Below are 57,671 nucleotides of genomic sequence, written 5' to 3' on the forward strand. Positions count from 1 at the left end.
GTAGCCTCCCTGGCCCTGGGGCCTGTTGCCCTGGTAGCCGCCTTCACGGTTGCCCTGGTAGCCTCCCTGGCCCTGGGGCCTGTTGCCCTGGTAGCCGCCTTCGCGGTTGCCCTGGTAGCCTCCCTGGCCCTGAGGTCTGTTGCCCTGGTAGCCGCCTTCGCGGTTGCCCTGGTAGCCTCCCTGGCGGTTGCCCTGATAGCCGCCTTCACGGTTACCTTGGTAACCTCCCTGGCGGTTGCCCTGATAGCCGCCTTCACGGTTGCCCTGGTAGCCGCCTCCCTGGCGGTTGCCCTGATAGCCGCCCTCACGGTTGCCCTGGTAGCCGCCCTCACGGTTGCCCTGGTAGCCTCCCTGACGGTTGCCCTGGTAGCCTCCCTCACGGTTGCCCTGATAGCCTCCCTGACGGTTGCCCTGATAGCCTCCCTCGCGGTTGCCCTGGTAGCTTCCCTGACCCTGAGGTCTGTTGCCCTGGTAGCCGCCTTCACGGCTGCCCTGGTAACCTCCCTCGCGGTTGCCCTGATCGCCTCCCTGGGAAGGGCTCTGTGTCCTGTTATTATCCCTTGCCTCAGGCGCAACCGCAGTCTCGGCCGGATGGGCAGCGGGCGCTTCCTTTACAGCGGCCGGCTGAACTTCCTGAGCCTGAACCTGAGGACGCGGCGTCTCCTGCTGCACAGACGGTGCAGGGGCCGGCGCTTCCGCCCTGGGCGCCTGCTGCTGTGGCTGTGGTTTTGGCTGCGGCTTGGGAGGAGCAGGACGCTTGATCTGCTGCTGGGCATTCTGCGGCCTGAACACAGCCGTCAGTTTTTTCTTTCCCGCCTCAGGTCTGCCTGTGGACTCAGAAACAGTTTTAGAAGCTTCCGCCTTAGGCGCCTCCTGTTTGGACACATCTGTCCTGGGTGCTTCTGTCCTGGGTGTCTCACTTCTCGGCCCTTCTGTTTTTGGCGCTTCTGTCCTTGACATCTCAGTTCTCGGACCAGCCCCCGCCTTCTTATGATTTACAGATGATCTCACAATATTCTCCTGCTCCCTTGTAACATTGGATGCAGCGTACAAAGCGGCAGCAGTATCTTTTTGTTTTATAATTTCCAATATCTCTTTACTGGTTTTACCCAGTTCATTTGCCAGTTCACTTACTCTCATTCAAACTACCTCCATTTATATTCATTAGTTCTGCCATTGACTTTGCGAACCCTGCATCTTCCACGGACAGGGATGCTCGAAACTCCTGACCGATGGCGTGCCCCAGTTCATCCTTTGTTCCAAACAGATAGATTGGGACTTTATAGTGAGTGCACATATTGGTAAACATTTTCTTCGTATTATCCGAAGCTTCTTCCGATACGATTACCATTTGCGACCTTCCGCTCTTTACAGATTTCTCCGTCGAAAATTCTCCGCTGACCACTTTCCTTGCCCTCTTTGCAAGGCCAAGCAGGCTTAGCAGCTTTTTGCTATTTACCAAGCTCTTCCATCTCCTTTTCCAGAGTCTCATATACCTCTTTTGGAATGGGCATTTTAAAGGACCGATCCAACCCCTTGCTTTTCACGGCCTTTTTCAGGCATTCCATCGATGGGCACAGGTAAGCGCCTCTGCCGTTCTTACGGCCGGTGGCATCTAACACAATCTCATCTTCGGCGGTTTTTATAACTCTTATCATTTCTTTCTTGCTCTTCATCTCCTGACAGCCTATGCACTGTCTGAGCGGAACTTTTTTCATGCTCACATACATCACTCCTAATCTTTTCAGAGTATCCCTATTCCTGTTCGTTTACGTCTTCCTGGTAGTCCTCTTGATATTCCTGGTAGTTTTCCGGCTCCTCATACGTTTCTTCCTCAAAGCTTGCAGCCGGTGTGTCTCCGTACTGGAGGCCCATCTGCTCAAAGAGCCCCATCTCCCTTGCCTGTGTCTCGCTCTTGATGTCGATCTTAAAGCCTGTAAGCCTTGCAGCCAGCCTTGCGTTCTGGCCTTCCTTGCCAATGGCCAGGGACAGCTGGTAATCCGGCACGATCACCTGTGCCTCCCGCGCTTCCTCGTCAGCCACCACACAGATCACCTTGGCCGGGCTCAGCGCATTCTCGATCAGGTACGCGGGATTGTCGTCCCAGTTGATAATATCAATCTTCTCTCCACGCAGTTCGCTTACAATGGAGTTGACCCTTGCACCGTTAAGGCCCACGCATGCGCCCACGGGATCCACATTGGAATCGTTGGATTTTACAGCGATCTTTGTTCTGGAACCTGCTTCCCTGGCAATGGCCTTGATCTCCACCGTGCCGTCACGCACCTCCGCAACTTCAGATTCAAACAGGCGCTTTACAAGGTCCGGATGGGTTCTGGAAACGGAAACCCTGGGTCCCTTTGGAGTATCCTTCACCTCGATCACGTATACCTTGATACGCTCGGTGGGGCGGAACGTCTCTCCCTTTACCTGCTCGCTCTCATTTAAGATCGCGTCCACTCTTCCCAGATTAATACTCACGTTCCTGCCCAGATAGCGCTGGACGATACCTGTCATAACATCCTTTTCCTTGGTATAATACTCATTGTAAAGGACCTTGCGCTCTTCCTCACGGATCTTCTGCAGGATCACGTTCTTTGCGTTCTGAGTGGCGATACGGCCAAACTTCTTGGAATCCAGGGGGATCTGCACCGTGTCTCCCACCTCATACTTTGGGCTCAGCATTTTGGCATCCGCCAAGCTGATCTCCAGGATATCGTCTTCCACGTTCTCTACAACGGTCTTCTCAGCATATACGGCAAAATCACAGGTGTTTGGATTCACTGTGACCTTTACGTTATCGGCTTTTCCAAAATGGTTCTTACAGGCAGTGAGCAGGGAGTTTTCGATCGCTTCGATCAGTGTATCCTTGGCGATATTCTTCTCCTTTTCCAAAACCTCCATTGCCTCCAACAGTTCCTTGTTCATGTTTATCCTCCTATCCATGCCTGGGCATGTGAATTAAAAATGCTTAAAAATCCAGTGCCAGCCGTATAAGGGCAATGTCCGGCTTCTCAAATACCATGAGGCTGCCGTCTTCCATGGTCAGCGTCACAGTATTTTCATCATATGCACTTAAGGCACCTGTAAATTCCTTCTGCTTATCAATCTGACGATACAGGCGCACATCCACATCCTTGCCCATGCTTCTGATAAAGTCCTTCTCTTTTTTCAGAGGACGGCCCAGACCCGGTGAACTGACTTCCAGGATATAGCTTTCATCAATAAAATCTTCTTTATCCAGCCATTCGCCTAACTTTCTGCTGATGACCTCGCAGTCGTCCACAGCGATCCCGCCTTCCTTATCAATATAAGCCCTGAGGTACCAGGTACCTGCTTCCCTTACATATTCCACATCCACAAGTTCAAAATGATGCTCATCCATCAGCGGAAGGAGGTATTTTTCTACTCTGCTCTCATAATTTTCCTTTTTTCCCATCCTTACACCACCTTTCTGATTCTACTCAAAACGAAAGAGTGGACCGGCGTCCACTCTTTATCAGTAATCTACATTAGTTATCGTATACACTATACCATCATGTTCCGGTAAATGCAAGCATTTTCAAGGATTTTGTTGAAATATTCCTGTAAATTAAAGCATTGCACGTCCTCTGCACCAGGTCTGGATCACACTGTAATCGTCATCCAGCACCACCAGGTCTCCATCGCATCCGGCTGCGATCCTGCCTTTTCGTTTATCCACCCCCAGGCACCTGGCAGGATTAATGGTACAGGAATTGACAGCGGTGTCAAAGGGAACCATGGCTTCCTCCACCAGGATCCTAAGTCCCCGGTTCATGTTCAGGGTGCTTCCCGCAATGGTGTCAGATCCCTTCAGCCGTGCCAGTCCGTCATCCCCGATCTCGATGTCGTGCCCTCCCAGCTGGTACTGTCCTCCCGGAGGGCAGTGCTTTGCGCGCAGGGAATCGCTGATCATAATGGAATAATCCCGTCCCTTGGAATGGAAGAAATTGTTAAGGGCAGCCAGGTGGGAATGGCAGCCATCGCATATGATCTCGCCGTAAATGTCCCTGACCCTCAAAGCAGTTCCCACCAGCCCCGGCTTGCGATGATGGTACGGCGTCATGCCGTTGTACACATGGGTCATGGAGGTTGCGCCATTGGCAATTCCCAAAAGAGCCTGCTCATAGGTGGCCGCGGAATGCCCCATGCTCACCACCACGCCGTGGGTGGAACAATATCTTGTGAGCGCATGGTCCGGATCACGCTCCGGAGCCAAAGTGATATACTTGATCAGCCCCCCGGCCGCCGCCTGATACCGTTTAAACTGTTCCACAGAGGCAGTGGCAATGGCTTCCGGAGGCTGGGCCCCCTTGTACTCCATGTCCAAGAACGGGCCTTCAAAATGGATCCCCAGGATCTCTGCGCCCTCATAGCCTTCTTCCACCACGGCAGCCACATTTGCAACCGCCTTTGTAAGCACCTCCGGCATCTGGGTCACGGTGGTGGGCAGAATAGAGGTGACCCCCTCCTCAGGAATGCGCTTCATCCAGTTTCTCAATCCCTCCGGCTCTCCGTCATTGGTATCAAAATCATAAGCCCCATGGGTGTGGATATCAATAAATCCCGGAAGGATCCTCTTGTCCCCGTAATCATGGTCCACAGGTCCTGTACCGTAATTGTAAATGCGTTCAATGGTTCCCTTTTCAATCTCCAGCTGCGCTGCCACAAACTGGCCTCCTATCCAAATCCTCTTACCCTGAATCCTCATATCATCTTCTCCTTTCTCTTTCTTTCCCTTTGATACCCTCAGCGGACAAGGGAGTACACGGTTTTGCACCACAGATTTGCGATTCTGCGGCGTTACTGTCTCCGGGCGTAGCCGACTGACGTTAACGCGGCCAGCCGCCAAAAGACGGCGGTTGGGGCGTGTGTGCCCTTGTTCACTGAGGGTACTCCCACCTCTATTATTTATATCCTTAGTTTATATCCTTTGAGTACAGTATAACACGTTAGAAATATTTTTCAATATAGTTCTTAAAATAAAAATATTTTTTATTATCTTTACACACACAGGTTTTCACCGAAAAGGAACGGACATGATACAAAAAAGGAACCATGACCAGTGACCGCATACCTGCCGGACCACTGTTTATGGTTCCCTTTCATTTCTGCTTATATTCCTTTTCGGTCCAGAAGAGCGGCTATGTGCGGAAAGGGTTCCAGACTGCGCCGCAGGATCCCATGTATATATGCAATGGTGATCCCATAATTGGTCATGGGTACGCACTGATCCCGGGCGCATTTCATCCTGTACTTCATCTCCCGCTCATTGAGCATGCATCCGCCGCAGTGGATGATCAAACGGTAGCCGCCCAGGTCGTCCGGAAATTCCGTTCCTGATGTAAATACAAATTCAGGTTCTGTTCCCGTAAAACCCTGTATCCAGGACGGAAGCTTCACCGTACCTATGTCACCGCACTGCCTGTGGTGTGTACACCCCTCTGATACCAGTATCCGGTCCCCTTTTCCTATGTGATCCAGAGCCGTCACGCCCTCCACCAGCTGTTCCAGATCCCCTTTATATCTGGCAAAAAGGATGGAAAAAGAAGTCAAAAGAATATCCTTTGGCGTATCTGCAGAAACCCTGGCAAATACCTGGCTGTCCGTGATCACCATTTTGGGCTTCTTCCCCAGCGCCGGCAGCACCCCTGCCAGTTCATTTTCCTTAAGGACAATGGCAGTCGCATCCGCTTCCAGGATATCGCGTATGGTCTGCTGCTGGGGCAGGATCAGCCGTCCCTTGGGAGCAGCCTTGTCAATGGGCACTACCAGCACTGCAAAATCCTGTGGTTCCAGCAGATCTCCCACAATCCTGCGGCTGTTCTCCCGGATCTTTCCCAGTGCGGCCAGGCACTCCTTAAGATCGGCGATCCCCTGACCGGTCAAGGCACTGACTTTTACCAGCGGGAGGCTTTGTTTCCAATCCACCTGCCCAGGATCTTCCTGTTCCAGGTCCATCTTGTTACAGACGATCACACAGGGGATCCGCTTTTCCTCTATGCGTTTTAAAAGGGAGCTGTCCTCAGGCGTCATGCCATGGCAATGGTCCACCACCAGGACAGCCACATCCGTCTTGTTCAGCACCTGATAGCTTTTCCTGACACGCAGGCTGCCCAGCTCCCCCTCATCATCGATCCCCGGAGTGTCGATCATCATCACAGGTCCCAGGGGAAGCAGCTCCATGGCCTTGTACACAGGGTCCGTGGTGGTTCCCTTCACATTAGAGACCACAGCCAGATTCTGGCCCGTGACAGCATTGAGCACGCTGGACTTGCCTGCATTTCTCCTTCCAAAGAACCCAATATGGACCCGATCCGATGCCGGTGTGTTATTCATTCCCATACGCTTTTGCTCCTCTTTTCCTTTTTCATTCGTAACTGTTTAAGGACGGCTCATCTTCTTGGCCGAAAAGCTGATACCCAACTGTTACTTTCATTATTATATTGCATATTACTACAGCCCCCATGGGCTGTCAATCCCCGGAAAGGAATTCTCTTTGTCGGACCTTTTCCGGAGCATAGGCGCGCCGGGGCATAGGTGCACCGGGGCGCATTGGGATCCAGGGCGGAAAAACCCCTGCCCGGGGCATCTCAAACCGCAGGCAGGGGAATGGGGCACACATGTTCTCCTTTATAATCCGCTCTCAATTTTCTGCCGTTTGATCCCATGCTTTTCGGCAAAGCCGGTAAGGATCATGGTCAGCGCTCCGTCTCCTGTTACGTTACAGGCTGTTCCGAAGCTGTCCTGCAGGGCAAAAATAGTGAGCATCAGGGCTGTTCCCGTCTCATTAAACCCGAGAACGCCTGTAATCAGGCCCAGGGACGCCATTACCGTACCGCCCGGAACGCCAGGCGCACCAATGGCAAATACTCCCAGGAGGGCACAGAACAAAAGCATGGTTCCCGTGGACGGGATATAACCGTAAAGTATCTTAGATATTGTCATAACAAAGAACACCTCCGTGAGCACGGAGCCGCACAGATGGATGTTGGCAAACAACGGGATGCCAAAATCCACCATATCATCCCTCAGAGGAGGCTGGGATTTCTTTGCACAGCGCAGAGCAACCGCCAGGGTTGCTGCGGAGGACATGGTTCCCACAGCCGTAATATAGGCCGGCCCGTAATTCTTGATCACATCCATGGGGTTCTTGCCTGAATATGCTCCGCCGATGGCGTACAGCAGGGCCATCCAGATATAGTGCCCGATCATGACAATGACGACCACCTGGATAAATACGGGCAGCTGTTTTGTTATGGTTCCTTCATATGACAATGCACAGAAGGTGAAAGCGATAAATACAGGAAGAATGGGAATAACAACTTTTGTTACAACGGACAGTACGATCTGCTGGAATTCCTCCAGGACATCTGTGATCACCCTTGCTTTGGTCCACGTGGCAGCCAGGCCCAAAAGCAGTGAAAAGATCAGGGCGCTCATCACCGGCATGATCTGGGGAATGTCCAGCTGGAACACGATCTCAGGCAGTTCCTTCAGCCCCTCCACCTCTGTGGCAATGGAAAGGTGGGGGATTATAAGATAGCCTGCCACCATGGAAAACAGCGCAGCGCCGATAGATGAAATATACGCAATTGAAACAGCAACTCCCAGCATTTTGGACGCATTATTCCCAAGCCTTGTAATGGAGGGAGCAATGAATCCAATGATGATCAACGGAACGCAGAATACGATCACCTGGTTCAGTATGTATTTGATCGTTACAATGACATGCATAAGACCTTCGCCGGAAACCTGGCCAATGACAATACCCAGAATAACCCCCAACAGTAATCGGAACGGTAAACTACTTGTTATTTTTTTCATACCTATTCTCCAATCATAATTTTTATGATCCCTTCGCCGGTCTCCCTCATCCCTTTATTTCCAGGCAGACCAACATTCTTACGTGTTGCCTCGACACCACTTGTCACAATGCCGCCTTCTCTGGTGTAACCTCAGCCATCACCTCCCTTTCCTTTTGTGGATTCCCTGCCACGATCCGGTCCGCTGCCAAAATTCCCTTTCAGTGATCTGTATTGGGAATCCGGTTACTAAAAGAGTACCACATTTTATGCCCCCAGGTCAATGTCTGTATCATTACATGTTTCCCTGTTTAAGATTCCCTTATCTACCGGGGTATCTATTGTAAGTATATACATCTGCGGGTATAAGGTGAACCATAAAACCGTAATAAATAACTGCAGGGCTGCCGGACAACAGGAAACGGTCCGCAGCTCCGGGGAGTTTTTGAAAAAAACCTGAAAAACTTGGAATTTATATATCTGCGCTTTACATTTCCCCACCCATATTGTTATAATAAAAACATATAGCAGAAAAAAATGGTATGAAAATTTGTTATATCGCATGGAGGTAAGGGATGGAGCAGAACCTATCACAATATAAGATATTCTATGAGGTGGCAAAAGCCGGCAATATTTCCAAAGCCGCTAAAGAACTCTATATCAGCCAGCCGGCCATCAGCAAGGCCATCAGCAAGCTGGAAGACAGCCTGGGACTTTCCCTGTTTACCCGCAGCTCCAGGGGCGTGCAGCTCACCGCGGAGGGGGAGATCCTGTTCGAGCACACCAGGGAAGCATTTGATGCTTTGGAGCGGGGTGAATCCGAGTTAAAGAGGATCCAGGAGTTCGATATCGGCCATTTGCGCATTGGGGTGAGCAACACCTTGTGCAAGTATATCCTGCTTCCCTATTTAAAAACCTTTATTGACCAGTACCCCCACATGAAGGTGACCATAGAAAGCCAGTCCACGGCCCAGACCCTGACACGTCTGGAACAGCAGAAAATCGATCTGGGACTTGTGGCCGAACCCTCCGTGCGCAGGGATCTGGCATTCATACCAGTAATGGACATACAGGATATCTTTGTCACCACACCCTCTTATCTGGAGAACCTGTACTTAAGAGAGGGACAGGATACCAATATTTTTGAGACCGGCAACATCATGCTTCTGGATACCAGCAACATGACGCGCCACCATGTGGATGAGTACATGTCCGATAACAATATCATACCCAGGCAGGTGCTGGAGGTGACCACCATGGACCTGCTCATTGAGTTTGCAAAAATCGGTCTGGGGATCGGGTGCGTGATCAAGGAACTGATCCAAAAGGAACTGGACAACGGCATTCTGGTGGAGATCCCCCTGGAAATCCCCATTCACAGAAGGACCATTGGTTTTTCCTACCATCCGGCCAACCAGGCCCTGGCTTTGAGAACATTTTTGGAGTTCTTATACTAAAGTTCAGGCAGTCAAAAGGCGGTTCCTCCCATGCCGGGGAGAAACCGCCTTTTATACATTACATACTCATACCCACAATTTTATCGTTTCTTCTATGGCCTTTTACCTATGTAACCACTGTCCCGATGCCGGCAATTAGTTATTGATCAGCTTATCGGTGTCATTCCAGCTGTACAGCTTTCTCAGCTCAGAGCCAACCTTTTCAAGCGGCTGGGCAGCTTCGTTCTTTCTCATGGCATTAAAATGAGGACAGCCTACCTGGTTCTCTGTGAGCCAGTCTTTTGCAAAAGTACCGTCCTGGATATCGGACAGGATCTTCTTCATGGCCTTCTTTGTCTCATCTGTCACAATCTTTGGTCCGGTGATGTAATCGCCGTACTCTGCCGTGTTGGAGATGGAATATCTCATACCGGCAAAGCCGCTCTCATAAATCAGGTCAACAATCAGCTTCATCTCATGCACACACTCAAAATATGCATTCTCAGGAGCATAACCGGCTTCAACCAGGGTCTCAAATCCGGCTTTCATCAGAGCGCACACGCCGCCGCACAGAACAGCCTGCTCTCCAAAGAGGTCTGTCTCTGTCTCTACCTTAAAGGTAGTCTCCAGGATACCGGCCCTTGCGCCGCCGATCCCCTGACCATAGGCCAGAGCCATATCGGTTGCCTTGCCTGTTGCATCCTGATGTACCGCGATCAGACATGGGGTTCCTCTGCCTCTCTGATATTCGCTTCTTACCGTGTGGCCCGGAGCCTTTGGCGCGATCATGGTCACATCCACATCCTTAGGCGGAACGATCTGTCCGAAATGGATGGCAAAACCGTGAGCAAACATCAGCATCATGCCTGGACGCAGGTTTGGAGCGATGGACTCTTTATACATAGCCGCCTGCTTTTCGTCATTGATAAGGATCATAATAACATCGGCTTTCTTGGTTGCCTCTGCTGCCGTATATACTTCAAAGCCCTGCTCCTCGGCCTTTTTCCAGGAACGGCTTCCCTCATACAGACCTACAATTACATTGCAGCCTGACTCCTTTAAATTTAATGCATGTGCATGTCCCTGGCTGCCGTAACCGATGACAGCGATGGTCTTGCCTTCCAGTAATGATAAATTACAATCTTCCTGATAATAAATCTTTGGCATTGCTCTCTTCCTCCTTGATTCCTTTGAAAATGTATATGTTAAGGCAACAAAACCGACGACTCTCAGTCCGCCCTTGGCCGCCCCCTTAAGCTCTTATTTACCGCAACCGATCCCTACGGAAGCATCCTGATATCTTCAGCGCCGCGCTCAAGTCCGGTCAGACCGGTACGGGCCAGTTCCAAGATCTCATAATCTTCCAGCAGATTGATGAGCGCGTCCAGCTTGGACTGGTCGCCTGTCAGCATGACTGTCAGGGAGTCCTTGCCCACATCCACGATGGTTGCACGGAATATGCTGGAAATAGCGCTGACCGACTGGCGGTCCGAAGCATTGGCCTTCACCTTGACCATCATCAGTTCCCTGTACACGGAACGGTCCGGCTTTAACTCCTTGATATCCCTTACATCCTCCAGTTTGTTTAACTGGTTCTTGATCTGCTCCAGAACAGTCTGATCACCCAGGGAGACCACGGTCATCCTGGAATACCGCGGGTCTGCGGTGACACCAACGGTCAGGCTTTCAATATTGTAACCACGGCGGCTGAACAGTCCGGCCACCCGGGCCAGCACGCCGGCAGTATTGTCTACAAGCAGCGATAACACGATTCTGTCATCCATATAATCCCACCCTCTCATCATGGTTCAGGCAGTTATGGTCCTGCCCTTTCCATATAGTAATTTCAATCATAACAACCATTGTTCTATTTGTCAATTGCATAATAGGAATGGTTATTATGAGTTTTAGTTATACTAGTACCTTTATTAAAGGGACAAAAGAAACTGTTCAAGTTCTGAAACAGTTTCAACCACATGGGCGGCCCGGCAGTCTTCCATCTCCTGACGGCTCCCATATCCGTAGAGCACGCCTACACATTCCATGCCGCACTCCCTGGCTCCCAGCACATCATGTTCCCGGTCCCCCACCATCACGGCATTGTCCACCGCCTCTTTTTGTAGGCCCAGGCCGCTGGACTCCAGCACATACCGGATCACATCACCCTTCCTGCACCTTGTCTCATCCAAATTGGCTCCGCCGATAAAATCAAAGTACTCTGCCAGTTTAAAATGCTCAAGTATTTTCACTGCAAATTCCTCAGGCTTGGAGGTGGCCACCAGCAGGGTTTTGCCCGCGTCCTTTAGGGCCTGGAGCATTTCCCTGATTCCGGGATATTCCTTGTTCTCATACCATCCCTGCCTGCTGAAATACTCCCGGTATATGAGCACGCCCTCCCAGGCCTGCTCATCGGAAAAGCCATAAAACTTCTTATAGCTGTCCGTCAGGGGCGGCCCGATAAAGGGGCAAAGGGAATCCAGGTCCTCCACCTGGATCCCGTAATGGTTCAGGGCATAACACACGGATTTCGTGATCCCCTCTTTGGGGTCTGTCAGTGTTCCGTCCAAATCAAATAATATATGAGTCTTATGATCCATCCGTTTCTCCCATTCCGTTATATTTTCCCGTCCTTAAACGCTTTCATCATCTCATGTCCCACGCTGATATAAGGTCCGTATTCCACGATCTCATCCCGTGTAAACCATCCGGCCTCCGAGAGTTCGTCCTCCTCCAGGCGTATGGTATCGTCCCCGTCCAGCTCCGCCGTAAATCCGATCATCTCCGTGTCTGAGAATGCCCAGGGCTGGCTCTTATAATAGCGTATGTTCTTTACCTTCAGTCCCACTTCCTCCATCACTTCCCTGCGCACGCAGTCCTCAAAGGTCTCACCGATCTCCACAAATCCGGCGATCAGAGCGTAATTGCGGTAAGTCCCCCTTGCATACCTGGACATGAGGAGTTTGTCCTTGTTTTTAATAGCCACAATTATGGCCGGACTGATCTTAGGATATTCCGTCTGTCCGCACTCAGGGCAGACCATGGCCCGTTCCTTTTCACTGGGCGCCATCTTCTGCCCGCAGCCCCCGCAGTACTTCCTGCTCTGGAGCCATCTGTAAAGCTGGCTGCCCGTTATCCCTGCAAACGCCTGATAAAGGGGTTCAAAGGTCCTGAAAACCGGCAGTCCTTCCATGACGTAACCGCCGAACTCCGGCACCTTCATATCCGTCACCAGATAGTAGGCCCTGTCGTCAATACAGAACAGATACCTGGCCCCAGGCCTCACATCCTCCTCGTCCAAAAGATCCCTGAAGGTAGGGATCACGTACCCCTCCCCCTGCCGTAAAAGCATAACCTTATTGTACTCATAATGGAGGACAAAGTCCTGTTCCTCCGGCGCCTTTTTGCGGAATGTGGGATCATATGTATGAGGCGCTATATCCTGTATCATAGATTATATCATCTTCCTTTCCAAGTCCTTTTCGGGTTTGATGTCTATTGTATCACAGGATCGGAGGGTTGTAAAAGAGATAATTGGGATTTAATTGGCTGAAAGGATAGGCGCCAGTCCGTGAAGAGAATGGGGACGGGACGGGGGGAGGGTACGGCTTCTGGGCCGGCAGGTCACAGACCTGCGCGCCCCTCCTTAATCGTGTATTACTACGTTTAGTTTTTTGCGGATTCCAAGGCTCAAGATTCCCAGTATGGATTTGCCGTCCACCATGCAGCTGCCGCAGCATACGTCCACGTCCTGGGGGTACTGCTCTACGCGGTTTACAAACTGTTTGACGTCCTCTATTGTATTAAATGTAATTTCCTTTGTTGTCATAAAAAACCTCCTGTATCTAATACGGCTTATGTTATGGGCCGTATTTTTATTGATACAGGAAGTTTTCCCCTTTTAAAAAGGTTTATACCGTTCCAGCTTTTTCCAGAAAGGTTTTATTTTCCACCTGGCCAGGGAGCTGAAAAAATAGTAGTAGATGATAAAGCACACGCTGGTCAGGCTCCAGGTCAGGGGGTAGCAGAAGGCTGCGCCAATGATGTTGTGGAAATGGGGCAGGGCAAACATGATCCAGAGCACGCGTACACCGCAGATCCCCACACCGGTGATGATCAGGGGCATCCATGCATCTCCCACGCCTCTCAGCGTACCGGACAGTATCTCGATGGCAATATATGTGATAAAGGTGGGGACCATAAAATGCAGCAGCCGGATGCTGATCTCCTGGACCTGGGGATCTGTTGTAAACATAAGTACCAGATAATGGCCCCAGTGATACAGGGCGGCACCGGCCATGGTTGTCATTACCGCTCCCACCACCATACAGGCTCCGGCGCCTTTCCTCACACGGTCGATCCGGCCCGCACCGTAATTCTGTCCCACAAAGGTGGTGGCCGCAATCCCAAGGGCATTGATCATCATCCAGAACAGGCCGTCCACCTTTCCGTAGGTGGCCCATGCCGTCACATTGTCTGTTCCCAGTGTGTTCACGCCTGCCTGGATGATAATATTGGAGATATTGTACATAATGGACTGCATTCCCGCAGGGATTCCGATCCGCACGATCCGCCTCAGCATCCTTTGGTCGATCCTGACCTTCTTCCACTCCAGCTTGTAGGTGTCCTCTGTCTTCATCAGGGTCCATACCACCAGGACAGCGCTGAGAAGCTGTGACGCGATGGTGGCAATGGCGGCACCGGCCACACCGATCTTCAGGACAGCCACCAGAAGCACATCCAGCACAATGTTCACAAAGCAGCTGGCGATCAGAAAATACAGAGGGCGCTTGGAGTCTCCCACCGCCCTGAGGATACCTGCTCCCATATTGTAGATCAGGTTGGGGATGGTGCCTATGAAATAGATCCTGAGATAGATCATGGAAGGCTGCATAACATCCTCCGGGGTCTTCATTGCCTCCAGCGCCCAGTAGGAGCCCAGGATTCCCAGAATCATCATGATGATTCCGCCCATGACGGAAAAGGCAATGGATGTATGTACGGCCCAGTGCACCTTATCCGCCTTTCTGGCGCCATAGTACTGGGAAATGACCACCGTGGCGCCGCTGGACAGGCCCACAAAAAACCTACCAGCAGGTTGATCAGCACACTGGTACTGCCTCCCACTGCCGCCAGGGCTTCCTTGCCCACAAAACGGCCAACCACAATGGCGTCCGCCGTATTATACAGCTGTTGAAAGAATGTTCCGAACAGAATCGGAAAAAAGAACAGCAGCAGCTGTCCGAAAATACTCCCCTCCGTAATACGGTTTTTGGTGCTTACCTCCTGTGCCATACCTGTTCCTCGCTTCTCCATGGAATTCTTTTTCAGATAAAATAGCACCCATCAGTCAAACAAAGCTGATGGGCACTACTGTTAATTCTCATATTATATCAATTTTCCTCGTTTGTCTACCGGAATTTACTCAGCCCCTTCATCCTTGGCAGCTATTTCCGCAATAGACTTTACCATCCCTGCGATCCCTTGGATATCGGAAGGGATAATGATCTTGTTGGCCTTTCCGTTGGCAGCTGCCTGGAAGGCTTCCAGACTCTTCAGCTGAAGCACCGCGTTGTCCGCTCCCGCTTCCTTGATAAAACGGATGCCGTCCGCTGTTGCCTGCTGAACGCTGCGGATGGCCTCCGCCTGGCCCTGCGCCTCCTTGATCTTCTTTTCCTTTTCAGCTTCCGCCCGAAGGATGGCTGCTTCCTTTTCAGCTTCCGCGTTAAGCACTGCGGATTCCTTGTTGCCTTCCGCCACCAGGATCATGGACCGCTTCTCACCCTCTGCGCGGAGAATGGACTCACGGCGTTCACGCTCTGCCTTCATCTGCTTCTCCATGGCCTCCTGGATGGCTGAAGGCGGAATGATATTCTTAAGCTCCACCCTGGTCACCTTGATGCCCCAGGGGTCAGTTGCAATGTCCAATGACTCCTGCATCTTAGCATTGATCGTCTCCCTGGAAGTCAGGGTCTGGTCCAGTTCCAGATCGCCGATGATATTACGCAGCGTGGTCGCTGTCAGGTTTTCAATCGCCAGCAAGGGGCGCTCCACCCCATAGGCATACAGCTTTGGATCCGTGATGTAAAAGAACACCACGGTGTCGATCTGCATGGTAACGTTATCCTTGGTGATCACGGGCTGGGGCGGAAAGTCCTCCACCTGCTCCTTTAAGTTCACCTTCTTGGCCACTCGGTCAATAAATGGTATCAGGAAATGGATCCCCACTCCATAAGTCCCCTGGTAAGCTCCCAGCCGCTCCACTACCAGCGCCTGTGCCTGGGGCACAACGCGGATACAGGTGGACAGGATCAACAGGATGACGATCGCGATAATGATAAATACAACAAAGCCTCCTACTGCTGCAAACATATTACTCCTCCTTTGGTTGTTCTACTCTGTGCTCGGGCTGGGCTGCCTTTACCATCAGCTTGGCGCCGCTGACGGATGTGATGACCACCACCGTGTTGGGTTCAAATGTCTCTCCCTCCACGGCAGCCCTTGCAAGCCATGTCTCTCCGGCCAGGATTGCGGTTCCTGTTCCGGCCTCGTTGTCAATGCGCCCTTTTACAACGGCCTTGCGGCCCGCAAAACTGTCCACATTGGTGTCGGTCTTTTTTCGGTGAAGATACCTGGCGGTAAACGGGCGGACCATGATGAACAGTATGAAGGATACGATCACAAATACTGCCAGCTGCGGTCTTAAGGGCGCCCCGCACACCTGGGCCACCAACGCAGCCAGGGCTCCGCCCGCAAACCAGATACTGGTAAGGGATGCGGTCATACTTTCCACTACCAGAAATACCACAAAAGCTATAAGCCATGTTACGGACATATGAAACCCCCTTTTTACGGCGTCTTTGGAGAAAATTGGTTATACTGTTATTCTACCATAGATATGTCTAAAAGCAATCAAGGGATTGTAAATTTATAATATTCTTAATATAATTGTAAACAGCCCATGGGGTCTGTTACAGTTTATTATTATATGATTTAAAATAAAGGTTATACTATGAAAAACAAAGGAAAAGAGGAATCACACATGAAACGTATTCTTATGCTGGGAACAGGCGGGACCATTGCCTGCAAGCGAACGGAAAGCGGTTTAAAACCAGTCATCACCTCGGACGAGATCCTGTCCTATGTGCCGGACAGCCGCAGTTACTGCCAGATCGACACCATCCAGATCCTGAACATAGACAGTACCAATATACAGCCGTCCCACTGGCTTACCATTGCGGCCGCCATTGAAGAACATTACGAACAGTATGACGGCTTTGTGATCACCCACGGCACGGACACCATGGCCTACACGGCCGCCGCCCTGTCTTATCTGATCCAGCATTCCCAAAAGCCCATTGTCATTACCGGAGCCCAAAAGCCCATTGACATGGAAAATACAGATGCCCGCACCAACCTGGCGGACAGCCTGTTTTTTGCCTCCTGCGACAAAGCCCATGATGTAAACATTGTATTTGACGGCAAGGCCATTGCCGGAACAAGGGGAAAGAAGGAGCGCACCAAGAGCTATAATGCATTTTCCAGTATCAATTTTCCCAATGTGGCTGTGATCCAGGAGGACCACATCATCTTTTATCTGGATGACAAGGAGAGGGACCGGGAAACTGTGAAGTTCTTCCATGAACTGGATTCCAATGTGGGACTTCTAAAGCTGATCCCCTCCATGGACGCGTCCCTTCTGGATTATATGGCCGAGCATTATGACGCTGTGATCATTGAGTCCTTTGGGGTGGGAGGCCTGCCTTCCTATGAGCAAGATGACTATTACAGGGCCATTTCCCGGTGGACCGGCCTGGGCAAAACTGTGGTAATGACCACCCAGGTCACCAACGAGGGGAGCAATATGTCTGTTTATGAGGTGGGCCGGAATATCAAACAGGAATTCGGCCTGCTGGAAGCTTACGATATGACACTGGAAGCAGTGGTGACTAAGATCATGTGGATCCTGGGCCAGACAAAAGACCCTGAGGAGATCCGCAGGCTGTTCTATGAGACCATTAACCGCGATGTTCTCTGGTACCAGGATTCCATTCATTGAGCACGGTAAATCCCAGGATCATGCAGCCTCCCGCGGCCTGCAGGGGCAAGACACGTTCGTGGAGCAGAAGGACCGATACCACCACGGCTACCAGGGGATCGATGTAGCTGAGGATGGAAGCCTCCTGTCCTCTCAGATACCGAAGGGAAGAAAAATAGATGCAGTAGCAGACACCTGTGTGGAATATCCCCACCACCAGCAGGTTCACCGTGCCTGCAAGGTCCAGGCTGCCCAGATGGGAGCCCCCTGTCAGGAACACATAGGGCATCATCACCAGTATGGCGGCAATAAACTGCAGAAAGGTCCGGTTCAGGCCGGATACATTGCGGATCCCTTTATTGAGCAGCACCACGGCCGCATAGAACAGGGCGGCCCCAAGGCCCAGAAGGATACCCAACAGGTCATTGCTTCCGCCCCCGCTGCTGACCCCTATCACCAGTACCAGACCAAAGGTGGACATGACAAAACAGAACACCTGCCTGGATGTGAGCCGTTCCCTGAACAGCAGGGTGCTGGACACGGTTATGATCACCGGAGCAAAATAATAGCTGAGCGTGGCCATGGCCACGGTGGTATACCGGTATGCCTCAAAAAGCAGGATCCAGTTCACACTCATGGCTGCCCCTGAGAGAAACAAAAGGGGCAGTTCTTTTTTTATGTCCAAAACCTTTATAAATTGTCCTGTACATGCCTGCCACAGCAAAAGGGCCGTCACTGCGATCACTGCGCGGTACAATGCCAGTTCCCCGGACGCAAGGGGTATGTTCCTCACAAACACCCCAATGGTGCCAAATGCCGCCATGGAAAATATGACTCCGAATTTTGCTTTCATTTCAAGATCCCCCAGTCCAAAATCCAGTTCTCTTTTGCTGCATCATATGCATCAGATCAGAGACAAGGATTTGATCAGATACAGCCAAAAAGTCAGGGTAAATGCGCTTGCACATGTGGTAAGCGCCACCACGCTGGAAGTCAGGACACCTTCATGGCCCATGTTCCTGGCCATGACAAAGCAGCTGACCGTGGTGGCCGACCCCAGCATCACCAGAATGGCCACAAGCTGTTCATTCCTGAACCCGAGCCATATGGCAGCGGGCAGAAACGCGCCTGTCATGACCAGCAGTTTCATGGCCGTGGCCAGCAGGGCGGGCCTCACTGCTTCTCCTGCTTTTTTCCAGTCAAAGGAAGCTCCCATGGCCATAAGCCCCAGGGGTGTTGCCACTGCCGAAAGGCTTGCAACTGTCTTTTCCATGATGGCCGGCTGTTTCAGCCCCATCACGGACCATATCATGCCTGCAAGGATCCCCAGAATAATGGGATTGGTGCAGACGCCTTTCAGCGTATCCTTCAGCACTCCCTTTGACAGGTTCTTTTGCCCCGGCCTTGTAAAGGAAAGGATCAGGACCGCGATGGTATTATACAGGGGAACGCTGCCTATGATCATCAGAGGAGCCATCCCCGCATTTCCATAAATATTTTTTATAAACGCAATTCCCAGAAGGGCTGCGCTGCTGCGATAGCAGGACTGAATAAACTCCCCTCTCAGGTTTTTATCCTTTAACAAAAGAGAAACGCAGCCCGCCAGCAGGATCTCCGCCAGGGTAGCGCCAAAGCAGAACAGCACGAATCTGGTATCCCAGACATGAAAGAAATCAGAGCCGGCCAGGTCTTCAAACAGCAGTACCGGAAGGGCCGCCTTAAATACAAACTGGTTCATCTGGTTGACAAACCGGCCATCCATCAGGCCCACCTTTCTGAAAAATACTCCCAGCAGCATCAATATAAAAATCGGCAATGTTGCATTTAAACTAAATATCAGATTCTCCACGTCCCTGCGCCTCCGCTTACTCTTTTGTCCATCATCATGTAACAATATACTCTAAGGCCTTATTTGTCAAGACTTTCCATACCCTCAACAGCCAAAAAGGGGGGTATCTTTATGCGCTGAGAGTATTTAGAAATTCTAATCTTCCTGTTGACAGTTTTATGGAAATGTGGTTAAATAAAGATAGTTATTAATGTTATATTAAAAAGTATATTAAAAACTCTTTTAATATCCAGGAGGATTTTTACAATGGCAGAAGAATCTGTATCAATCAAGCAAATCAATCTGGATCGGATCCGCGCATTCATGGACCAGGAAGGTTCTGTTTCCAAGAGCCAGATAGCCAGGCGGCTGGGGCTTAGTTTTCCCACCGTGACACGTCTGGTGGATGAACTGTGTTCCGCCGGGGAACTCCTGGAGCAGGGCACCGGCACCTCCACGGGCGGAAGATGCGCGTGTTTTTATGAGCTGGACCCCCGCTTCCACCTCTATCTGCTGATCCAGATAGAGGACGGACGGGTATGCTGGAATGTCAAGGACATGAGGGAAGAGACAGTTGACCACGGTGAATTCTGTTTTAAATCCTTTTCCCTGGAACGGCTGGATTCCCTGATCCGGGATGCCATCCAGCGCCACCGGCGTCTCAGCGCCGTCTCCATCGGGATCGCGGCCCTGGTCAGCCGCGGCATTGTGGAGGAATCCACTGTTTTTGACTGTCTAAAGGGGATGAACCTGCCCGAACACCTAAAGGATGTGACCAGCCTTCCCGTTGTATTTGAGAATGATATGAATTACCTTACCATGGGATGCTGGACCGGAAAGCAGGCCTCCGTCAACTCACTTATCACCCTGTTCCTGAACAAATGCGGCATGGGCGGAGGCATGATCATCGACAACCGGCTGTGGACCGGCGCTTCCGGCTTCTGTACGGAGCCCTGCTTCCTCCCCTTTATGGACCGTTACTGGGAAGGATTAGACCGACAGCCGACTGTCACGGACGTGACGGAGCTTTACACCAGACTGATCCAGGTATACGCATGCACGGTCAACCCGTCCATGGTTGTCCTTTATCACAATCCTCTTCTGGAAGGAAGGCTGGATGATATCCGCTCCCGCTGTGCTGCCTGTCTGCCGGCCAAAGCCCTGCCTTCCATTGAACTGTCCAAAGATTACCAGAAGGATTACGAGCGGGGGCTGTTTGCCATGGCCCGCAGCGTTTCATGACCACAGAGATCACACGAAAACATTGTCCCGGAAGGAGATCCATGCTCCCTCCAAGACAGAATAATCATTGCACGCCGCCTAAAGAGGCGGGAGTATCCATGGGAGGGAAAGATGAACTATCCACATATTGTATTTGACATTGACAACACACTGATCGATACCACGGCAGCGGTACTGCACAGTCTCCAAAAGGCGATCCGGGAAGTAACCGGGGAGCACTGGGAAATCAGCCGCCTCACCCCCGTGCTGGGGATTCCGGGTTTAAATGCATTCGAGATGCTGGGCATCCGTTCCCCGGAACAGATATTTAAGATCTATCCCCTTTGGGAACAATATATGTACTCTTATCAGCACACGGCCTACCTCTATGAAGGCATACTTCCCCTCCTGGAATATCTCAAGTCCCAGGGCCATGTCCTGGGCATCATCACCTCCAAAACCATGGAGCAGTATAAAAACAGCTTTATCCCCTTTGGCATAGGCGGCATGTTCCGGACCGTGATTACTGCGGACGATACAAAGCAGCACAAGCCTCACCCTGCTCCCATGAACACCTACATGTGGCTGGAGGATACAGATGCCTCCCAGGTGCTCTATGTGGGCGACAGCGTCTATGACATGGATTGCGCCAGGGCAGCGGGCGTGGACAGCGCCCTGGCCCTGTGGGGCTGCTGTCATCCCGATGGCATTGTATCCACCTACCGTTTTGCCTCCCCGGAAAGCATGACCGGATGGTTCAGGCAGGGATGTCCTGCACCGTTGTAAATGCATTCCCCGGCAAAACCAAAAAGTGGACTGGTCAAAATATCTTTAACTGGATATTTTGTTCAGTCCACTTTTCCATTATAGTAGGTAGCAACAAACATCCTGACATGTTCAGGCAGCAAGGAGGACTCTGTATTATGGAACGTTTTTCCACTAAAAAACTTGTTATGTGCGCGCTTTTTGCCGCCCTGGCCTGCGTGGCCACCATGTCCATCCGCATCCCCACTCCCGGAACCGGCGGCTACATCCATCCCGGAGATGCTGTGGTGATACTCTGCGGCATTTTCATGGGACCGGCCGAGGCATTTCTGGCAGCAGGCATCGGTTCCTCCATGGCGGACCTTCTGGGCGGATATTTTATCTATGTGCCCATCACCTTTGTGATCAAGGGACTGGTAGCCTATTTAAGCAGCAGGCTCTACCGTGGTTTATCGTCCCAGGGCAGGAATTCTTACCTGGCAGTGGCCGGATGCGGGGTCATTGATATGGCCGTGGTGGCGGGAGGATATTTCCTGTGCGAGATCTTCCTCTATGGGACAGGCGCTGCCCTGGCCAGTGTTCCCTCCAATCTGATCCAGGGAACCGGCGGGCTCATCATCGCCTGCGCCCTCTATCCCGTACTGCGCAGACCTCTTGAGGCAGCCATGGCCGCGTAACCAACTGAAAAGGGGCAAAACCGGTATCCCTATGGAACCAGTTTTGCCCCTGCTGCATGTCAGAGGGTGGACCCCCTCCACTTGACTATATTTTTAAACACTACATCCCCGTCCCGCTTCTTTCCGTCCAGCACATCGATCAGTTCTTCCATGGCCCTGACCCCCTCCTGATAGGCGGGGGTGATGATCGCCGATATGGCCGGAGTGGTCATTCTGGTCCAGCCTTCCACATCAAACCCCACCAGGCCCAGCGTGTCCGGGAACAGCCCCATATGATCCGGATAATTGCGGATCGCCTGGTACACCACCTGGAGCTGGCCCGGGCTGGCCACATAGATCAGGGTTTTTCTGTTCAGATCCACTTTTTCCTTCAGCATCCCATACACCTGGTCTGATTTGATACCGTCCTGGAGATACAGGGTCCCCCCGTCCCTGCAGGCGTCCTGGAGGGCATCCTTATACCCCTGGGTGTTCTCAAATCCCACGCTGATGGCCGCCTCCCCGTCCGAAATCATAAGGAAATCCTCATATCCTTTTTTTATACACTCGGAAATGACCTGGTAAACACAGTCATAATTATTGCTCTTCACATACCTGCCCTTGAAATCATAAGGTTTTGCATCCAGGTACACAATGGGCTTTTTTTTCTTTTCCAGATCACCGGCCAGCATACCGAACCGGTAGGTGGACTGGATGATGAATCCCTCCGCCCCCAGTTTCAGCATCCGCTCCACATAGTCCTTTTCCTGCTGGAATGCAAGACCGCTGTTGCCCATCATGATCTGATACCCCTGGGCGCTGGCCGCGTCCTCCACTCCCTTTAAGGCCCGTGCGCAGTAAGGGTCCGAGCTGTCCCCCAGGATCACGCCTATAAGGCCGCTGCTTTTGGCCTTCATGGCCCTGGCCGCCGCACTGGGCTCATATCCGGTTTCATTAATGATATGCTGTATCCTCTGTTTGGTCTCCTCGGACATCTTGTTTGTTTTACCGTTGAGATAGAAAGATACCGTTGTCTTGGAAACACCCGCCCGTTCAGCAATTTCATTAATCGTCAGTTTCTTCATACCAGCCTCCACCACCCAGCTTACAGGATTTATAACTTTTATAACTATACCATTAATTTCTCAATCGGTAAAGTGTGGTATTCCCATTCAGGCTGCGGATCACAGCGGCCTTTGCATACACGGGAACGCCGTTGCACAGATACAGTTTGCCCCCCTTGCATGTTTCCCTGTTCCATATCAGGAAGGTCCAGTTTTCCCCCGAAGGCGAGGTGAAGGTCCTGGAAACCACCTCCGTCCCGGGCACGGGTTCAGAACTCCCCCACTGGAACACAGGCACACTGCCCATCTCCATGTCCGCTCCCGCCAGACAGGTCCAGTCCCTGTGCCTGTCCGTGAAGCAGCTTTTCTTTGTCAGGCAGGAAGCCGGGGAAAGATGATTGTAGGTTTCGGACACCACACAGTCGGTTTTTATAAACCCGGCAGCCCCCGCCAGCTTCAGGCAGCTGTTCCCAGCGCGCAGATTCCATTCCCCGCCCGGTTCCCCCAATGCCTCCACTCTGGGATCCAGATGATAGGACTCCTCCACCACATGGCTGCCGCTACACTCTATGTCATTGACGATCAGCCAGATGCCGGGGTCCGCCGTCAGCACCCGGCGGATCACAAGATACCCGGAACCGCTTGTAAGGGTCCCGTGATACGCCATTTCACAGTAATGCACCGGTCCCTGCTCCCTGAAATAGTTTTTCAGGCATTCCCCGTATGTCTCATATCCCCAGGCTCCTTTGGGAATCCCCTGGGATTCCCCATCGATCACACAGACATTGTGGGCCTGGGCACTTTTTAACGCCGGCCGCAAAGGCTCCTCTTCCATATAAGAATACCGTCCGCTGTCCACAAGGAATGGCTTTCCCTCATAATACAGGGATATGTGGGTCAGGTCCGCATGACCATGGCTGCTGCCCAGGGAACCGCAGGTAAGATAGGTAAAATGGCTGTCCTCAGACCAGCTGCTTCTCACATAGATGTTCCCGGAATCCTCTGCATGAAGGGACAAGGTCTCCGGCATCAGCGGTTTTTGCCTCCCATATGCGCAGATCCCATCCCGCCCCAGAAGCCATGCGCTGTCAAGGTCCATGGAACCAAAACCGGCAAAACGGCATTTCCCGTCCCCAGTGAGCACAGCGGCCTTTGTCAGCACATCCCTTACATCCGTCACATCACTGTCACACTGGGCCATCTGGCAATGATCCGGCCCGGCTGCATATATCACATATCGGCTCATTTTAGCTGTCTTTGTTTTAAGCCATATCTTATCCGCAGGAACATCCCCCTTCCAGTAAGCCAGCAGTCTCATACATGCCAGGAGCACCTCCATATGGTACATCATGGACTGCTCCCAATGGGATCCGTCCTCCAGCACCTGGAGGGCCAGCTGGTTTTCCAGTTCCTCCCATGCCCATTCCTTAAGCCCGTCCCCGGGCAGATATTCTTCAAACCACAGATAACCATGGCAGATGGCAGCGGTCTGGAGCAGTCCCCAGTTGCTGAGGGTATATTTGTCAATATATCCTTTCTTCATATAAAGATATTGGCTGCTCAGGCTATCCAGTATCTTTTCCGCCTGGCTTTGTCCCATCAGCCCTTCCCCTATGAGATGCACCAGAAGGAACTGCCAGCTCATACACCGGATCCCCGTATCAATGGAGCGTGTGGTCAGGGACCCTTCCGGCAATATGGGATTGCCCGCGATCCAGTGGTCCATGTACCACATCAGCTTTTCAATATATTTCCCTTTTCCCGTCAAACGGAATGCCAGCAAAAGTTTGTGCAGGTATTCATGGCGGTTCAGCATAAAGACCCATTCCAGATCCATGTTGGGGCTTTGATCCCACACCATCTCCTTCAGGGTATAGGGCGTGCTGCAGGGTTCCATATCCCACCTGTCCTCAAATATAAAGGTCTGATCCATGAGAAGCTCCGCCTGCTCCACGATCCTCTCCCCTTCGTCCAGGCAGTGGGCGACCATATATTCTGTCACAAATGCCGGATCATACTGTTTTATATAGGCCCTGGTCCGTTCCGCCAGGGCCATGAATCTGTCCTGTTTCATAGTCTCTCTCCGTTCCTCTGTTTTTCCCGGGGCACCGCCCCATCCCGCTTTCTCTTTTCCCAGGGCACCGCCCCCATTCCGCACTCTCTTTTCCGGACAGATGCGGGATAAAAAGCGCCATAATGCGGGACAGGGAGGTGCCGTTCAGGCGCCTCCCTCAGCGGACCCGGGGCAGGTCCATCCCGATCCGGCCCCGGATTCCATCAGCCATTATGCAATTATATGCAGCAGTGAAAGCACCACACCGATCACAATGGTCAAGATGACCAGTTTATACGTGGTCCACTTCTTCACCTTGATCAGGTAGAAGATCAGCCCGGTAAACAATACGGGCAGCAGCCTGGGGGCAATGGCATCGATCATATCCTGGATTGCCACAATCTTCTGCTGGTCTCCCGGCATGCTGGCCACGTACTGTATGGGTGTTGTTATCTTTACAAAGTTAACAGCCAGTCCGGAGATGACCGTCACACCGATCATGCTTGCAACCCCTGATATCTGTTCCATCTTGCTGCTCAGGGTGGCGATGATGTTGGTTCCCAGTTTATAACCCCACATTCCTGTGAGCACCTTTGCTGCCAGAAGGATTATGTTCATTGCCACAAAGAACAGGATGGGTCCCATGATCAGGCCGTCCATGGCCAGTGACGCTCCAATGGTGGCAAACAGGGGCGCCAGACAAAACTGGGCCAGGGAATCGCCGATTCCGGCCAGAGGGCCCATAAGAGCCATTTTGATATTGCGGATCTCGCTGGAAGGCGTCCGGTTCTCCAGCATTACCAGATGAAGGCTGGTAATAAATGGAAGAAAATGGATGTTGGTATTAAAAAACTCAATGTTTTCCTTTAACGCTTCCTGAAGCTTGTCATCATCATCCTTATACATCTTGCGCAGGGAGGGATACAGCACATTGGCATATCCAAGGCCCTGGTAATTGCCGTAGTTAAAACCGTTCTGCAGGAAATACGCCCGCAGGGATGTCTTTAAATAATCTTTTTTCTCCAACTGATTAGATGCCATCTTCAAATTCAACCTCCACTTCTTCTACAGATTCGCCGGATCCTCTGCCTGCGTTAAAAAATACAAGTAATGCGATCGCTGTTCCGATCACCGCTACCCCCATAACAGGAAGGTTCAGGTATGCGATCGCGATATAGCCCAGCAGCACAAAAGGAATCAGTTCCTTTTTAGCCATAACATTGAGGATCATGGCAAAACCAATGGCCGGAAGCATTTTCCCTGCCACTCCCAGTCCATTGCTGAGCCAGGCCGGAATCAGGGAGATGACCTTTGAAAGGCCATCGGAGCTGAAGGCGCCGCCAAATCCAATGATAAAACCAACCACCGCGAACACGCATACGGTGGCATTGGCCGCAATGCGGAATCCTCTGAAATCCTTTTTGTCCAGAGCTTTATAGGCAAAGCTGGTGAGCGTGGTGGCAAATGTGTAGGTGGCTGTGATCACAAACTGGAATGCAACTGCAAAGGGGAAGGAAAGCGCCAGGGCCGATCCCACATCGATCCCCGAATCCTTCATGGTAATGGCGATAATGGTCCCCACAATGCCGGGGCCCATGGGGTTAGGAGGCACGGAACCTCCCTGGGATACGCCGAATCCCATAAACGCAAGTTCTCCCACAGCTCCCATGGCAAGTCCGGTTGGCAGATCCCCTAAGATCAGGCCCACGCCTGCCGCCATTACAAGGCACCTGTTGGTATAGATACCGAACAGCATACCTGCCAGACAGAAAGCTGTCCATAAACCGATAAGTAAACACTGAAACATACTGATTGTCACAATCAATCCCTCCATTCTCCTTTTTATAAGTATTTATTCAAATCCACTTTTGCAGCCCCGTCATCCCCGGAAGCAGTGGTCTTTGTGTTAAAAGTGATCCCATATTGATCCCGCATTTTACGCAGGGCCGCCTTGTCATCCTCCCCCAGGGCAATGTATTTGCTTACATCCTCCTTGCCCGGCGCATGATGGATATTGCCCACATTGATCTCCTTTACAGGAACTCCGCCCGCCACCAGCTTAAGGGCGTCCCCGGTTGTCTTGCACACAATGAATATGGTCTGCTTCGGGGATGCCTTCATGATCACATCACAGGTGTGCCGGATGGAAAAGAAACGCATTGCAATAGTTTTAGGCACCACGGCTTTCATCAGCGTCTGCTGCATGGGATCCTCGCTGGCTGAGTCGTTGGCCACGATCACCGTGTTTACCCCCAGCGCCTTGATCCAGAGCTGTCCCTGTCCGTGGATCAGCCTCTCATCAATTCTGAATGCTACAATATTTGGTTCTGCCATTCTCATATCCTCCTATGGCTGTCCGTCATCTGTCCTTCAGACGCCGGAGCGGTTTATTTTACCAATATAAGTTCCAGTCTTTGTAAAAACGCATCAGCGCTTCCATATAATAGTAGTCTCCCCATATATTCCCCTCATCCACCCCTTTTCCCGAATGCCAGGAGTAGACGCCGTGAAGAAGTACGGGCGCGCCTTCCCTGATATCCGGATTGGTGTATCCGGTCATCAGCGCCTTCAGGATGCTGTGCATTGCGTGTTGATAGGTCTCTTTTTCCGGATGTACCTCGGGAAGGTACTTTAGCATCTCATGGATACCGCACACCGCCACAGCGGCGGCTGAGGAATCCCTGGACTGGCAGTCCCCGTCCGTAAAGATCAGATCCCAGTAGCACACATCATCCTGAGGCAGGCGGTTGAGAAAGTAATTAGTCATTCCCTCAAACAGCGGCAACGCACTGCTGTCCCTTGTGTATCTGTAATTCAGCGGGATTCCGTATATCCCCCAGGCCTGGCCCCTGGCCCAGGCCGACTCATCACTGTATCCCTGCCTGGTGACGCCCCTGACCGGCTCCCCTGTTTCAGGATCAAAGTAGAAGGTGTGGTATGCGGAGGCATCCTCACGGATCACATACCGGCAGGCGGTTTCATAATGGCGTACCGCCGCATTTTTATATGTATCATCCCCTGTCACCTGGGATGCCCAGTACAGCAGAGGAATATTTAAAAGGCAGTCAATGATCAGACGGTAATTATCCCTGGCTCCCAGCTCTCCCCAGGCCTGGATGAAACCGCCCTTTTCCTGAAAGCGCTCCAAGAGCTTATCCGCTGCCAGAAGCCCCGCTCTTTTCCCTTCCTCAGAACCGGTCAGCTTATAGCCGGCCACACAGGAAAGGCTGTAAAGGAATCCCAAATCGTGATGGTCCAGTTCAATGCGTTTTTCCACACGGTTCAGGAATGATGATACATTCTGTTCCGTCAGACGGCGAAATTCCCCATCCCCGGTGTACTCATAGCACAGCCACAAAAGTCCTGTCCAGAAACCGTCTGTCCATTCAATATTTTCAATGATGCCGTATGTCTGGTCCTTCGCCGCCGAAGAAGGGAACTTTGTTCCGAAATACTTCATATTACAGCGCACCTGCCCGACCACACGGTCAATGGCTTCCTCCACCTCCTGTCTGGAGAGAAGTCCGCCTGCAAGGTAGATGTCCTTTTTTTTGATTGGTTCCACATGTATCTCTCTCATCATGTCTCCCTTTCCCCATCCTTATACTATCATATTCTTTACAGGCCGTCCTCGAATTCCGGTTCCTGCCCTTCACTGTCCAGGCAGTCCAGGTCCCTGATCCCCTCTCTGCCCGCTGCCAGCACGGCTGCCGCCAGTTCATCCAGACCGTACACGGGTCTGGAGAACACCGCTTCCACCAACCCCGCCATATTGACACCTGCCATCACCTTGATCCGCCTGTCCCTCAGTTCTTCCCTCAGGGCTGCCGCTACATTAAAGGGCGTTCCGCCCACCAGGTCGGCCAGAATCAGGATCTCCTCTCCCTCCAGGGCTTTTACGGATCCTATCATGGCTTCCTTTAGATCAGACGGGCTGCACCCCTCCGGGAAATCCACCCCGGCCGTATTCTCAGGCCGTCCTGCCACCAGCGCAATGGCGCTTAAGAGCCCTGTGGGGAAATGTCCATGGCCTGTTACAATGATTCCTGTCATTTCTTTACTCCCTTCTAAGTTTACTGCTTGTTTACCTGTTTTTCCTTGTTATTCATTGTCTTTTTCGCTTTTTTAGTAAACCGGTTTACTTATGATTGAAGTATAGTATTCTTTACTATAGATGTCAATAGAAAATTGAATCCCTTATTATCTTCTGCTATTTTGCATAGTTTTTATAGTATTTTTTGTGCATATATTACATTTCAATCTCCAATTTTAGGAATTTTCATATCCTATACATCGCTCTCTCCTATTTGTCTGTTTTGGTAAACAAAATAAGTTTACACGTTTGGTTTACAAGTTTTATTCCTATCTTGCCGCACCCGTCCAAGCGGTTCCCTCAGAGACACCACACACAAAAAAGCAGGAGCATGGGACGGCGCGGCTTTCTCCGTCCATCCCATACTTCTGCTTTTTATATTCCATCATACATTCATCAACTGCTTTTAATCCAGTTCCAGTCCGCCTGTATACAGCTGATAATAGATTCCTTTTTCCCTGATCAGGCTGGCGTGATCCCCTCTTTCCACAATATTGCCATGGTCCAGGACCATGATGGCGTCTGAATTGCGGATGGTGGACAGCCTGTGGGCAATGACAAATACGGTCCTGCCCTTCATCAGCTCATCCATCCCGCTCTGGACCAGGGCCTCAGTCCTGGTATCAATGCTGGAAGTGGCTTCATCCAGGATCAGGACAGGCGGGTCTGCAATGGCGGCCCGGGCAATGGCCAGAAGCTGGCGCTGCCCCTGAGACAGTTCCTCCCCGTCTCCTGTAAGCATGGTGTCATATCCCTGCGGCAGCATGCCTATGAACTGGTCCGCATTGGCCAGCATGGCCGCCCCGTAAACCTCCTCATCCGTGGCATCCAGCTTGCCGTAGCGTATGTTCTCCCTTATGGTTCCGGTAAACAGGTGGGTGTCCTGAAGCACGATCCCCAGAGAATGTCGCAGATCATCCTTTCGTATCTCTCCTATGTCGATCCCGTCATAGGTAATGGAGCCCTTCTGTATATCATAGAACCGGTTGATCAGATTGGTGATGGTGGTTTTTCCGGCTCCCGTGGAGCCCACAAAGGCCAGCTTCTGCCCCGGCTTCGCATACAGGCTTATGTTGTGCAGCACCATGCGGCCCGGTTCGTATCCGAAATCCATATCCTGAAACCGCACATCCCCATTAAGTTTCGTATATGAAAACGTTCCGTTGCCATTGGGATATTTCCACGCCCATGTGTTGGTGCGCTCCCCCACCTCTGCCAGCTCCCCGTTCTCCCCTTCCCTGGCATTGACCAGGGTCACAGCCCCCTGGTCTGCCTCAGGCGCCTCATCCATCATGTTGAAGATCCGCTCCGCCCCTGCCAGGGCCATGATAATGGAGTTGGACTGTTGGGATATCTGGGCAAAGGGCTGGTTAAAGCTCTTGGTAAACTGCAGATAGGAGGCGATCTGCCCCAGGCTCAGGCTGGCCAGGCCGCTGAGCGAAAGGACTCCTCCCGTGATGGCCGTGAGCACAAACTGCAGGTTTCCTATATTGGTTATCACCGGCATGATCACATTGGCATACCGGTTGGCGTTAAAGGCACTGTGAAAAAGTGTTTCATTCAGAGCGTCAAACTCCTCCTTTGTCTCCGGCTCGTGGTTGAACACCTTGATCACCTTCTGGCCGCTTAGGCGCTCCTCAATATACCCGGTCACCCTGCCGATGGCCAGCTGCTGCGCCACAAAATGTTTCCCGCATCTTCCGGCCAGTGTACGGCTGACAAACAGCATGAGGATCACCATGGCCGCTGCCAGCACGGACAGGGGAAGGCTGATGCTTATCATTACCCCTGAGATGGCGATGATGGTGATCAGGGAGGAAAATGCCATGGGCAGCGCCTGGTTGATCATCTGCCGCAAAGTATCGATATCATTGGTATACCGGCTCATCAGTTCCCCGTGGGGATGCTGGTCAAAGTAACGGATGGGAAGGCTCTGCATGTGCTCAAACATCTCATCCCTTATCCTCTTTTGCACGCCCTGGCCGATATTCACCATCAGGCGGTTATAGATATAGGTACAGGCAACACCCACCACATAGAATACGGCCAGCCCCATCATGGCATGGTTCAGGGATGTAAAATCCGGACCCTGCCGCCCCAGGAGAGGGGTGATAAAGTCATCGATCAGAACCATAAGGAACAGAGGGCCTGCCACATTGGCCAGAGCGCTGACCACAATAGTGATCAGTACACAGACAAATTGCAGCCTGTAAGTGCTGGCCACATATCCCATGAGCCGCTTTGCCGTTCTGGCATAATGGCTGTTAAGCTTAAATGAATGATTGTCCTTTCTCATTCTTCCTCTCCTCCTTTCTTCTGGGACTGGTACACTTCCCTGTATATTTTGTTTCTCTCAAGGAGCTCTGAGGGAGTGCCGAAATCGTCCACCCTGCCGTTGTTCAGCACGATCACTTTATCAGCATCCTCCACCGAGGAGATCCTTTGTGCTATGATCAGTTTGGTGGTATCCGGTATCTCCTCTCTGAAAGCCCTTCGGATCAGCGCATCCGTCTTGGTGTCCACTGCGCTGGTGGAATCGTCCAGTATGAGTATCCTGGGCTTTTTTAACAGTGCCCTGGCAATGCAGAGCCTTTGTTTCTGGCCCCCCGACACATTGGTTCCCCCCTGGTCCAAAAATGTGTCATACCGGTCCGGAAACTGCTGTACAAACTCATCCGCCTGGGCCAGCCTGCATGCATGGATCATTTCCTCATCCGATGCCTGTGGGTTCCCCCATTTCAGGTTGTCGCGGATGGTGCCGGTGAACAGGACATTTTTCTGGAGCACCATGGCCACCTGGTCCCTGAGGCGTTCCAGATCATATTCCCTCACATCCCGGCCTCCCACCAAAAGTCTTCCCTGTGTCACATCATAAAGCCTTGGGATCAGCTGTACCAAAGTGGTCTTGGAACTGCCTGTGCCGCCCAGGATCCCTACGGTTTCCCCGGACCGGATATGGATATCCACATCCTTAAGGGCCAGCTTCTCCTTGTCTCCTATGTAGCTGAAGCTTACATGTTCAAAGTCAATGCTGCCGTCAGCCACCTCATGGACAGGATGTTCCGGGGCATTTAGGGTACTGGTCTCCTCCAGCACCTCCACAATACGCTCCGCGGAGGAGCGGGCCATGATGACCATAACAAACACCATGGACAGCATCATAAGGCTGGAAAGGATCTGTACCGCATAGATGATCATACTGGTCAGCTCGCCTGTGGACATGCTGTTTCCCACGATCAGCCTGGCTCCCAGTCCCGACACCAGCAGAATACAGTTGTACATGCAAAACTGCATCAGCGGACTGTTCCATGCCACAATTTTTTCCGCATATTTAAACTGGTAAAACACATCCTGGGATATGCGGTGGAATTTCTCCGCCTCATAAGGCTCCCTCACATAGGCTTTTACCACGCGGATGGCGTTTAGGTTCTCCTGGACCACCCGGTTCAGCACATCATAGCGCTTAAACACCGCCTCAAAATACGGGTGGGCCTTGATCACAATATAGAACAGCCCTGCCCCCAGCACGGGAAGTATGACAAAGAAAATAGTGGACAGTTCCCTGCTGATCCTCAACGCCATGAGAAGGGCGAACACCAGCATGATGGGCCCACGTATGGCGATTCGGATCACCATCTGGTATGCGTTCTGCACATTGGTCACATCCGTGGTCAGCCTGGTCACCAGGCTGGAAGGCGAAAACCGGTCAATATTGGCAAATGAAAAATCCTGTATGCGGTAAAACATATCCTTTCTCAGATTTTTTGCCATGCCGGCTGAGGCTTTTGCGGCATTGGTGCCTGCCATGATCCCAAAAAACAGGGCCAGCATGGACATGATGATCAGCACCAGCCCCACCTTAAGGATATAATGGATGCTTCCTCCATTGATCCCCCTGTCAATGATAAGTGCCATTACACCCGGCACCAGCACCTCCATCAACACCTCCAGAACCACGAATACAGGGCACCGGAGCGAGGGCTTTTTATATTCCCGGACCGAGGAAAGCAGGGTCCGGATCGTTTTTTTATGTTGCCCTATCACAGTTAAAACCTCCTTCATTGTTTCATTTTCCTGATTTTAAGGTAATTTAAAGAGCCTAGGTAAATGCCGCCCCTTGCGGCCATAGGCCCTTTCCCATCACATAAGATTATTTATCATCTTCATACCGGTGGCAATGAATGCCTCAAGCTCCCTCTGGGGTATCCCCCTGGTGACCAGATGTTCCATTTCCAGGATGTCCCGCAGTACCTGCTCCTCCATCCCGGCTCCCTTTTCAGTGGCAATGATCTTCTTACATCTGGCATCGTGGGATGCCTCCTCCCTGTAAATAAGTCCCCGTTTCTCCATCAGCTTCAGGATCTCCGTTGCCGTGGGACGGCGCAGGTTAAACTCCTCCTCCACATCTTTTTGGAACAGATCCCTCTCCTTATGACGGCTCAGGATAAAATGAAGGATCCCATTCTGTGCCGGGGTCAGGCCTGCGATGCAGTCCAGACTGTCAATCTTTCTTCTGACCAGGTTGGAAAGCGTGGCGATCAGCCGGACCGTGGGATTGACCGGCAATGTTCCGGCCGCCTTTGGCCTGACCGGCGCGGGATCTGACGGACCTGAATGTACGCTCATAAGACAAAAACTCCTTTCATGATAAAGAAACACTTCTCCAATGGCCTCCGGATATTCCCTTAATCTGTTAGCCTCCTAACAATATTACGCCACGCACAGTGGAATGTCAATCAACTTCACACATTTGTAACAGGCCGTGCCATGCAATATTTCCCCTTTTTTAGCAAAAACCCAATTTACATCCGGAAGATTCCTGATATAATGGAAAAGGCGCCGGCGGCTTTATCCCGTAAGGGGATCAAGGCTCCCGCCAAGGCAAATTTGTTATGACTCGCCATGAATAGAGTGGACGTCTCAATCGGAGGAAAAGATGAAAAATAGCAATGGATCCCAATTCAGATACGGCCTGAAAGACGGTGTTCCCATCGGGCTGGGCTATCTGGCCGTATCCTTTACATTCGGCATCATGGCACGGGGGGCAGGACTTGATACCTGGCAGGCTGTGGCCATGTCCTTTACCAACCTTACCAGCGCAGGCCAGTTTGCAGCCCTGGGCATTATCCAGGCAGGAGCCCCCTTTGTGGAAATGGCCGTGGCCCAGCTGATCATCAATCTGCGCTACTGCCTCATGTCCTGCTCCCTGTCGCAGAAACTGGAATCAGGCATTCCCTCTTTCCACCGATTTCTCATGGCTTACGGCGTGACGGACGAAATATTCGGCGTATCCGTGTGCAGGCCCGGAATGCTGAGTCCTTTTTACAATTACGGCCTCATATGCGTTGCGGTGCCCGGCTGGACCCTGGGAACCCTGTTGGGGGCGATCTCCGGAGACCTTCTCCCGGCCCGCCTTCTCAGCGCCCTGAACGTGGCCCTTTACGGAATGTTCCTGGCAGTGGTCATTCCCCCGGCCAAAGGCAACCGTATCCTCACCGGCGTGATTCTGGCATCCATGGCCCTCAGCTTCCTCTTTACCCGGATCCCGGCCCTGGACCACATATCATCAGGCTTTAAGATCATTATACTCACCATCATGATTGCAGGTGCAGCAGCAATCCTTTTCCCTGTAAAGGAGGAACCGGTCAATGAATCATAACGTATACCTCTATATACTGGTAATGGCAGGAGTCACCTACCTGATCCGACTCCTGCCGCTTACATTGATAAAAAAGGAAATTAAGAATGTTTATATAAAGTCCTTCCTGTATTATGTCCCTTATGTAACGCTGTCTGTCATGACTTTCCCTGCCATCCTGTATGCAACGGCATCCATATGGTCCGGCGCCGCCGCCCTGGCCATAGCCATTCTTCTGGCCTACAGGGGCAAAAGCCTGTTCCAGGTCTCCCTGGCCGGCTGCGCTGCCGTGCTGGTCCTGGAATTGTTTCTGTAGGGTTTTGCGCTACAGTGACAATCCGCCCCTGGCTCTGGCTCTCCTGTCCCTGATGGACTGCACCACCGGCACCATGAATATGGCCACGATCCCCCCCGCATAACCATTGTTATAAAGGTTCATCCCGCCATACACGATCCCTACATTCAATGCAACCGATGAGTGGAGGAAGCCGGCTATCATTCCCACTACTGCCCCGAACTCCCCTGCCACAGGCGCCAGGGTGGTGGAGAACAAAAGTGCCAGCATGGGGGATGGCTGATAGATCTCCCATGTCTTTGTAAAACTGGCCAGGTAAACCCCCAGCATAATAGGTGCGATATTCCTCAGATGCTTTCCCGTGGAGCTGAAGCCCACAATGGTAAAGATCCCGCATATGGTGGGTCCGTTTAAGTCTCCCCCCACTGCAAGTGAAAAGAAGGTGGCAAAGAGTCCGTTTACCCCCATGTTAAAAACAGTGGTGGCACCGCCCTCGTCCCTCAGATAATCCGTACCGCCGATGCCATAGGATTTCAGTATCCTGCAGTAGGACTCTATAATGCCTTTCCCCCTGACCGCCACGCCAAATACGATCATGCCCGCAAACAGCAGGGACAAAAGGATTCCAAACATCCGGTTATGGCCCGTGGACCAGATCAGCCTTGTCTCCACCTCCACGCCAAAGGACTTGATCACGGACACGATCACCGTGGCAATGATACCGGCGGCAAATCCCACATTATAAAGGGAATATCCCTTATGGGCGTAGTGGACATGGGTACTGAGAGGCGGCAGCACAAAGCCGATGATCAGTCCCACACCAATGGATATGAACAGGCGCACGATCACGGGCTGGCTTCCCACCTGCATCAGCTGCGTAATGATGGGGGAAAGGCTGGTACCGTACAGACCGATATAGATGTAACGCCTCATGGATGTCTTATGGTATTTGGCATATAAGTATACCCCTGCCAAAATTGCCCATATATTCAGCAGATTCTTTCCAAACAGCGAAAAGCCGAACATCAGGCAGCTGGAAGTGATGGTATGCCCGTCCATATCCATCCCCATAAAGTAGATGATCCCTATACTCATAAGGGTCAGCATACCTGCGTTGATCAGGGCAGCCCCCACACCGCCCACAACAAAATAATCCGTAATTAGAAAATCCGGCTCCCTGATGATCCGTATAATGCCGGGTCCGATCTCCGGGATGGGCTGAACCAACAGCCCTATCACAATAAAATAGACCGGAATCAGGGAAAGCAGACCGAATTTCTGCGTCCTCGTCAGAGATCTCATCTCCTGGAACTCCTCCAATTGATTCATATCGTTTCCTCCCAATCACAACTCTTTATTTATCATAACTGATAGAGGGGCATTTAGCAAAGACATTTTTTACTTTAAATGCCAAATTTATCATCTTATTGGAAGGATGGGAAAGCAAAATGCAGATGGCCCAGTCTGCGGAACACCATCCGGAAAACGCAAGAAATTGCAAATCGCCGCGAAATGACAGCAAACAAAAACAGCCGGAAATAAATGTTCACCCACTGTCAGACAGCGGCTTACTCTTTTATTTCCGGCCGGATTCCACTTGTTTCTGTTAACTGTTTCTGTTATGTTCTATTACCATCTACTGCTTCCTATAGGAAACAAACCTGTTGTTCTTCAGCATGTCGAAATACTTGGCAAGACGCTCATACAAAGGCTCCGCCTTGTCACCGAATTCTTCCTTTACCAGGATCCCGATCTCAATAAGGCTGCGGCTGCCGTCAATCTGTTTCCATACAAAGCTTCCGAACCGGTCCAGCTTGATATGGCTGACTTTGGGCGTGATCCACAGCTTCTGGGCAAGCTTGTCAAACAGACCTTTATGCACCATATCCACGGTTACGATCCCCTGTTCGTTCTCTTTCCAGGGAAATTCAGGATTTTTGACAGGTATCTGCTCCAGATAATTTCTGTCTTTAATCTTTACACGGCTCAACTTATACCATCCTTTATTTCTTATTGTCCTTATGCCAGATCGTGAATTTGCACAGGGTGAGCATCAGAAGCGCGAATACGACCAAGGAAACAATCTTGGCGCCCGGGCTTACAAGAAATGCACCCAGCCCGTTATCCATGGCGGACAGGTCCAGGAAATTGCTAAGGTTCCCGCCTCTTGGATTGGCGAACGGAATAATAGCGAACACGGCCAGCAGGATACCCACCAGGCCTTCCCCCGCGATCATACCGGAGGTATAAAGGATACCCTTGTCCACGGCTTCCTTCCTGTCCTCCTCCTTTGCAAATTTACGCTTCTCAAACCAATGGCGGATCAATCCGCCCACCATGATGGCCGCGGTAGTCCTCAAAGGCAGGTACAATCCCACAGCCACAGGCATAACGGGAATGCCCAAAATTTCAATCACAACAGCAATAGCTCCGCCTGCCAGGATCATGTTCCAGGGAAGATTACCATCCATAACCCCCTCTACCACGGTCTTCATGATCATGGCCTGGGGCGCCGGAAGTTCTGTGGAACCATATCCCCATGCCTGGTTTAACAGGTAGAGTACGCCGCCGATGGCAATGGCTGAGGATATGACGCCGATCAGCTCGCCCAGCTGCTGTTTTTTAGGGGTGGACCCCACCAGGAAGCCTGTCTTTAGATCCTGAGAGGTATCCCCTGCTATAGCGGCAATGACACAGATGACACCCCCGATGGCAATCACGCCCATCATGCTGTCATGGCCAGATCCCGACACCGCCTTAAGCACCAGTGCAGATACCAGAAGGGTGGCGATGGCCATACCGGATACAGGGTTGTTGGAGGAACCAACCAGTCCCACCAGACGTGAGGACACTGCTGCAAACAGAAAACCAAATACAGCAATCAAAAGGGCTCCCACAAATGTTACGGGAACTGCCGGCACCAGCCAGATGACCACCACGGCTGCCAGCACGCCGAGCAGCACAATGTTCATGGAAATATCCTGGTCCGTACGAAGGGTGGATGTCTGGCGTCCGCCCTTTAGATCCTTCATTGAATCCATGAAGGTGGCGGCGATCATGGGAAGGGATTTGATCAGGCTGATCATACCCGCAGCTGCCACGGCGCCTGCGCCGATATAACGGATATAGGAACCCCACATGGCCTGGCTGCCCATCTCACTGATCAGGACAGTTGCCGGAGCAAATGGCTCCGTAAGGCCGCTGCCGAACAGCTTGATGATGGGCATCAGGATCAGCCATGAAATGATTCCGCCTGAGAACATATAAGAAGAAATCTTTGGCCCGCAGATATATCCCACACCGGCTAAAGCCGGAAGTACGGAGATTCCTACGCCGCCGCCGTATTTCCGGATATCGTAATCCACATCGCTGGGGAACAGCTTCAGGCCGTCTGCAATGAACTTATAACCGGCAGCAATGCCCATTCCGGCAAACACAACACCGGCCTTGGAACCGCCCTGCTCTCCAGCGATCAACACCTCCGCACACGCAGTGCCCTCGGGATAGGGAAGGTTTCCGTGTTCTTTTACGATCAGAGCCTGGCGAAGGGGGATCATAAAGAGTACGCCCAGTACACCGCCGCACAGGGCAATGAGGGAGATCTCAACCAGGGACGGAGCTCCCTCCCCCCACTCGCTCATCCACATAAATAACGCGGGAAGGGTAAAGATCGCACCTGCAGCCACTGATTCGCCTGCAGATCCAATGGTCTGTACCATGTTGTTCTCCAGGATGGAATCTCTTTTTAAGATCACCCGGATCACCCCCATGGATATAACGGCTGCGGGGATGGATGCGGACACGGTCATGCCCACCCGAAGCCCCAGGTAGGCATTGGCCGCGCCAAACAGCACCGCCAGAAGAATACCTAGGACAATGGACACCCAGGTTATCTCCGGAACCACCTTATCAGCCGGTATGAATGGTTTAAAACCATTTTCATCTTTCATGTATCTATCACTCCTTTGAATATAATATCGCCCTATTATAACACCGATTAAAAATTATTTCCATATTTTTTAGGAAAATGGTAAGATTTACATGAAATTTCTAAAGTTAAAATGCATATTTTGGCAAATTTTTAGCCCATATCCTTTATTTAATTAATTAAACCTTTGGATTTCAGGATATGGGCCGGAAATTATTTTTATTTCATTTTTCTCTTGATCTTACTTCTCACAGGCAAAGGAAGGTCCCCGGAAGGCGCGGATCTCATCCATGAATTCCAGTACTCTCCCCCTACCAGGTCTTTTTTAGTTCCAGATTCCAATCCACCGCATAGGGATTAAAGGCGCTTCCCTTAAGCCCTTTATAAATGGACTCACGGCCCTCTGCTTCCCTTCCGGCCCACGCATTGTAACCGGCCAGATAGCTGGATATAAACTCATCCCATGAGTGGTAGGTGGACTGGATCGTCTTTGCCACCTCCAGGGAGCGGTTCATGGCTTCATCCATGGTATAGTAACCGGCCAGATAATAAAACCCCAGATTGGACATCGCCCGGCTGTAATCCCATGCGGAGCCTGTAGCTCCGCCCGATTCCAGCAATCGTTCCAGAACAGCGTCCGCGCTGGCCCTGTCAGTGACACCCCAACTGGAAGACAGCATTTTCCGGTTCTGTTCCTTTGTATATGCATCCGAGGAAGCCCCGTCCTCCCCCTCGACTCCCGACAGCATCAGAGTACCGCCGTAAGCGCGGATATTACAGCTGTTGCTTTTGGTCAGGATGGCATAGGTGGCATTAAACCACTGTACCACCTGATCGTCATTATATGGATTGGCCGTCTTGTTCAGATACTGCTGCCGGTGATTCAGGGCATAATCACCTTCCAGGTACTCGGGCTGTCCGTCCGTTCCCAGCTTGGAGCGGGTAAATTTCCCCTGTTCGTCAAACTGATACAGATAGTTTCCGATCACCTTTTCACAATTCTTGGATATATTTCCGTTCTCATCCAGATAAAACATGGTATCCCCCGACTTTTTAAAATCATTCTTTACCATCTGCCCATTGTTGTCATAGTAGTGCCACTGGCCGCCCTCGTTCTTCCAGTTCCCATACACGGTAAAGCACAGGGCCAGCGAACATAGTATGGCCAGTACAAAAATCCTTCCTGCTTTTATCTTACCCTTCATTTCCCGCCTCCCCACTCAAACGCTCCATCCTTTATCCTCCGGCTTTAAAGGATAGCTGCAGCGCAGTATTACACTGCCGTCATTCTCCTGCCCGCCGTAATAAACATCCGATATCCTCCGTGCGATCATCACAGCCTCTTCCTCATTAATATCCGACACCATGACCAGGTACTGACAGCTGCTGTACCGGGTATACAAGTCCCCCATGCGAAGACTTTTCCTGATCCCGTCCCCCAGCCGCTCCATCTCCCTGGCCTGCCGTTCCATGTCAAGAAAACATTTGTCCTGATCCGTCAGAGTGAACAGGATCAGAAATACTCCCCTGATCTCCCTCCGAAGCCTGCGTTCGGTCAGACGGTATACCTGTTTAAATGTCTCGTAATCCTGGCAGTATGCCCCGGGTCCCCGGTCATCCTCCCCCAGGTCATCTGCAATCAGGCTCATATCCGGTTCCACCAGTTCCGGCTTTCTGCGAACAGGGCCGTTTCCCCGTTCCTTTTCCTGCTTTTCGGAACGCTTGATCTCCCTTACTTTCCTGCACACACAGTCGTACATATCCTCGTACCGCTTAAACCCGGTGCTGGTCACGCCGGATACGGTCAGGCTGAGATGGATCAGGGTGGACTGGCTCAGATAAACGTGCTGAAACCTCTCTCTGATCCTCCGGCACCTGCCCATCAGCTCCTCCTGCGGCATATCGCTGCTGATAAAGATAAGAAACTCATCACCGCCGACCCTTCCAACCAGACTGTTGCTTCCGGCCATTTTTTTAAGAACCGCGGCAACGCTCTGAAGGAGCCGGTCTCCTGCCATATGTCCATACCTGTCATTTACCTGTTTAAAATGATCCAGGTCCAGCATGATCATGGTACCGGAAAGCCCTTTCCTTATGTATGCAGTAATCCTCTGGGCCATCGCTTCCCTGTTATAAAGTCCTGTAAGCCAGTCTGTCTCCTTCTCAGAATAAAATCGTATATTCCCCTGTTCCAGCTTGTTCTTTTTGGCGTGCGCTGAAGCAGGGCATAAATACTGGCTCATATTTCTACCCCCTGTCTTGATCTGCCATATATCTGTCAGACTTTATGTTGTTTTCTATTGTAGCACATATTATAATCCATAGACATACGGCGGGCAAAAAATTCAGGAAAATGTAATGATTTACCAGGAAATATGGGAAGCGCCCAGTAAAACAAAAACAGGAACCCGCGGCTTAGGGTTTCTTTCCCCGCGCCTTACAGGTTCCTGTTCTGCTGTATCCAGTTATGCTTCCTGTCCTGTTCGTGAGTAAAAAGTGATCAGATACAGTCCGCACAGACCAACCAGCGCATAAATGACCCTGGTAATCCAGGAAGTGTTTCCAAAAATCCACGATACCAGGTTGAAATTAAAGAATCCTACCAGTCCCCAGTTGATTGCCCCAATCAGGCTTACTGTCAGGGCGGTACAATCTAAAGCCTTATTTCCCATAGATGTTAACCTCCTTATTTGGACATTTGGCTTATACCCAGTTACAGTATGTACCTGAAAATGGAATTTTATACATTTACTGCTGAACGGATATCGATCCTATTATCATTTAAAGTGGTGGCCTCCCCTATATCCGATAGTCTCTGGTGGTGGAGCGCATTGACCAGCAGCCCGGCTCCCCGGGAAGCCATGGAATAAATTCCCGCAGCCGCAGCCGTGCCGGGAGCAACCAGTTCTGTCACCCGGGCAGTAAATTCCACCTCTGCCAGTTCGTTAAAGGCAATAACCGGATCACCGTCCCGGATTCTCCGGCTGTCCGCATCAACAGGATGGATCATCAGTTTCATGGCCCCCCGTCCGGCGGTCAGTTCCTCCCTGTCCAGGAAAATGGAGTTCAGGGTGTACTGGCTTGGCACCGCGATCAGCCGCAGGGGATATACTCCTGCGTGGGCAGGCAGATAGCAGGGCATGGGGTTTGGCTGCTTGGGATTTACGATCATGATCTTCCCGGAAGCTGTGCGAAACAGCCTGTGGTCTGCAAAGGGGGTGGATATGACGCCGCCCTTTCTCAGTATTTCCCACTCTTCGCCGGACACACGCCCCAGACCCGGGCCCGGCTCCTCTAACAGTTTCTCTACCATCTCCTCCTCTGACCGTTTAAAATACTCCTCCTCATATCCCATGGCCTGAGCCAGGATAGAAAAGGTATTCCAGTTACTTTTGCACTGTCCCGCAGGCTCCGTCAGTTTATAGGCAGTCCCGAAGGTACAGTATCCGTAGGCCAGGTAACAGTCCGACTGCTCCACGGAAAATGCGGCAGGCAGGATGATGTCCGCATACCGGGCCGTGTCTGTCATAAACCGTTCATGGACAACCGTAAACAGATCCGGCCGCTTCAGTCCCTTGATCACCTGGGTCTGGCCGCACACCGACCCCACCGGATTGCTGCCATATACATAGAGGCTTTTTACAGGAACATTGTTCCTGTCCCCATTTAACGCATTCCCCAGCAGATTAAGGTTTACCTTCCTGCCCGGCGTCTTCCTAAAATCCGGTCTGGTCACCAAAGCGTCATCCACATAGGGACCTGCCGTGGGACTGCAGCCGCACAGGCCGCCTCCCGGTTTTCCCCATGCCCCGGTGAATACAGACAATATGGTGATCAGCCGCACGGTCATCCCCCCATTGCCGTAGCGGGACGGACCGCTCCCCAGTATGATGGCCGGACGGGATGCACGGCCATATTCCAGAGCCAGGGAACGGATCACCAAGGCGGGAATGCCGGTTATCTCCTCCGCCCACTTTGGGGTGTAGTCCTTCAGTGTATCCTTAAATTCCGGGAATCCTTCCCCATATTCTTCCAGGAACTCCCTGTCCTCCAGTCCCTCCTCTACAAGCACATGCATCATGGCCAAAGCCAGGGCCCCGTCCGTGCCGGGCCGTATGAGGACGATCTGGTCACAATAGGGCGCCATATCCTCCCCACAGGCCTCTATGAGCACCACACGCTTTCCCCCGCCCCTGGCCGCCTTTAAAGCAGGCATGGCCTGAAGCCTGGTAGCCATCATGTTGCTGCCCCAGACTATGAGAAGATCACTGTCACAAAGCTCACGGGGATCCAGACAGCCGGTATGGCCCATAACCGCCTCATATCCCGCCCCCTTGGCCGAAGAACACAGGGTCTTCACCAGGGAACAGGCGCCCATCCTGTTAAAGAAGGCATCCCCGCATTTGCGCTGGACCACGCTCATGACCCCGGAGTAATAAAAGGGAAGGATTCCATTTCCGCCTTCCTCCTTAAGGATTTCTTTCCACCTTCCGGTTATCTCATCTACTGCCGCCTCCCAGGTGATGGGCATGAATTTCCCCTCCCCCTTTTCCCCTGTCCGTTTCAGAGGGGTGAGGATCCGGTCCGGGGAATGGATGGAATCCATATACCGGTGCATTTTCCTGCAGATCAGTCCTTTGGCGGCCGGATGCTCCGGATCCCCCTTAATGTTCAGGATATGCCTTCCATCTGTTTCCGCCAGCAAACCACAGGACGTGGGACAGTCATAAGGGCATATTGTCTTCTTCCATTGGGTATGTCTTAACTCTGTCATCTTATCTCTCCCTTAACCATGTTATCCATGGTTAAGTATAGATAGTTTTTCCTCATCCGTCAAACCAATCTTTCATCCCCCTCCTCCGAAAGAGGGTTGACCTGCACCAGGCAGTGCTTGACCTGAGGAAATTCCTCCTCCACTGCGTCATGAACATTTTTCGCAATATGGTGGACCTGTTCCAGCTTCATGTTCCTGTCCACCGCTATCTCGATCTCCACATATACCTTTGGCCCGAACAGGCGTGTTTTCAGTCCGTCCACCCGCTCCACACCGTCAGACCTTAAAGCCGCCATCCTAATGGAATCCGAGGTTTCATCATCACATGCTTTATCCACCATCTGGTTCAGGGAATCCCTTAACACATCCAGGGCCGCCTTTCCTATGAAAATACAGATGACCAGGCTGGCGGCCGGATCCATAAGGGGTATTCCCAGACGCGCCCCGCCGATCCCTACCAGGGCTCCGATGGAGGACAGTGCGTCTGAGCGGTGATGCCAGGCATCCGCCATCAGGGCGCCTGAGCGGATCTCTGAGGCAGCCTTTTTCGTATACCGGTACATCCATTCCTTCACGCCGATGGAGACCACGGCCGCAGCCATGGCCAAAAATCCCGGCACAGCTGCGGTCCCGTGATTCCAGAAAATGGTCCTCACCGCTCCAAACCCAATACCCGCCCCAATGGCCAGAAGGACCACTGCCAAAAACAGGGCCGCCACACATTCCATCCGTTCATGTCCAAAGGGATGTTCTTTATCCGACTGTTTTGCCGCCATAGTCACTCCGGCCATTACGATCAGTGTACTGAACACATCCGATGCGGAATGGACCGCATCCGATATCATTGCATTGGAATGGGCCAGGATACCGGCCGACAATTTTCCAATAGTAAGGGCAACATTGACCAGGATACTGATCCAGGACACATGCAAAGCCAGGTCTTTGTCCGTACGCCCTCCATTCCCTTGGCCCCGAAGGCCCCGCTGTAATCTCTGTTGAATCTTCTGCAGTATGCACATCCGTCTCATCCAACCACTTCCTCCCAATTAAAACAATAAAAAACACCTGCGGGACAATACGAGTAAACGACTGTCCCACAGGTGCTTTCCTACCTGCTGCCGCATGTTGCGGCCCGGCTCCTTTATGGTTTCATTCCATATCAGGCCTGTTCAGATTGTACTGTAGCTCTATATGCAGTGCAATGGATCCGGATATATCGGTTTATATCCGTTTGTATTAAGGTATGATGGAATGATTCGATTTGTGCTATATAGGTTTACAGAAGGTGCTTTCTAAGTTCTTCCCCCTCCTGGGCGCTGAGGTAAGACGGCGCAATGTCAAACACAGTCCTGCATCCGGTCTGCCCTTCTTTGCTCAACCGGTAGGCGGCTCTTGCATAGGCCGCGATCACGGAAGCTGTAAATTCAGGATTGGAATCCAGCTTCAGGCTGTATTCGATCACATGGCTGTTCTCATCCTCCCAGCCTGTCTTGCCTGTGCGGATGACAAAACCTCCGTGGGGGATCCCTGCATGGTCACGGAGAAGTTCCTCCTCCGAGATAAAATGTACCGTGGTATCATAGTCTGCAAAATAGTTGGGCATGGTCACAATGGCCGTTTCAATGGCCTTAAGATCCGCCCCCTCTTCTGCCACTACAAAACACTCCCTTGTGTGCTTCTGCCTGGTGGTAAGCTCCGGGCAGCTCCCGCTTCTCACCGCTGTCAGCGCTTCCTCCACCGGAATGGTATACTGCCTTGCATCCTTCACCCCATGGATGCGGCGGATGGCGTCCGAATGGCCCTGGCTTACGCCCCGGCCCCAGAAGGTATAGTCCCTGCCGCCCGGAAGGACAGCGCTGGCATACAGGCGGTTCAGTGAAAACATGCCCGGATCCCAGCCAACGGAAATGATTCCTATATGTCCGCCTGCCCTCGCAGCCCTGTCCACCGCGTCAAAATGCTGAGGAATATTGGCATGGGTATCAAAGCTGTCGATCACATTAAAATATTCCGCCATCTGGGGCGTCTGCACAGGAAGATCCGTGGCGCTTCCGCCGCAGAGGATCAAAACATCGATCTCATCCTTCATGGAGGGAGCATCCTCTGCTGATAAAACCTTTGCCCCTTCCGTAAGGATCTGAAGGCCCGCCGGATCCCTCCTGGTGAAAACAGCCTTCAGTTCCATATCCGGATTGTGCCTGACCGCACACTCCACGCCTCTTCCAAGGTTGCCGTATCCTAAAATTCCCACTCTGATCGCCATGTATAACACTCCTTTTGCATATGTTTTTAATTTTTGTAAATTATACTATAGCTAAAGGTGAATGGCAAGTTTTTTTCTCTAAAGTATAATCCTGGTCTTTTACTGTACTTACTTTTTTCAGGCTGACAGGATCGACAGCAGTTCTTTGCTGATCAGGCCATTGCTGGCCACAATAGGACTGGGCACTGAAACATCCGGATCCTCACCATTGTAACCGGTAACCCTTCCTCCAGCTTCCTGTATCATCAGCATTCCAGCGGCAAAATCCCAGGGTCTTAACACCCTCTCAAAATAAGCATCCGTGCGGCCGCAGGCCACATGGGCAAGTTCTATGGCCGCAGATCCGTTCCTCCTGATATCGGAGCAGCGCAGAAACACCTGTTTAAAATCCTGGAAATTCCTGTCCGCCAGCTGGTGGTCATAGGGGCTGGTGCCAATGGCGATCAGGCTTCTCTCCATGGTGTCCACACCGCTTACATGGATGGGTTTTCCATTGAGCCATGCCCCTCCTCCCCGGATCGCATAAAACATCTCGTCCGTGTAGGGCTGGTAAATAATCCCCAGTTCCAACTGCCTGTTGTCACAGAGCGCAAGTGACAGCGCGCTGTTTCTATTGTCATGGATCAGGTTGGTGGTTCCGTCCACAGGATCCAGGATCCACACAGCTCCTGAAAAGTCGATCTCACTGTTATCCTTTTCCTCCCCCATAAACTGGATATCCGGATACAAGTTTCTAAGCCCCTTCTGTATCATCTCCTGCACCTGGAGATCCACCTGGGTCACAAAATCCGCCACCCCCTTAACCTGGATCCTGGATGCCCCCTCATGGTCTAAAAACAGGGGCTTTACCGTCCTTGCAAGCTCCATTATCTTTGCCGCGTCAACCTTCATCTTCTTACGTCCTCCTGTCTTTCTATGTGTACTCTCGGAGTCTCCTCCGCACCCATTTTTACGGGATGCCGGATCACTGTCTTCCGCCTGGAAGCCTCGGTCTTCCTGGGATCGGAAAGATAGATTTCATGGTGCAGGCGGGTGGCGCTTAAATCGTTTTCATAGCCGTTGGCGGCGATGTACCCATCCATCCTGGCAACGGTGGCTGGCTCCTCATCATATGCGCCGTGGTGCATGATCTGGACACACAGTCCTTCATCTATGGTAAGATATTCGGCAAGGGAACAGTCCAGTTTTTTCTTTCTCTCCGCCTCCCTTACCGCCCAGTCAAAGTCCTCTTTTTTCACAAAATCCGGCAGCCGGATCACGCTGATCCAGTTAAAACTGCTTTTGTCCGAATAATCCACGCCATCAACGCCGTCCTGCCACCAGAAGCCCTCCAGAGGAGGAACCACATACTCAAAAAAGCCATCGATCTTGTAGGGTCCCTTATAGCTCATCTTTATGGTATAGGCGACTGCATATAAAATCCCCACCCCGCGCTGGTATTCTCCCCCCTCTTCGTTGGGATCGCCCTTTCCGCGGACAGCTATGTACCTGGCCGGCTTAACCGTAACAAGCTCAGGCTGGTCCTTTGGCATGTAACATTCTTTGTACTCCTTTTTAAAGTCAAACGGCATTGCAGTCACCTTCCTTTGTTTTACTAGAATATTTTTCTTTTTGTATACCTTTTCATTCTAATATCCGTCTGTGAAAAAGTCAAATGGATCAAACAAAAGGAAGGTCTTATATTATGCCCCATCCACTGAGTTCAGCCGTTCCATCACCTGCCACTCCCTCTCAATATAGAACATCTGGTCCAGCATCAGCCAGTTGGCCCGAAAGAAACTCATCAGCTGCCAATAACCGGCCCCGGAAAGCCCGTATTCCTTGATCAGGTCAAACTTGGCTTTGATGCTCCTGACATCCTCAAACCACACCTCATGCTGGATCCCATACTGCCAGTACCGGAAATAGGGAGACATGGCAGTCTCGTCAAACCGGATATCCACTCCAAAATCAATGGCGATCTGCACCGCCTGCCTGTTATTGATCGTCCTGGCCCTTGTCACTCCCCTCTCATAGGGGAGGGCCCAGTCATACCCATAGTTGGGAATCCCCAGGCTCAGCTTTTCCCTGGGGATGGCGGTTATGGCATAATCCACCACCCGTCTCACCATGTTGATGGGTGCCACGGCCATGGGCGGCCCCTGGCTGTACCCCCATTCGTATGTCATCAGCATGGCCCGGTTGGCGGCCGCCCCCAACAGCGCATAATCAATGCCCTCGTACAAAAGCCCTCTCTGCTCCGCCGATGTCTTGGGGGCCAAAGCCACTGAGACAGGATAGCCGAACAGGTTCATCACCCTTGTTGCAAGGCTTACAAAGGCTGCGAATCCCTCCCGGTCATCTGCCAGCACATATTCAAAATCAATGTCCAGGCCGCCGAATCCCTTTTCCTGCATGGTGCGTCCCAACTCCCATATAAGTCTTTGCTGCAGCTCATGATCCCTGACCAGCCCGGATACAAGGTTATTGTTAAAATGCCCGTCTTCCCCCAACGGAGTCAGCGTCAGTATGGGCCGTGTCCCCCACTGACGCGCCTTTTCAATCATCCAGGCATCATCCGTCATGGGCGGTACCAGCTCTCCCTCCAGGGTGAACCCATAGGAAAATACCTTCAGTCCATCCAGAAACGGCAGGGTTTCCTCCAGTACCTCATTATCAATAAAGGGATATGCGTACCCACTGGTGTAAAGAGGCGTCCTATCATGGACAGGATTCCCATCTGAAATATAAAGAGCCTGGCCAACGGCCAGGCGGTATGGGTATTCAATCTGATTATCCCAGATCACGGTCTGGGTGGAAATGTTGAAAGTCCTTGCAATGGAGTCCACACTGTCCCCCTGTTTTACCACATATAGTTCCAAGGCATTGCTCCTCTGCCTGTATTTATAGAATTATATGCAGCAGCAGCGGGTTCTCATTCGTAAATTATGCGTGATGGGACTCTCTTTATTCCGCAGAACTTTATTCCACAAGACTTTTTGACATCCATTTCCCGCTCTTTACCCGCAGGAAGGAAAATATAAATCCAAAGGCCCAGCCGGTGGGAATGGACCACCAGATCGCGCTGGCGCCTATGTAGTGCGCAAGGAGGTATGCGATGGCCACACGCGAAAACAGGTTGACCATGGAGCTGAGCATGAATGCGCCCATGTCCCCGGCTCCGCGCAAAAGACCATTGCCCACAAACAGTGCGCCCATCAGCAGATAGAACACGGAAACTGTCTTCATGTACTTAAGGCCGTAACTCATGGCGCTTCCCTCCGCCCCCTGGTTCAGGAACAGCCCCAGAAGCTGCGGGCCAAAGAGGTAGATCAGGGTGGTGATGATCAGTGAGAAGATAAATACCATAAACATACATGATTTATATCCCTGCTTCACCCTGTCCATCTTGCCCGCGCCGATGTTTTGGGCCGTATAGCTGGAAATGGCATTGGAAAAGTTCATATTGGGCAGCATGGCCAGGGTGTCGATCTTGGTGGCCGCTGTATAACCGGCCACAAACACCTTGCCGTAGGAGTTGACCAGTCCCTGCATCATCATCATACTCACCGACACGATGGACTGCTGAAGCATGGAGGGAACGCCCACCTTGGCAATCCTCCTGGCCGCATCCATATCAAAATAGGCGAAGGCAGCTCCTCTGGCTGAGGGTTCATTTTCCATCTTCCTTAAACGCCCTATGAGTACAAAAAATGAAATACATGCGCAAAGTCCCTGGGCGATCAGTGTCGCCCATGCAACGCCTGCCACTCCCATATTAAACTTAATGACAAACAGCAGGTCCAGTACAATATTGGTCAGGGCTGACACCATAAGAAACTTAAGGGGTGTCTGGCTGTCTCCCAATGCATTATAAATACCATTCAGGGAATTGTATAAAAAGAGGAATATGGCTCCTCCAAAATAGATCCTCAGATAGGCCAGGGAATCAGCCATGATATCCGGATCTGTTCCCAGAAGTTTCAGCAGAGGGCCTGCTGCCAGTTCACCGATTCCCATTATGATCAGCCCAATGACACCCAATGAGATCAGGGCGGTGGATACAGTTACCTTCATCTCCCTTATCTTTCCCGCCCCAAAAAACTGGGAGATCACCACCGTACATCCCATGGACAAACCGGCCGCCACTGCCACTGACAGGAATACCACGGGGAAAGATGAGCCAACCGCGGCCAGGGCGTCCTCGCCCACAAACCGGCCCACCACCATAGAGTCCACCATGTTGTAGAGCTGCTGGAACAGGTTTCCCACCACCATGGGTATTGCAAAGAAAAACAGAAGTTTTAAAGGCTTTCCCTCTGTCAGGTTATTGATCATTTGTACATCCTCCTTGTCTGTGTCGGTATTTCATTGCATTCTCAGCAATACGTCTTACAAAATCCTGATGAAGGGACCGCTCCTCCTCCGTAAAGCCGGAATAGCAGATTGCGTCCCATCTCATGAATATCTTGTCTGTCTCCGCCAGAACCTTCTCACCTTCCGCTGTCAGGCTCACCAGCTTCTGCCGCTTATTCTTCTCATTGACCACCCGGCAGACCAGCCCCTTTTCCTCCAGCTCCGACAGATTTCTGGCGATCCTGCCCTTGTCCATGTCAAAATGGGCGCACACATCCTCCTGGGTGCAGCTGCCCCTGCGCAAAAAATTAAGGACCTTCCCCTCCAGCGGTTGAAGTCCAAATCGTTCTAACTCGTTCCGTATAAACAACAATTCACAGCGGCGGTATATTCCCGTATACTGATTCATCCTTCCTCCCGGATCCCATGGATCGCTGAACGTTTGTATAATACAACAGTTGTAACATTCAACTATTATAGTGGCATATGGTATGGATGTCAAGTCCGTTATGTGGTATTATGTTGGATAGTATCATATTTTGAAAAGACAGGTGATCCTATGAAGAACTTCCACAAAAAAACAGCCCTTGAAGCAGAATGGGCCAGATTACAAAGGCGGGAGGAGCGTTTTCTCAAAAAAATTGCTATGGAAAAAGAATCCGTTCTGAACCGCCGTCTGGAGCATCTTGTTCCCCCTAAGCTGTCCTCCACCCTTGATACGGCGTTCTACAAAGCATTTGAGGTGGTGTTTGAAAAAGGCACTCCCATCATAGAAAAAACATACCGCAAAGAGGATCGGGAGACGGCCTACAAGGTCAGCGCGTACGCGGTGAGCCTGAAGGAAAGCAGGCGGAATCTGAAAGCATTTTCCAAACGCGCGCAAAACAGCAGGGCGGTCAACCTCCTGGCCTCCGGCGCCAGCGGAATCGGGCTTGGCGCCCTTGGCATTGGGCTGCCCGATATTCCGCTGTTTACGGGAATGCTTCTTAAATCTATTTACGAGATTGCATTGAACTACGGATTTTCTTACGATACGGTGAGGGAACAATGCTTTATCCTAAAGCTGATCCGGGTTCCCCTTTTACCAGGTGAGATGGCTGTCCGGGCGGACGGGGAAGTAAATCAGCTGATTGCGGAGAATCATGGCGGTGACGGCAGCATCCGTATGACAGGTGAAGCAGAAACATCCATCCACGAAAAAAAGGCGCAGATGCGCCTGACCGCCCAAGCTCTCTCCCACCAGCTTTTATACATGAAATTCCTGCAGGGGATCCCCATTGCAGGGATCGTGGGCGGAGCCTTTGATGCCGTGTATTTGAAAAAAATCACAGACTACGCGGACCTGAAATACAGGCGGCGGTTCCTGTTAGGACGCGGCCCGCAAAATGAAGGATAGCACTAATATGGCGTGGGAATGGCGCTAAGATGTACCAGTTACAGACAGGTTTTCCCGGTTCACCAAAATTTCTTTCCATCCTGCCTATGGTCCCCCAAAACTCCACGGTCTCCGCCCCTGCCAGTCCGCCTCCGATTTTCATGGAAAAGCTTTATGTACTGGAGGATGCGCCAGTCATAACCGAGGATCTGCTGCGGGAAAATTATCATTTTTCCACCTGCTCATCCGGCTCCCTATCTGCTTTGCAGTTCAAGCCCCTGAAAACAGCGGCGGATGAATTTGAAAAACAGTATATCAGGGAGGTGCTGGAGCATTCCCATGATCTGGACGAGGCTGCCATGATCCTTGAAGTTGACAGGAACTGGCTGGACCATAAGTTAAAGGAATAAGGGGTGCTGCAGGATGGTAAGAACCATCGCCGCAGCACCCCTTATTCCTTCAGTCCTGTAAATCTAATACAACCGTTTATAATCATTGGGAGTTACCCCCATTTGCTTCTTAAACACCTGGATAAAATAGCTGGTATCATGATATCCCACCAGATCCCCAACCCTGGAAATACTGTAATCCGTTGATGTTATAAGCTCCACCGCCTTATTCATCCTGATCCGCAGCACATTCTCAGAAAAGCTTTTGCCCGTATACCGCTTGAGCAGGCGGGTAACATAGTTTTTGCTCACGTGGAATTCATCCGCCAGTTCATCCAGGGAAATGTCGTTTTTGTAGTGCAGTTCCAGATATCCCAGCATGCTTCCCACAAAGGACTGATTCTTATCATTGGTCCTCTCCTTATTGCTGTTGGCCAGTATGACCAGGAGCTTCAACACATACCGTTTAACTTCCCCGGCATTCTTGGCTCCGTAAATCCGCTCCGTGCTCTCGTGAAGCAGCTTGGCTGTATTAGCCGCTTTTCCCGGCTCTGAATACAGGATCAGGGAACAGAGCAGGTCCATGGCGCGGATCCGAACCCCATCCCCCCAATCCTCATCCTGGCCAAATATGGATCGTACCATCTCCTCGATCCCGTCAATATCTCCGGTGGACACCAGGGTGTTGATCCTTCTCTTCTGTCCATCTGAGGTTTTCCAGTCATTCTGCCTGTTCCGGATATCCGCGTACTGGACAATGCTGTCATTTCCCAAAAACGAGCTCTGATCACAGGCCGCAGAGGCTTCCTCCATCAAATGGGGAATATTACATGGATTGCGGTCTGTCAGGGAGATTCCAAAGCAGATTTCCTCTCCCAGGGTGCTTCCCACTGCTTTCTGCAATTCCTCGCAGAATTTTACACATGTATCCGCACACCGTCTTTCACTCTCACCCTCTACAAAGATTACCACCAGACAATAATCCGCTCCGTCCATGCAGGTAAGCAGGTCCTGGCAATATCCGCATGCCATGGATTCCGCCATGTTCATGACCGCAAATTCCCGCAGCCAGCTCTCCATGGGCCTGCTCTTATATACCCTTGCCTTAACGCACACATAGTTCTCAATGGTCACGTCAATGGATTCCATACGCTTTTCGATTTCCTTCCGGTCCCGTATGTTGCCTCTTACCAGGTCCCCCACATACTGCTGCCGTATGACCGGTGTTGCGATGCGGTAACGCTCCATGAACTCCGCCAGCTTCTGCTCCTTTAGTCTGGCATCCTCATGTTCCATACAGAGGCGTTTCAGCAGGCCGGACAGCTCTGCAAAATTCAAGGGCTTTAAAAGATATTCACGCACCCCTATTCCAATGGCGGATTTGGCATATTCAAATTCATCGTAACCAGTCAAAAGAATGATCTGCACTTCTGGCAGCCGTTTCCTGGCCTCCTTTGCAAACTCCAGCCCGCCCATGACCGGCATCTTAATATCGCTGACAATAATATCCGGCCGGGCCTCCTCCAGTTTTTCCAGACCCTCTGCCCCGTTCTTTGCCTTGGCAGACAATGCGCAGCCATGGGCTTCCCAGTCAAACCGTTCCAGCCCATGGAGAATGCGCTCCTCATCATCCAATATCATTACCCTGAGTCTCTTCATGCCTTCTCCTCATCACCTCCCCATAGCTCAGATCCAGGTCCTTTCCATCCGTAAAAGGTATCCTTATGGTTATGGCAGTCCCCTCCCCCTGCCTGGATTGGATGGTCAGCCCATACTGGACCCCAAACAGATATTTGATCCTTTGGTCAACCGCATAAAGCCCGATATGGGCATGAGGGCTGCTGGAGGAGGTCTTTATCTCCTGGGGATCCCGCAGCTCCCTCATACGTTCATCATCGATCCCCCTTCCTGTATCCTTCACAAGGATCTCCACCGTTTCACCGCATCTGCGGGCTGAGATGAGCACCAGACACTTCCCATCGCTTCCCTCCAGTCCGTGGACAATGGAATTCTCCACCAATGGCTGGATGGTGAACTTGGGGATCACCTGCTTATTTACTTCCTCATGGATCTGGTACAGCACCTCCAGACGCTCCCCATAGCGCACCTTCTGAATGTAAAGATAATCCCTGATATAGCTGATCTCCTGTTCCAGCGTCAGGTTTCCGGCTTTATGGCTGATGCTCAGGCGCATGAGGCGGCTGACGGACTGAACCATGTTACAGATCTCCGTCTCCTTATGTTCGTAGGCCATCCAGTTGATGATATCCATGGTATTGTACAGGAAATGGGGATTGATCTGAGCCTGCAGGGCCTGGAACTCCAGTTCCTTTTCCAGGCTCTTGCTCTCCACCACAGTGTCGATCAGCCCTTCCACCTGGCGGATGGTCTCATTAAAAACATGTCCCAGCTTCCCCATCTCATCCTCACTGTATTCTGCAATCCGCACTGAAAAATCACCCTCGGCAAACTTTACCAGCGCCCTGGACATATCCTCCACAGGGCGGATCATCCGGTCCGCAAGGGCCTTGGCCGCCGCAAGGGAGATCAGCAGAAATACGATCATCAGCAGAAACGCCTGGATCTTAAAGGGTGCCAGCTGTTCCATCAGCACTACCATGGGAACCAGGCCAATGGTGGTCCAGTTGGTATTATCCGACTGGTGATAGATGGCCACATACTGCCCGCCATTTGTCTCATAAGGAAAATATCCGCTGAATCCAGTCATTTTCCCGGTCAATTCATCTGCACCATCAAACCTTCCATCATTAAATAAACTTTCCTTTTTTTCATCCAGCAGCATGATGGTGCCCTTGGAGGAAAAATCAGCGTTGTTGGTAAGGCTCTTTAGATAATCCTTTCTGAGTCCCATGACAGCCACGCCCAGGTCTTCCATGGTCAGGGAATCCTTGATCTGCTTGACCACCAGAAAGCTGTCCTCCCGGCCGCTGTCATTTACAATAACAGGCCTTCCCTTACCCTGTTTTGCGGTCTCATGAAGCTCCCGGGGCATTATATCGATCCCCGTCTCCCTGAACGGGACCAGGAACGCATCCCCTTCATTACTGTAAACAGCAATCTCGCTGACGCTGTAGCTGTAATACGCCTGGACGATCATCCGTTCAATGATCCGTATGTTGCTGTCATAACTGGTGTAGTCATCATTTCTGTTGACCACACCATTGCACAATTCTTCCTGAAGTACCTCGGAATTGCAGACCCAGGCTAGGCTGTCCTTCATTCCCTTCATATAAAAGTCATATGTGTCAGACATCTGGAGAATGGTCTCGCTTGTCTGGTTAATGGTCTTTTCCATCAATATATTCTCGGCCAGTTTGTACGTCACCATCCCGGACAGCGCGGTAAACACTGCCATAATTGCTGAGAAATAGAGAAATACCCGGTTGCGCATGGACAGGTTTTTAAGGGCCATATCCTTCTCCGCCTTCATACTCTTTCAAATTTCAGGAACATACGGTTAAAAAAATGGGCTGAGATCATTGCCGGCAAAGAGAATCCGCAGATAAAAAGCAGCAGAAACCATTGGGGGAACAGAGACAGGAAAACCACAGGCAGCACAAGAGCCATCATAATTGCAACCGTATACGGAATATGATAAAAGGCCAGCACAAAGGCATGTCTCAGGATCATTGCATTTGGCTCCTCAAACCGTGCCAGGACAGCAAATGCATAAACCAGGACGATCGTAATTGTCAGGTTCAGAACACCCCATGCGCAGATACCTGCCTTGGGGAATGTCAGCCCGCTGGTCCCTATCATTCTCACACTGATGAGATTTATTATAATCCAACCCAGCATGAAAATCCAGATAGATGAGGCCTGTTTTAAATTAAGGGAAAACGCCCTGAAAAAATCCTTCAGGATGTATCCCTCCTCCCCCCTGTCGATCTTCATGGAAACATAATTCATGGCTGTAACTGCCGCCCCGGCAGTTACAACCGGAAGTGAAAACAAAATCGTGATCAGATTCAGTTTGATCATCATCCCCGTCCGTTCCAACAAAGTGGTCAGGTATCCATTGGCACCAAATATAGCGTTCATACACATCCCCCTCCTGTATGTGCTTACCCTTACAGAATCTGGCAGAATTCTATCATTTCCCCTGTGGGGCTTTCCAGCTTAAAATACCGTATCCCCTTTTTCCAAAAGGTTTCAATCTGCTCAATGCCGTTGGTGCAGATCTGATAGCCCTGTTCCAGCGCTGTCTTATAATCCGCTTCTATATCATGGGACACAAAGGACAGGTGGTCGATCTTTCCCGCCGCCGATCCCGCCACAGGACGGCATGGCTGGTACATCTCATAGACCGTGTACCCATTGTCCAGGAAACATACCTTTTCCCCGGCCGGGGTGAGAAAACTGCCCGTCTCCCTGAAGCCGAGACTTATATACCACTCCCTGTCCTTTTCCAGGTCGTTTGTCGCCAGCCCGATGTGTCCCTGTCTCCGGTTCTCCAATATCATTCCTTCATCCCCTTTGCCCAGGAAATATTTGTTGCCTTCAGGGTTCCGTCCGTGACAAACAGCTTCAATGCTTCGCCCGGCTTTGTATAAAATCTGGCATTTAGCGCAACCCCATCCACATACAGAGTGGCTATGGTGTCATCCACGATCATCCTGATGTGGTAGGTTCTGCCCGCTTCCAGCTTAATGGGGCGCAAAAGGCCCATATTCATGTGGGCGGGCCACTGCCAGTTGGGATTTTTTTCAAACTCATACCTGTTTTCCCCCACATGGAATATGTACTGATATCCTTCCTCCGTATCTTCATTTTCATAAAGCCGGATGCCGAAGGAGCGGGTCCCCTGCCCAAATTCCACGTCCGCCTCAAACCGGAACAGATCGCCTGTGTGTTCCGCTGCCGTGTACGTACTGCGCCTGGACGGCGAATCCATGATACAGTCCGCCACCGGTTCTGCTGTATTAAATACGTTCCACACCGGTTCCGGCACTTTGACTCCCAGTGTTCCGTCCTCTCTCTGATAGATCTCATGGGCCATAAAAGTGCCTGCCCATTCAAAATTCCCCCTGTCGTCACAGTTCTCCTTGGTAGGCACCCAGCCGAAAAGGATCCTCTGTCCATTCAGGCAGAATGTCCTTCCCGCATAATATGCCCTTCCGTCAAATGCATCATCCACCGGTGCGATCCATGGCCCGTGGATGCTCTTAGCCATCCTGTAAACGATCTTGTTCTTATCACTGTACTCGGAAATGATGTGGTACCACCAGTCACCGATCCGGAACAGATCCGGCATCTCATGCATGGTATACAGGTCCGGGGCCCAGAAATCTCCATGGAATTCCCAGTCCTTTAAATTCTTTGAGGTAAAATATACCGTCCTTCCGCTCTGTCTTGTCTTGGGCCCCATCTTCCTGGCACCCAGAATCAGGAGATACTCCTCCCGTTCCTGGTCGCGGATGACAAACGGGTCGCGCCAGTCATCCGGATCATACCCCTCCTGGGGTGTAAACGTAAGGGCTTCGTTTGTCTTGGTCCAGGTGACAAGATCCTGGCTGACCGCGTGCATCAGCACCTGGGAGGGCTTTCCTGCTTTTGGATAGTCCCTGTTGTAGCCGGTGTAAAAAATGTGGTACATGCCTTCCGCCTCAAACACACTTCCGGCAAAAATAAACTGATCCTGCTCCTCATCACTGCCCCTGGGAATGGCCACCCCCC

At 51.5% G+C, this 57,671-nt stretch carries 54 protein-coding genes, 2 pseudogenes and 1 riboswitch (1 of these 57 running past the window's edge); of the genes and pseudogenes, 9 read left to right on the forward strand and 47 right to left on the reverse strand.

Features of this window, described 5'->3' with window-relative positions; genetic code table 11:
* From HMPREF9469_RS30850 to HMPREF9469_RS26985, 8 genes and pseudogenes are all read right to left on the reverse strand, one after another.
* Nucleotides 1-1,140: pseudogene (locus HMPREF9469_RS30850) on the reverse strand (translation initiation factor IF-2); the annotation flags it as partial.
* The gene (locus HMPREF9469_RS26955) at nucleotides 1,127-1,462 is read right to left on the reverse strand and encodes a L7Ae/L30e/S12e/Gadd45 family ribosomal protein (RefSeq protein ID WP_007869863.1); all 336 of its coding nucleotides are present in this window, start codon (nucleotides 1,460-1,462) and stop codon (nucleotides 1,127-1,129) included. The gene HMPREF9469_RS26955 and the pseudogene HMPREF9469_RS30850, both read right to left, overlap by 14 nt.
* Nucleotides 1,452-1,724 (reverse strand): RNase P modulator RnpM, encoded by a 273-nt coding sequence (gene rnpM / locus HMPREF9469_RS26960; RefSeq protein ID WP_007869864.1) that lies wholly within the window; start codon nucleotides 1,722-1,724, stop codon nucleotides 1,452-1,454. Before rnpM ends, HMPREF9469_RS26955 begins: the two co-directional genes overlap by 11 nt.
* Nucleotides 1,725-1,755: 31 nt before the next feature.
* Nucleotides 1,756-2,928 (reverse strand): transcription termination factor NusA, encoded by a 1,173-nt coding sequence (gene nusA / locus HMPREF9469_RS26965; protein ID WP_007869866.1) that lies wholly within the window; start codon nucleotides 2,926-2,928, stop codon nucleotides 1,756-1,758.
* Between the two features lie 43 nt (nucleotides 2,929-2,971).
* A complete protein-coding gene (locus HMPREF9469_RS26970; RefSeq protein WP_007869868.1) occupies nucleotides 2,972-3,439 on the reverse strand; it encodes a ribosome maturation factor RimP in 468 nt (155 codons plus the stop codon).
* Nucleotides 3,440-3,592: 153 nt separating this feature from the next.
* Nucleotides 3,593-4,732 (reverse strand): N-acetylglucosamine-6-phosphate deacetylase, encoded by a 1,140-nt coding sequence (nagA, locus tag HMPREF9469_RS26975; protein ID WP_007869870.1) that lies wholly within the window; start codon nucleotides 4,730-4,732, stop codon nucleotides 3,593-3,595.
* Between the two features lie 404 nt (nucleotides 4,733-5,136).
* Entirely contained in the window at nucleotides 5,137-6,366 is a 1,230-nt protein-coding gene (gene hydF, locus HMPREF9469_RS26980; protein WP_007869871.1) for a [FeFe] hydrogenase H-cluster maturation GTPase HydF, read from the reverse strand.
* Between the two features lie 288 nt (nucleotides 6,367-6,654).
* Nucleotides 6,655-7,848 carry a dicarboxylate/amino acid:cation symporter gene (locus tag HMPREF9469_RS26985; protein ID WP_007869874.1) on the reverse strand — a complete coding sequence of 398 codons (1,194 nt, stop codon included), beginning with the start codon at nucleotides 7,846-7,848 and terminating at the stop codon, nucleotides 6,655-6,657.
* A gap of 553 nt (nucleotides 7,849-8,401) precedes the next feature.
* Here HMPREF9469_RS26985 and HMPREF9469_RS26995 point away from each other — a divergent pair.
* Nucleotides 8,402-9,283, forward strand: a complete 882-nt coding sequence (locus HMPREF9469_RS26995; RefSeq protein WP_007869877.1) for a LysR family transcriptional regulator — start codon at nucleotides 8,402-8,404, stop codon at nucleotides 9,281-9,283.
* A 135-nt stretch (nucleotides 9,284-9,418) separates the two neighbouring features.
* Here the strand turns inward: HMPREF9469_RS26995 and ilvC are convergent, their stop codons facing one another.
* The 8 genes and pseudogenes from ilvC to HMPREF9469_RS27035 form a co-directional block, all read right to left on the reverse strand.
* Entirely contained in the window at nucleotides 9,419-10,429 is a 1,011-nt protein-coding gene (gene ilvC, locus HMPREF9469_RS27000; RefSeq protein WP_007869879.1) for a ketol-acid reductoisomerase, read from the reverse strand.
* A 113-nt stretch (nucleotides 10,430-10,542) separates the two neighbouring features.
* On the reverse strand, nucleotides 10,543-11,046 hold the full coding sequence (gene ilvN / locus HMPREF9469_RS27005) for an acetolactate synthase small subunit (RefSeq protein ID WP_007869881.1): 504 nt from the start codon (nucleotides 11,044-11,046) through the stop codon (nucleotides 10,543-10,545).
* A gap of 144 nt (nucleotides 11,047-11,190) precedes the next feature.
* Nucleotides 11,191-11,859, reverse strand: a complete 669-nt coding sequence (locus HMPREF9469_RS27010) for an HAD family hydrolase (protein ID WP_007869884.1) — start codon at nucleotides 11,857-11,859, stop codon at nucleotides 11,191-11,193.
* A gap of 17 nt (nucleotides 11,860-11,876) precedes the next feature.
* Nucleotides 11,877-12,710: an NAD(+) diphosphatase gene (nudC, locus tag HMPREF9469_RS27015; RefSeq protein WP_007869888.1), complete on the reverse strand. Its 834-nt coding sequence runs from the start codon at nucleotides 12,708-12,710 to the stop codon at nucleotides 11,877-11,879.
* 195 nt (nucleotides 12,711-12,905) lie between these two features.
* Nucleotides 12,906-13,088: an HPr family phosphocarrier protein gene (locus HMPREF9469_RS27020; protein ID WP_007869891.1), complete on the reverse strand. Its 183-nt coding sequence runs from the start codon at nucleotides 13,086-13,088 to the stop codon at nucleotides 12,906-12,908.
* A 72-nt stretch (nucleotides 13,089-13,160) separates the two neighbouring features.
* A pseudogene (locus tag HMPREF9469_RS27025) lies at nucleotides 13,161-14,554 on the reverse strand (MATE family efflux transporter).
* Nucleotides 14,555-14,680: 126 nt separating this feature from the next.
* Complete coding sequence (locus tag HMPREF9469_RS27030) at nucleotides 14,681-15,631, reverse strand: SPFH domain-containing protein (protein ID WP_007869897.1); 951 nt, start codon at nucleotides 15,629-15,631, stop codon at nucleotides 14,681-14,683.
* 1 nt (nucleotide 15,632) lies between these two features.
* A complete protein-coding gene (locus HMPREF9469_RS27035; protein ID WP_007869900.1) occupies nucleotides 15,633-16,094 on the reverse strand; it encodes an NfeD family protein in 462 nt (153 codons plus the stop codon).
* 207 nt (nucleotides 16,095-16,301) lie between these two features.
* Between HMPREF9469_RS27035 and HMPREF9469_RS27040 the strand changes: the two genes are divergently transcribed.
* Nucleotides 16,302-17,318 (forward strand): asparaginase, encoded by a 1,017-nt coding sequence (locus HMPREF9469_RS27040; protein ID WP_007869902.1) that lies wholly within the window; start codon nucleotides 16,302-16,304, stop codon nucleotides 17,316-17,318.
* Here HMPREF9469_RS27040 and HMPREF9469_RS27045 read toward each other — a convergent pair.
* Together HMPREF9469_RS27045 and HMPREF9469_RS27050 are read right to left on the reverse strand one after the other, a co-directional pair.
* Nucleotides 17,278-18,150 (reverse strand): DMT family transporter, encoded by an 873-nt coding sequence (locus HMPREF9469_RS27045; protein WP_007869905.1) that lies wholly within the window; start codon nucleotides 18,148-18,150, stop codon nucleotides 17,278-17,280. The genes HMPREF9469_RS27040 and HMPREF9469_RS27045 overlap by 41 nt on opposite strands.
* Before the next feature lie 51 nt (nucleotides 18,151-18,201).
* Nucleotides 18,202-19,146 (reverse strand): AEC family transporter, encoded by a 945-nt coding sequence (locus HMPREF9469_RS27050; RefSeq protein WP_007869908.1) that lies wholly within the window; start codon nucleotides 19,144-19,146, stop codon nucleotides 18,202-18,204.
* A 246-nt stretch (nucleotides 19,147-19,392) separates the two neighbouring features.
* Between HMPREF9469_RS27050 and HMPREF9469_RS27055 the strand changes: the two genes are divergently transcribed.
* The 3 genes from HMPREF9469_RS27055 (at nucleotide 19,393) to HMPREF9469_RS27065 (ending at nucleotide 21,788) form a co-directional block, all read left to right on the forward strand.
* Nucleotides 19,393-20,367 (forward strand): ROK family protein, encoded by a 975-nt coding sequence (locus HMPREF9469_RS27055; protein ID WP_007869911.1) that lies wholly within the window; start codon nucleotides 19,393-19,395, stop codon nucleotides 20,365-20,367.
* A 111-nt stretch (nucleotides 20,368-20,478) separates the two neighbouring features.
* Nucleotides 20,479-21,132 (forward strand): HAD family hydrolase, encoded by a 654-nt coding sequence (locus HMPREF9469_RS27060; protein WP_007869914.1) that lies wholly within the window; start codon nucleotides 20,479-20,481, stop codon nucleotides 21,130-21,132.
* A gap of 134 nt (nucleotides 21,133-21,266) precedes the next feature.
* Nucleotides 21,267-21,788, forward strand: a complete 522-nt coding sequence (locus HMPREF9469_RS27065; RefSeq protein ID WP_197092208.1) for an ECF transporter S component — start codon at nucleotides 21,267-21,269, stop codon at nucleotides 21,786-21,788.
* Nucleotides 21,789-21,847: 59 nt separating this feature from the next.
* Here HMPREF9469_RS27065 and HMPREF9469_RS27070 read toward each other — a convergent pair whose 3' ends face one another.
* The 10 genes from HMPREF9469_RS27070 to HMPREF9469_RS27115 all read right to left on the reverse strand — a co-directional run bounded on the left by HMPREF9469_RS27070 (nucleotide 21,848) and on the right by HMPREF9469_RS27115 (nucleotide 33,603).
* Entirely contained in the window at nucleotides 21,848-22,852 is a 1,005-nt protein-coding gene (locus tag HMPREF9469_RS27070) for a LacI family DNA-binding transcriptional regulator (RefSeq protein ID WP_007869918.1), read from the reverse strand.
* A gap of 52 nt (nucleotides 22,853-22,904) precedes the next feature.
* Complete coding sequence (locus tag HMPREF9469_RS27075) at nucleotides 22,905-24,905, reverse strand: heparinase II/III family protein (RefSeq protein WP_007869919.1); 2,001 nt, start codon at nucleotides 24,903-24,905, stop codon at nucleotides 22,905-22,907.
* Nucleotides 24,906-25,115: 210 nt separating this feature from the next.
* Nucleotides 25,116-25,925 carry a PTS system mannose/fructose/sorbose family transporter subunit IID gene (locus tag HMPREF9469_RS27080; RefSeq protein ID WP_007869921.1) on the reverse strand — a complete coding sequence of 270 codons (810 nt, stop codon included), beginning with the start codon at nucleotides 25,923-25,925 and terminating at the stop codon, nucleotides 25,116-25,118.
* Entirely contained in the window at nucleotides 25,915-26,703 is a 789-nt protein-coding gene (locus HMPREF9469_RS27085; RefSeq protein WP_040417541.1) for a PTS mannose/fructose/sorbose/N-acetylgalactosamine transporter subunit IIC, read from the reverse strand. Before HMPREF9469_RS27085 ends, HMPREF9469_RS27080 begins: the two co-directional genes overlap by 11 nt.
* 23 nt (nucleotides 26,704-26,726) lie before the next feature.
* Complete coding sequence (locus tag HMPREF9469_RS27090) at nucleotides 26,727-27,218, reverse strand: PTS sugar transporter subunit IIB (protein ID WP_007869926.1); 492 nt, start codon at nucleotides 27,216-27,218, stop codon at nucleotides 26,727-26,729.
* Nucleotides 27,219-27,276: 58 nt separating this feature from the next.
* Nucleotides 27,277-28,464 (reverse strand): glycoside hydrolase family 88 protein, encoded by a 1,188-nt coding sequence (locus tag HMPREF9469_RS27095; RefSeq protein WP_007869929.1) that lies wholly within the window; start codon nucleotides 28,462-28,464, stop codon nucleotides 27,277-27,279.
* 38 nt (nucleotides 28,465-28,502) lie between these two features.
* Complete coding sequence (locus tag HMPREF9469_RS27100) at nucleotides 28,503-28,937, reverse strand: PTS sugar transporter subunit IIA (protein ID WP_007869932.1); 435 nt, start codon at nucleotides 28,935-28,937, stop codon at nucleotides 28,503-28,505.
* 446 nt (nucleotides 28,938-29,383) lie between these two features.
* Nucleotides 29,384-31,273, reverse strand: a complete 1,890-nt coding sequence (locus HMPREF9469_RS27105) for an ABC transporter ATP-binding protein (RefSeq protein ID WP_007869934.1) — start codon at nucleotides 31,271-31,273, stop codon at nucleotides 29,384-29,386.
* The gene (locus HMPREF9469_RS27110; protein ID WP_007869936.1) at nucleotides 31,270-33,021 is read right to left on the reverse strand and encodes an ABC transporter ATP-binding protein; all 1,752 of its coding nucleotides are present in this window, start codon (nucleotides 33,019-33,021) and stop codon (nucleotides 31,270-31,272) included. Before HMPREF9469_RS27110 ends, HMPREF9469_RS27105 begins: the two co-directional genes overlap by 4 nt.
* A 96-nt stretch (nucleotides 33,022-33,117) precedes the next feature.
* Nucleotides 33,118-33,603 carry a MarR family winged helix-turn-helix transcriptional regulator gene (locus HMPREF9469_RS27115; protein WP_007869939.1) on the reverse strand — a complete coding sequence of 162 codons (486 nt, stop codon included), beginning with the start codon at nucleotides 33,601-33,603 and terminating at the stop codon, nucleotides 33,118-33,120.
* A gap of 310 nt (nucleotides 33,604-33,913) precedes the next feature.
* Here HMPREF9469_RS27115 and HMPREF9469_RS27120 point away from each other — a divergent pair, with 310 nt between their 5' ends.
* Together HMPREF9469_RS27120 and HMPREF9469_RS27125 are read left to right on the forward strand one after the other, a co-directional pair.
* On the forward strand, nucleotides 33,914-34,636 hold the full coding sequence (locus tag HMPREF9469_RS27120) for an AzlC family ABC transporter permease (protein WP_007869942.1): 723 nt from the start codon (nucleotides 33,914-33,916) through the stop codon (nucleotides 34,634-34,636).
* A complete protein-coding gene (locus HMPREF9469_RS27125) occupies nucleotides 34,626-34,931 on the forward strand; it encodes an AzlD domain-containing protein (RefSeq protein WP_007869944.1) in 306 nt (101 codons plus the stop codon). Before HMPREF9469_RS27120 ends, HMPREF9469_RS27125 begins: the two co-directional genes overlap by 11 nt.
* 9 nt (nucleotides 34,932-34,940) lie before the next feature.
* Here HMPREF9469_RS27125 and HMPREF9469_RS27130 read toward each other — a convergent pair whose 3' ends face one another.
* The 14 genes from HMPREF9469_RS27130 to HMPREF9469_RS27195 form a co-directional block, all read right to left on the reverse strand.
* Nucleotides 34,941-36,239: a DUF1576 domain-containing protein gene (locus HMPREF9469_RS27130; RefSeq protein ID WP_007869946.1), complete on the reverse strand. Its 1,299-nt coding sequence runs from the start codon at nucleotides 36,237-36,239 to the stop codon at nucleotides 34,941-34,943.
* A 307-nt stretch (nucleotides 36,240-36,546) separates the two neighbouring features.
* A complete protein-coding gene (locus HMPREF9469_RS27135; protein ID WP_007869950.1) occupies nucleotides 36,547-36,900 on the reverse strand; it encodes a PqqD family protein in 354 nt (117 codons plus the stop codon).
* 13 nt (nucleotides 36,901-36,913) lie between these two features.
* The gene (locus tag HMPREF9469_RS27140) at nucleotides 36,914-38,860 is read right to left on the reverse strand and encodes an OPT family oligopeptide transporter (RefSeq protein WP_007869952.1); all 1,947 of its coding nucleotides are present in this window, start codon (nucleotides 38,858-38,860) and stop codon (nucleotides 36,914-36,916) included.
* Nucleotides 38,861-39,149: 289 nt separating this feature from the next.
* Nucleotides 39,150-40,043, reverse strand: coding sequence for a DUF1266 domain-containing protein (locus HMPREF9469_RS30855; protein ID WP_007869954.1), 894 nt, complete (start codon nucleotides 40,041-40,043; stop codon nucleotides 39,150-39,152).
* A 15-nt stretch (nucleotides 40,044-40,058) separates the two neighbouring features.
* Complete coding sequence (locus HMPREF9469_RS27150) at nucleotides 40,059-41,081, reverse strand: GGDEF domain-containing protein (RefSeq protein WP_007869956.1); 1,023 nt, start codon at nucleotides 41,079-41,081, stop codon at nucleotides 40,059-40,061.
* Between the two features lie 222 nt (nucleotides 41,082-41,303).
* A complete protein-coding gene (locus HMPREF9469_RS27155; protein ID WP_007869958.1) occupies nucleotides 41,304-41,510 on the reverse strand; it encodes a DUF378 domain-containing protein in 207 nt (68 codons plus the stop codon).
* A gap of 68 nt (nucleotides 41,511-41,578) precedes the next feature.
* Nucleotides 41,579-43,612 carry a molybdopterin-containing oxidoreductase family protein gene (locus tag HMPREF9469_RS27160; protein WP_007869960.1) on the reverse strand — a complete coding sequence of 678 codons (2,034 nt, stop codon included), beginning with the start codon at nucleotides 43,610-43,612 and terminating at the stop codon, nucleotides 41,579-41,581.
* A gap of 59 nt (nucleotides 43,613-43,671) precedes the next feature.
* Nucleotides 43,672-44,640 (reverse strand): cation diffusion facilitator family transporter, encoded by a 969-nt coding sequence (locus tag HMPREF9469_RS27165; protein WP_007869962.1) that lies wholly within the window; start codon nucleotides 44,638-44,640, stop codon nucleotides 43,672-43,674.
* A gap of 59 nt (nucleotides 44,641-44,699) precedes the next feature.
* A riboswitch (NiCo riboswitch) is annotated at nucleotides 44,700-44,795 on the reverse strand.
* A gap of 93 nt (nucleotides 44,796-44,888) precedes the next feature.
* A complete protein-coding gene (locus tag HMPREF9469_RS27170; RefSeq protein WP_007869965.1) occupies nucleotides 44,889-45,875 on the reverse strand; it encodes a diaminopimelate dehydrogenase in 987 nt (328 codons plus the stop codon).
* Between the two features lie 117 nt (nucleotides 45,876-45,992).
* Nucleotides 45,993-46,766: an inositol monophosphatase family protein gene (locus HMPREF9469_RS27175; RefSeq protein ID WP_007869968.1), complete on the reverse strand. Its 774-nt coding sequence runs from the start codon at nucleotides 46,764-46,766 to the stop codon at nucleotides 45,993-45,995.
* The gene (locus HMPREF9469_RS27180) at nucleotides 46,763-47,446 is read right to left on the reverse strand and encodes a GyrI-like domain-containing protein (protein WP_007869971.1); all 684 of its coding nucleotides are present in this window, start codon (nucleotides 47,444-47,446) and stop codon (nucleotides 46,763-46,765) included. Before HMPREF9469_RS27180 ends, HMPREF9469_RS27175 begins: the two co-directional genes overlap by 4 nt.
* 111 nt (nucleotides 47,447-47,557) lie before the next feature.
* Complete coding sequence (locus HMPREF9469_RS27185) at nucleotides 47,558-48,736, reverse strand: glycosyl hydrolase family 18 protein (protein WP_007869975.1); 1,179 nt, start codon at nucleotides 48,734-48,736, stop codon at nucleotides 47,558-47,560.
* A 100-nt stretch (nucleotides 48,737-48,836) separates the two neighbouring features.
* A complete protein-coding gene (locus HMPREF9469_RS27190) occupies nucleotides 48,837-50,192 on the reverse strand; it encodes an MATE family efflux transporter (RefSeq protein WP_007869978.1) in 1,356 nt (451 codons plus the stop codon).
* Nucleotides 50,182-50,619 (reverse strand): MarR family winged helix-turn-helix transcriptional regulator, encoded by a 438-nt coding sequence (locus tag HMPREF9469_RS27195; RefSeq protein WP_007869981.1) that lies wholly within the window; start codon nucleotides 50,617-50,619, stop codon nucleotides 50,182-50,184. The genes HMPREF9469_RS27190 and HMPREF9469_RS27195 overlap by 11 nt, the downstream gene beginning before the upstream one ends.
* A 150-nt stretch (nucleotides 50,620-50,769) precedes the next feature.
* Between HMPREF9469_RS27195 and HMPREF9469_RS27200 the strand changes: the two genes are divergently transcribed.
* Nucleotides 50,770-51,606, forward strand: a complete 837-nt coding sequence (locus HMPREF9469_RS27200) for an EcsC family protein (protein ID WP_007869987.1) — start codon at nucleotides 50,770-50,772, stop codon at nucleotides 51,604-51,606.
* A gap of 29 nt (nucleotides 51,607-51,635) precedes the next feature.
* Nucleotides 51,636-51,995, forward strand: a complete 360-nt coding sequence (locus HMPREF9469_RS27205; RefSeq protein WP_007869990.1) for a helix-turn-helix domain-containing protein — start codon at nucleotides 51,636-51,638, stop codon at nucleotides 51,993-51,995.
* A 63-nt stretch (nucleotides 51,996-52,058) separates the two neighbouring features.
* Here HMPREF9469_RS27205 and HMPREF9469_RS27210 read toward each other — a convergent pair whose 3' ends face one another.
* The 5 genes in view from HMPREF9469_RS27210 to HMPREF9469_RS27230 are tightly spaced (at most 29 nt apart) and all read right to left on the reverse strand, a layout consistent with a single transcriptional unit that may run on beyond the window.
* Nucleotides 52,059-53,633 (reverse strand): response regulator, encoded by a 1,575-nt coding sequence (locus tag HMPREF9469_RS27210; protein WP_007869993.1) that lies wholly within the window; start codon nucleotides 53,631-53,633, stop codon nucleotides 52,059-52,061.
* A complete protein-coding gene (locus HMPREF9469_RS27215) occupies nucleotides 53,602-55,407 on the reverse strand; it encodes a cache domain-containing sensor histidine kinase (protein ID WP_007869996.1) in 1,806 nt (601 codons plus the stop codon). The genes HMPREF9469_RS27210 and HMPREF9469_RS27215 overlap by 32 nt, the downstream gene beginning before the upstream one ends.
* A 14-nt stretch (nucleotides 55,408-55,421) precedes the next feature.
* A complete protein-coding gene (locus tag HMPREF9469_RS27220) occupies nucleotides 55,422-56,036 on the reverse strand; it encodes a YesL family protein (protein ID WP_007869998.1) in 615 nt (204 codons plus the stop codon).
* A 29-nt stretch (nucleotides 56,037-56,065) separates the two neighbouring features.
* On the reverse strand, nucleotides 56,066-56,458 hold the full coding sequence (locus HMPREF9469_RS27225) for a VOC family protein (protein ID WP_007870001.1): 393 nt from the start codon (nucleotides 56,456-56,458) through the stop codon (nucleotides 56,066-56,068).
* On the reverse strand, nucleotides 56,455-57,671 hold the 3' portion of the coding sequence (locus HMPREF9469_RS27230) for a glycoside hydrolase family 32 protein (RefSeq protein WP_007870004.1). 175 nt of this gene lie beyond the right edge of the window; the window shows 1,217 of its 1,392 coding nt (coding positions 176-1,392); its start codon lies off the right edge, out of view; the stop codon is at nucleotides 56,455-56,457. The genes HMPREF9469_RS27225 and HMPREF9469_RS27230 overlap by 4 nt, the downstream gene beginning before the upstream one ends.

Source organism: [Clostridium] citroniae WAL-17108 (genome assembly GCF_000233455.1).
Classification (GTDB): domain Bacteria; phylum Bacillota; class Clostridia; order Lachnospirales; family Lachnospiraceae; genus Enterocloster; species Enterocloster citroniae.

Bases quoted from the DNA above. Each gene is read 5' to 3' on its own strand.
- HMPREF9469_RS27160 (WP_007869960.1), bottom strand. From the start codon at position 43,612: ATGACAGAGTTAAGACATACCCAATGGAAGAAGACAATATGCCCTTAT.
- HMPREF9469_RS27170 (WP_007869965.1), bottom strand. From the start codon at position 45,875: ATGGCGATCAGAGTGGGAATTTTAGGATACGGCAACCTTGGAAGAGGC.
- HMPREF9469_RS27010 (WP_007869884.1), bottom strand. From the start codon at position 11,859: ATGGATCATAAGACTCATATATTATTTGATTTGGACGGAACACTGACA.
- HMPREF9469_RS27090 (WP_007869926.1), bottom strand. From the start codon at position 27,218: ATGGCAGAACCAAATATTGTAGCATTCAGAATTGATGAGAGGCTGATC.
- HMPREF9469_RS27215 (WP_007869996.1), bottom strand. From the start codon at position 55,407: ATGGCCCTTAAAAACCTGTCCATGCGCAACCGGGTATTTCTCTATTTC.
- HMPREF9469_RS27060 (WP_007869914.1), top strand. From the start codon at position 20,479: ATGAACTATCCACATATTGTATTTGACATTGACAACACACTGATCGAT.
- HMPREF9469_RS27190 (WP_007869978.1), bottom strand. From the start codon at position 50,192: ATGATCAATAACCTGACAGAGGGAAAGCCTTTAAAACTTCTGTTTTTC.
- HMPREF9469_RS27100 (WP_007869932.1), bottom strand. From the start codon at position 28,937: ATGACAGGAATCATTGTAACAGGCCATGGACATTTCCCCACAGGGCTC.
- HMPREF9469_RS27130 (WP_007869946.1), bottom strand. From the start codon at position 36,239: ATGAATCAATTGGAGGAGTTCCAGGAGATGAGATCTCTGACGAGGACG.
- ilvN (WP_007869881.1), bottom strand. From the start codon at position 11,046: ATGGATGACAGAATCGTGTTATCGCTGCTTGTAGACAATACTGCCGGC.
- HMPREF9469_RS27195 (WP_007869981.1), bottom strand. From the start codon at position 50,619: ATGAATCAGTATACGGGAATATACCGCCGCTGTGAATTGTTGTTTATA.
- HMPREF9469_RS27035 (WP_007869900.1), bottom strand. From the start codon at position 16,094: ATGTCCGTAACATGGCTTATAGCTTTTGTGGTATTTCTGGTAGTGGAA.
- HMPREF9469_RS27020 (WP_007869891.1), bottom strand. From the start codon at position 13,088: ATGACAACAAAGGAAATTACATTTAATACAATAGAGGACGTCAAACAG.
- nusA (WP_007869866.1), bottom strand. From the start codon at position 2,928: ATGAACAAGGAACTGTTGGAGGCAATGGAGGTTTTGGAAAAGGAGAAG.
- HMPREF9469_RS26970 (WP_007869868.1), bottom strand. From the start codon at position 3,439: ATGGGAAAAAAGGAAAATTATGAGAGCAGAGTAGAAAAATACCTCCTT.
- nudC (WP_007869888.1), bottom strand. From the start codon at position 12,710: ATGATACAGGATATAGCGCCTCATACATATGATCCCACATTCCGCAAA.
- HMPREF9469_RS27115 (WP_007869939.1), bottom strand. From the start codon at position 33,603: ATGAGCGTACATTCAGGTCCGTCAGATCCCGCGCCGGTCAGGCCAAAG.
- HMPREF9469_RS27125 (WP_007869944.1), top strand. From the start codon at position 34,626: ATGAATCATAACGTATACCTCTATATACTGGTAATGGCAGGAGTCACC.
- HMPREF9469_RS27200 (WP_007869987.1), top strand. From the start codon at position 50,770: ATGAAGAACTTCCACAAAAAAACAGCCCTTGAAGCAGAATGGGCCAGA.
- HMPREF9469_RS27030 (WP_007869897.1), bottom strand. From the start codon at position 15,631: ATGTTTGCAGCAGTAGGAGGCTTTGTTGTATTTATCATTATCGCGATC.
- HMPREF9469_RS27165 (WP_007869962.1), bottom strand. From the start codon at position 44,640: ATGAGACGGATGTGCATACTGCAGAAGATTCAACAGAGATTACAGCGG.
- HMPREF9469_RS27180 (WP_007869971.1), bottom strand. From the start codon at position 47,446: ATGCCGTTTGACTTTAAAAAGGAGTACAAAGAATGTTACATGCCAAAG.
- HMPREF9469_RS30855 (WP_007869954.1), bottom strand. From the start codon at position 40,043: ATGAAGGGTAAGATAAAAGCAGGAAGGATTTTTGTACTGGCCATACTA.
- HMPREF9469_RS26985 (WP_007869874.1), bottom strand. From the start codon at position 7,848: ATGAAAAAAATAACAAGTAGTTTACCGTTCCGATTACTGTTGGGGGTT.
- HMPREF9469_RS27155 (WP_007869958.1), bottom strand. From the start codon at position 41,510: ATGGGAAATAAGGCTTTAGATTGTACCGCCCTGACAGTAAGCCTGATT.
- HMPREF9469_RS27080 (WP_007869921.1), bottom strand. From the start codon at position 25,925: ATGGCATCTAATCAGTTGGAGAAAAAAGATTATTTAAAGACATCCCTG.
- HMPREF9469_RS27210 (WP_007869993.1), bottom strand. From the start codon at position 53,633: ATGAAGAGACTCAGGGTAATGATATTGGATGATGAGGAGCGCATTCTC.
- HMPREF9469_RS27105 (WP_007869934.1), bottom strand. From the start codon at position 31,273: ATGAGAAAGGACAATCATTCATTTAAGCTTAACAGCCATTATGCCAGA.
- HMPREF9469_RS27070 (WP_007869918.1), bottom strand. From the start codon at position 22,852: ATGAAGAAACTGACGATTAATGAAATTGCTGAACGGGCGGGTGTTTCC.
- HMPREF9469_RS27120 (WP_007869942.1), top strand. From the start codon at position 33,914: ATGAAAAATAGCAATGGATCCCAATTCAGATACGGCCTGAAAGACGGT.
- HMPREF9469_RS27220 (WP_007869998.1), bottom strand. From the start codon at position 56,036: ATGAACGCTATATTTGGTGCCAATGGATACCTGACCACTTTGTTGGAA.
- HMPREF9469_RS27095 (WP_007869929.1), bottom strand. From the start codon at position 28,464: ATGAGAGAGATACATGTGGAACCAATCAAAAAAAAGGACATCTACCTT.
- HMPREF9469_RS27150 (WP_007869956.1), bottom strand. From the start codon at position 41,081: ATGAGCCAGTATTTATGCCCTGCTTCAGCGCACGCCAAAAAGAACAAG.
- nagA (WP_007869870.1), bottom strand. From the start codon at position 4,732: ATGAGGATTCAGGGTAAGAGGATTTGGATAGGAGGCCAGTTTGTGGCA.
- HMPREF9469_RS27040 (WP_007869902.1), top strand. From the start codon at position 16,302: ATGAAACGTATTCTTATGCTGGGAACAGGCGGGACCATTGCCTGCAAG.
- HMPREF9469_RS26995 (WP_007869877.1), top strand. From the start codon at position 8,402: ATGGAGCAGAACCTATCACAATATAAGATATTCTATGAGGTGGCAAAA.
- HMPREF9469_RS27045 (WP_007869905.1), bottom strand. From the start codon at position 18,150: ATGAAAGCAAAATTCGGAGTCATATTTTCCATGGCGGCATTTGGCACC.
- hydF (WP_007869871.1), bottom strand. From the start codon at position 6,366: ATGGGAATGAATAACACACCGGCATCGGATCGGGTCCATATTGGGTTC.
- HMPREF9469_RS27140 (WP_007869952.1), bottom strand. From the start codon at position 38,860: ATGAAAGATGAAAATGGTTTTAAACCATTCATACCGGCTGATAAGGTG.
- HMPREF9469_RS27175 (WP_007869968.1), bottom strand. From the start codon at position 46,766: ATGAAGGTTGACGCGGCAAAGATAATGGAGCTTGCAAGGACGGTAAAG.
- HMPREF9469_RS27075 (WP_007869919.1), bottom strand. From the start codon at position 24,905: ATGAAACAGGACAGATTCATGGCCCTGGCGGAACGGACCAGGGCCTAT.
- HMPREF9469_RS27055 (WP_007869911.1), top strand. From the start codon at position 19,393: ATGGCAGAAGAATCTGTATCAATCAAGCAAATCAATCTGGATCGGATC.
- ilvC (WP_007869879.1), bottom strand. From the start codon at position 10,429: ATGCCAAAGATTTATTATCAGGAAGATTGTAATTTATCATTACTGGAA.
- HMPREF9469_RS27205 (WP_007869990.1), top strand. From the start codon at position 51,636: ATGTACCAGTTACAGACAGGTTTTCCCGGTTCACCAAAATTTCTTTCC.
- HMPREF9469_RS27225 (WP_007870001.1), bottom strand. From the start codon at position 56,458: ATGATATTGGAGAACCGGAGACAGGGACACATCGGGCTGGCGACAAAC.